General features: G+C 71.5%; 47 protein-coding genes and 1 pseudogene (2 of these 48 only partly in view). 26 read left to right on the top strand and 22 right to left on the bottom strand.

Annotated elements, in window-relative coordinates; all coding sequences use genetic code 11:
• Positions 1-61 (bottom strand): annotated as a pseudogene (locus ACIRJP_RS01500) (MFS transporter) (its annotated part extends 368 nt beyond the left edge of the window); the annotation flags it as partial.
• A 245-nt stretch (positions 62-306) separates the two neighbouring features.
• Here ACIRJP_RS01500 and ACIRJP_RS01495 point away from each other — a divergent pair.
• From ACIRJP_RS01495 to ACIRJP_RS01485, 3 genes are all read left to right on the top strand, one after another.
• Positions 307-918, top strand: a complete 612-nt coding sequence (locus tag ACIRJP_RS01495) for a TetR/AcrR family transcriptional regulator (RefSeq protein ID WP_404167010.1) — start codon at positions 307-309, stop codon at positions 916-918.
• A gap of 86 nt (positions 919-1,004) precedes the next feature.
• Positions 1,005-2,708: an acyl-CoA dehydrogenase family protein gene (locus ACIRJP_RS01490; RefSeq protein ID WP_404167008.1), complete on the top strand. Its 1,704-nt coding sequence runs from the start codon at positions 1,005-1,007 to the stop codon at positions 2,706-2,708.
• Positions 2,709-2,799: 91 nt separating this feature from the next.
• Positions 2,800-3,651, top strand: a complete 852-nt coding sequence (locus tag ACIRJP_RS01485) for a hypothetical protein (RefSeq protein ID WP_404167006.1) — start codon at positions 2,800-2,802, stop codon at positions 3,649-3,651.
• 42 nt (positions 3,652-3,693) lie between these two features.
• Here the strand turns inward: ACIRJP_RS01485 and ACIRJP_RS01480 are convergent, their stop codons facing one another.
• The 3 genes from ACIRJP_RS01480 to ACIRJP_RS01470 are packed head-to-tail and all read right to left on the bottom strand — an operon-like array spanning position 3,694 to position 5,804.
• Positions 3,694-4,317, bottom strand: coding sequence for a DUF6629 family protein (locus ACIRJP_RS01480; RefSeq protein WP_404167004.1), 624 nt, complete (start codon positions 4,315-4,317; stop codon positions 3,694-3,696).
• 51 nt (positions 4,318-4,368) lie between these two features.
• A complete protein-coding gene (locus ACIRJP_RS01475; protein WP_404167002.1) occupies positions 4,369-5,478 on the bottom strand; it encodes an XdhC family protein in 1,110 nt (369 codons plus the stop codon).
• A gap of 26 nt (positions 5,479-5,504) precedes the next feature.
• On the bottom strand, positions 5,505-5,804 hold the full coding sequence (locus ACIRJP_RS01470) for a DUF1876 domain-containing protein (RefSeq protein WP_266734871.1): 300 nt from the start codon (positions 5,802-5,804) through the stop codon (positions 5,505-5,507).
• A 289-nt stretch (positions 5,805-6,093) separates the two neighbouring features.
• Between ACIRJP_RS01470 and ACIRJP_RS01465 the strand changes: the two genes are divergently transcribed.
• The 3 genes from ACIRJP_RS01465 (at position 6,094) to ACIRJP_RS01455 (ending at position 9,927) form a co-directional block, all read left to right on the top strand.
• Positions 6,094-6,924: a PP2C family protein-serine/threonine phosphatase gene (locus tag ACIRJP_RS01465; RefSeq protein WP_404167000.1), complete on the top strand. Its 831-nt coding sequence runs from the start codon at positions 6,094-6,096 to the stop codon at positions 6,922-6,924.
• Between the two features lie 69 nt (positions 6,925-6,993).
• On the top strand, positions 6,994-7,989 hold the full coding sequence (locus ACIRJP_RS01460; protein WP_404166998.1) for an MASE1 domain-containing protein: 996 nt from the start codon (positions 6,994-6,996) through the stop codon (positions 7,987-7,989).
• A gap of 390 nt (positions 7,990-8,379) precedes the next feature.
• Positions 8,380-9,927 carry a sugar transferase gene (locus ACIRJP_RS01455; RefSeq protein WP_404167625.1) on the top strand — a complete coding sequence of 516 codons (1,548 nt, stop codon included), beginning with the start codon at positions 8,380-8,382 and terminating at the stop codon, positions 9,925-9,927.
• A 75-nt stretch (positions 9,928-10,002) separates the two neighbouring features.
• Here ACIRJP_RS01455 and ACIRJP_RS01450 read toward each other — a convergent pair whose 3' ends face one another.
• On the bottom strand, positions 10,003-10,986 hold the full coding sequence (locus ACIRJP_RS01450; protein WP_404166996.1) for a GDP-L-fucose synthase family protein: 984 nt from the start codon (positions 10,984-10,986) through the stop codon (positions 10,003-10,005).
• A gap of 128 nt (positions 10,987-11,114) precedes the next feature.
• On the opposite strand from ACIRJP_RS01450, the gene gmd reads away from it, so the two are divergent.
• From gmd to ACIRJP_RS01430, 4 genes are all read left to right on the top strand, one after another.
• On the top strand, positions 11,115-12,128 hold the full coding sequence (gmd, locus tag ACIRJP_RS01445; RefSeq protein ID WP_404166994.1) for a GDP-mannose 4,6-dehydratase: 1,014 nt from the start codon (positions 11,115-11,117) through the stop codon (positions 12,126-12,128).
• A gap of 100 nt (positions 12,129-12,228) precedes the next feature.
• Complete coding sequence (locus ACIRJP_RS01440) at positions 12,229-14,487, top strand: LamG-like jellyroll fold domain-containing protein (RefSeq protein ID WP_404166992.1); 2,259 nt, start codon at positions 12,229-12,231, stop codon at positions 14,485-14,487.
• Positions 14,484-15,182, top strand: coding sequence for a hypothetical protein (locus ACIRJP_RS01435; protein WP_404166990.1), 699 nt, complete (start codon positions 14,484-14,486; stop codon positions 15,180-15,182). Before ACIRJP_RS01440 ends, ACIRJP_RS01435 begins: the two co-directional genes overlap by 4 nt.
• Entirely contained in the window at positions 15,179-16,006 is an 828-nt protein-coding gene (locus ACIRJP_RS01430; protein ID WP_404166988.1) for a glycosyltransferase family 2 protein, read from the top strand. Before ACIRJP_RS01435 ends, ACIRJP_RS01430 begins: the two co-directional genes overlap by 4 nt.
• Here ACIRJP_RS01430 and ACIRJP_RS01425 read toward each other — a convergent pair.
• Entirely contained in the window at positions 15,978-17,168 is a 1,191-nt protein-coding gene (locus ACIRJP_RS01425) for a glycosyltransferase (protein WP_404166986.1), read from the bottom strand. The two genes, ACIRJP_RS01430 and ACIRJP_RS01425, sit on opposite strands and share 29 nt — an antisense overlap.
• Positions 17,169-17,274: 106 nt before the next feature.
• Between ACIRJP_RS01425 and ACIRJP_RS01420 the strand changes: the two genes are divergently transcribed.
• Complete coding sequence (locus ACIRJP_RS01420; protein ID WP_404166984.1) at positions 17,275-18,786, top strand: hypothetical protein; 1,512 nt, start codon at positions 17,275-17,277, stop codon at positions 18,784-18,786.
• On the opposite strand, the gene ACIRJP_RS01415 is transcribed toward ACIRJP_RS01420, so the two are convergent.
• From ACIRJP_RS01415 to ACIRJP_RS01405, 3 genes are read right to left on the bottom strand one after another with little or no spacing between them, the layout of a single operon-like run.
• Positions 18,749-19,999 carry a hypothetical protein gene (locus ACIRJP_RS01415; RefSeq protein ID WP_404166982.1) on the bottom strand — a complete coding sequence of 417 codons (1,251 nt, stop codon included), beginning with the start codon at positions 19,997-19,999 and terminating at the stop codon, positions 18,749-18,751. The genes ACIRJP_RS01420 and ACIRJP_RS01415 overlap by 38 nt on opposite strands.
• Entirely contained in the window at positions 19,996-21,666 is a 1,671-nt protein-coding gene (locus ACIRJP_RS01410) for a lipopolysaccharide biosynthesis protein (protein ID WP_404166980.1), read from the bottom strand. The genes ACIRJP_RS01415 and ACIRJP_RS01410 overlap by 4 nt, the downstream gene beginning before the upstream one ends.
• Positions 21,663-22,928, bottom strand: coding sequence for a glycosyltransferase (locus ACIRJP_RS01405; RefSeq protein WP_404166978.1), 1,266 nt, complete (start codon positions 22,926-22,928; stop codon positions 21,663-21,665). Before ACIRJP_RS01405 ends, ACIRJP_RS01410 begins: the two co-directional genes overlap by 4 nt.
• 234 nt (positions 22,929-23,162) lie before the next feature.
• On the opposite strand from ACIRJP_RS01405, the gene ACIRJP_RS01400 reads away from it, so the two are divergent.
• Entirely contained in the window at positions 23,163-23,603 is a 441-nt protein-coding gene (locus ACIRJP_RS01400; RefSeq protein WP_351256150.1) for an adenylyltransferase/cytidyltransferase family protein, read from the top strand.
• Here ACIRJP_RS01400 and ACIRJP_RS01395 read toward each other — a convergent pair.
• Together ACIRJP_RS01395 and ACIRJP_RS01390 are read right to left on the bottom strand one after the other, a co-directional pair.
• Positions 23,578-24,315 carry a CDP-alcohol phosphatidyltransferase family protein gene (locus tag ACIRJP_RS01395; RefSeq protein WP_404166976.1) on the bottom strand — a complete coding sequence of 246 codons (738 nt, stop codon included), beginning with the start codon at positions 24,313-24,315 and terminating at the stop codon, positions 23,578-23,580. The genes ACIRJP_RS01400 and ACIRJP_RS01395 overlap by 26 nt on opposite strands.
• Positions 24,316-24,502: 187 nt before the next feature.
• Positions 24,503-25,198, bottom strand: coding sequence for a ribonuclease H (locus tag ACIRJP_RS01390; protein WP_404166974.1), 696 nt, complete (start codon positions 25,196-25,198; stop codon positions 24,503-24,505).
• 130 nt (positions 25,199-25,328) lie between these two features.
• Here ACIRJP_RS01390 and ACIRJP_RS01385 point away from each other — a divergent pair, with 130 nt between their 5' ends.
• Positions 25,329-25,520: a DUF6381 family protein gene (locus ACIRJP_RS01385; protein ID WP_404166972.1), complete on the top strand. Its 192-nt coding sequence runs from the start codon at positions 25,329-25,331 to the stop codon at positions 25,518-25,520.
• 149 nt (positions 25,521-25,669) lie between these two features.
• Here ACIRJP_RS01385 and ACIRJP_RS01380 read toward each other — a convergent pair whose 3' ends face one another.
• Positions 25,670-26,236 (bottom strand): nucleoside deaminase, encoded by a 567-nt coding sequence (locus tag ACIRJP_RS01380; RefSeq protein ID WP_404166970.1) that lies wholly within the window; start codon positions 26,234-26,236, stop codon positions 25,670-25,672.
• Positions 26,237-26,343: 107 nt separating this feature from the next.
• Between ACIRJP_RS01380 and ACIRJP_RS01375 the strand changes: the two genes are divergently transcribed.
• The 11 genes from ACIRJP_RS01375 (at position 26,344) to ACIRJP_RS01325 (ending at position 41,539) form a co-directional block, all read left to right on the top strand.
• Positions 26,344-27,309 carry an antibiotic biosynthesis monooxygenase gene (locus tag ACIRJP_RS01375; RefSeq protein WP_404166968.1) on the top strand — a complete coding sequence of 322 codons (966 nt, stop codon included), beginning with the start codon at positions 26,344-26,346 and terminating at the stop codon, positions 27,307-27,309.
• Positions 27,310-27,436: 127 nt separating this feature from the next.
• Positions 27,437-28,417: a PmoA family protein gene (locus ACIRJP_RS01370; protein WP_404166966.1), complete on the top strand. Its 981-nt coding sequence runs from the start codon at positions 27,437-27,439 to the stop codon at positions 28,415-28,417.
• Positions 28,411-29,376, top strand: a complete 966-nt coding sequence (locus ACIRJP_RS01365) for a D-2-hydroxyacid dehydrogenase (protein WP_404166964.1) — start codon at positions 28,411-28,413, stop codon at positions 29,374-29,376. The genes ACIRJP_RS01370 and ACIRJP_RS01365 overlap by 7 nt, the downstream gene beginning before the upstream one ends.
• Positions 29,377-29,388: 12 nt before the next feature.
• Positions 29,389-30,630, top strand: coding sequence for a mandelate racemase/muconate lactonizing enzyme family protein (locus ACIRJP_RS01360; RefSeq protein WP_404166962.1), 1,242 nt, complete (start codon positions 29,389-29,391; stop codon positions 30,628-30,630).
• Positions 30,631-30,714: 84 nt separating this feature from the next.
• The gene (locus ACIRJP_RS01355; RefSeq protein ID WP_404166960.1) at positions 30,715-31,785 is read left to right on the top strand and encodes a LacI family DNA-binding transcriptional regulator; all 1,071 of its coding nucleotides are present in this window, start codon (positions 30,715-30,717) and stop codon (positions 31,783-31,785) included.
• Between the two features lie 179 nt (positions 31,786-31,964).
• Positions 31,965-33,137, top strand: coding sequence for a substrate-binding domain-containing protein (locus ACIRJP_RS01350; RefSeq protein WP_404166958.1), 1,173 nt, complete (start codon positions 31,965-31,967; stop codon positions 33,135-33,137).
• Between the two features lie 14 nt (positions 33,138-33,151).
• Positions 33,152-34,786: an FAD-dependent oxidoreductase gene (locus ACIRJP_RS01345; RefSeq protein WP_404166956.1), complete on the top strand. Its 1,635-nt coding sequence runs from the start codon at positions 33,152-33,154 to the stop codon at positions 34,784-34,786.
• Positions 34,787-34,884: 98 nt separating this feature from the next.
• The gene (locus ACIRJP_RS01340) at positions 34,885-35,994 is read left to right on the top strand and encodes a Gfo/Idh/MocA family protein (protein WP_404166954.1); all 1,110 of its coding nucleotides are present in this window, start codon (positions 34,885-34,887) and stop codon (positions 35,992-35,994) included.
• Positions 35,991-36,770 (top strand): polysaccharide deacetylase family protein, encoded by a 780-nt coding sequence (locus ACIRJP_RS01335; RefSeq protein ID WP_404166952.1) that lies wholly within the window; start codon positions 35,991-35,993, stop codon positions 36,768-36,770. Before ACIRJP_RS01340 ends, ACIRJP_RS01335 begins: the two co-directional genes overlap by 4 nt.
• On the top strand, positions 36,763-39,777 hold the full coding sequence (locus tag ACIRJP_RS01330; protein WP_404166950.1) for an alpha-mannosidase: 3,015 nt from the start codon (positions 36,763-36,765) through the stop codon (positions 39,775-39,777). Before ACIRJP_RS01335 ends, ACIRJP_RS01330 begins: the two co-directional genes overlap by 8 nt.
• Before the next feature lie 55 nt (positions 39,778-39,832).
• The gene (locus tag ACIRJP_RS01325) at positions 39,833-41,539 is read left to right on the top strand and encodes a protein kinase (protein WP_404166948.1); all 1,707 of its coding nucleotides are present in this window, start codon (positions 39,833-39,835) and stop codon (positions 41,537-41,539) included.
• A 12-nt stretch (positions 41,540-41,551) separates the two neighbouring features.
• Here the strand turns inward: ACIRJP_RS01325 and ACIRJP_RS01320 are convergent, their stop codons facing one another.
• From ACIRJP_RS01320 to ACIRJP_RS01290, 7 genes are all read right to left on the bottom strand, one after another.
• Complete coding sequence (locus ACIRJP_RS01320) at positions 41,552-42,190, bottom strand: hypothetical protein (RefSeq protein ID WP_404166946.1); 639 nt, start codon at positions 42,188-42,190, stop codon at positions 41,552-41,554.
• Positions 42,187-42,897: a hypothetical protein gene (locus ACIRJP_RS01315; protein WP_404166944.1), complete on the bottom strand. Its 711-nt coding sequence runs from the start codon at positions 42,895-42,897 to the stop codon at positions 42,187-42,189. Before ACIRJP_RS01315 ends, ACIRJP_RS01320 begins: the two co-directional genes overlap by 4 nt.
• Positions 42,898-43,011: 114 nt before the next feature.
• Positions 43,012-43,986 carry an acetylxylan esterase gene (locus ACIRJP_RS01310; RefSeq protein WP_404166942.1) on the bottom strand — a complete coding sequence of 325 codons (975 nt, stop codon included), beginning with the start codon at positions 43,984-43,986 and terminating at the stop codon, positions 43,012-43,014.
• A 118-nt stretch (positions 43,987-44,104) separates the two neighbouring features.
• Positions 44,105-46,897, bottom strand: a complete 2,793-nt coding sequence (locus ACIRJP_RS01305; RefSeq protein ID WP_404166941.1) for a hypothetical protein — start codon at positions 46,895-46,897, stop codon at positions 44,105-44,107.
• A 172-nt stretch (positions 46,898-47,069) separates the two neighbouring features.
• Positions 47,070-47,993: a carbohydrate ABC transporter permease gene (locus ACIRJP_RS01300; RefSeq protein ID WP_404166939.1), complete on the bottom strand. Its 924-nt coding sequence runs from the start codon at positions 47,991-47,993 to the stop codon at positions 47,070-47,072.
• Positions 47,993-49,024 carry a carbohydrate ABC transporter permease gene (locus ACIRJP_RS01295; protein ID WP_404166937.1) on the bottom strand — a complete coding sequence of 344 codons (1,032 nt, stop codon included), beginning with the start codon at positions 49,022-49,024 and terminating at the stop codon, positions 47,993-47,995. The genes ACIRJP_RS01300 and ACIRJP_RS01295 overlap by 1 nt, the downstream gene beginning before the upstream one ends.
• A gap of 109 nt (positions 49,025-49,133) precedes the next feature.
• Entirely contained in the window at positions 49,134-50,516 is a 1,383-nt protein-coding gene (locus ACIRJP_RS01290) for an extracellular solute-binding protein (protein WP_404166935.1), read from the bottom strand.
• A gap of 229 nt (positions 50,517-50,745) precedes the next feature.
• Between ACIRJP_RS01290 and ACIRJP_RS01285 the strand changes: the two genes are divergently transcribed.
• Positions 50,746-52,551: a hypothetical protein gene (locus ACIRJP_RS01285; protein ID WP_404166933.1), complete on the top strand. Its 1,806-nt coding sequence runs from the start codon at positions 50,746-50,748 to the stop codon at positions 52,549-52,551.
• Positions 52,552-52,687: 136 nt separating this feature from the next.
• A complete protein-coding gene (locus tag ACIRJP_RS01280; RefSeq protein WP_404166931.1) occupies positions 52,688-53,818 on the top strand; it encodes a PP2C family protein-serine/threonine phosphatase in 1,131 nt (376 codons plus the stop codon).
• Positions 53,819-53,837: 19 nt separating this feature from the next.
• Here the strand turns inward: ACIRJP_RS01280 and ACIRJP_RS01275 are convergent, their stop codons facing one another.
• The 3 genes from ACIRJP_RS01275 to ACIRJP_RS01265 form a co-directional block, all read right to left on the bottom strand.
• On the bottom strand, positions 53,838-55,043 hold the full coding sequence (locus ACIRJP_RS01275; RefSeq protein ID WP_404166929.1) for an aromatic acid exporter family protein: 1,206 nt from the start codon (positions 55,041-55,043) through the stop codon (positions 53,838-53,840).
• Positions 55,044-55,125: 82 nt separating this feature from the next.
• Complete coding sequence (locus ACIRJP_RS01270) at positions 55,126-56,271, bottom strand: glycosyltransferase (protein ID WP_404166928.1); 1,146 nt, start codon at positions 56,269-56,271, stop codon at positions 55,126-55,128.
• A 173-nt stretch (positions 56,272-56,444) separates the two neighbouring features.
• Positions 56,445-57,129 carry the 3' portion of an MFS transporter gene (locus ACIRJP_RS01265; RefSeq protein ID WP_404167623.1) on the bottom strand. The gene runs 686 nt beyond the window's last position, so only the last 685 of its 1,371 coding nucleotides appear in the window; the start codon falls outside the window, past its right edge; the stop codon is at positions 56,445-56,447.

Below are 57,129 nucleotides of genomic sequence, written 5' to 3'. Positions count from 1 at the left end.
ACGAGGCGGACCGCGCGGCGCTGAGCTTGCTCTGGGCATCGATGTAGGACGCGCACGGCACGCGTAGGTACGGGATCCGCACCTGCTCCGGCACTCTTGCCGCTACGAGCAGGACGTTGAAAGCGGCCTTGTCCTCAATCCGGGCGGAGGTTGCTGTCGGCGCACGAAGAACGGCGGCCAGGCGGTGTTGAACGTCCGGACCCGTGCGGGACGGCCCGGCACACAGCGGCTGCGCGCCGGGCCATTGCCCCCGGACAGCAACAGTGGTTGGCTGGACAACAGAAGATATGAATCGGGGTTCAGACCATGGCCTACCGACCCACCGCCCGCACGGAGGCGACCCGGCTCGCCCACCGTGAACGGCTGCTCGACGCCGCTCGGGAGCTGCTGGCGGAGGGCGGATACCCGGCAACCGGCGTCTCCGCGCTCGCCCGCCGGGCCGGCGTGGCCACCGGCAGTGTGTACAACCACTTCGCCTCCAAGCAGGAACTGCTCGCCGCGGTCTTCCGGCATGTCGCGGGCCATGAGCTCGGCGCGGTACGGGAGGCGGTGCAGGCACGGCACGGCGCCACCGATCAGCTGCGCGCGCTCGTCGAGGTCTTCTCCTACCGCGCGCTGCGCAGTCCGCGTACGGCCTGGGCGCTGCTGGCCGAACCGGTCGACCCGCTCGTCGAGGAGGAGCGGCTCACCTACCGGCGCGGCTACCACATGCTCGCCGAGGCGGTCATCGTCGCCGGTATCTCGGCAGACGAACTGCCCCAGCAGAACGCGCAGTTGTCGGCCGCCGCCGTGATCGGGGCGGTCGGCGAGGCACTGCTCGGCCCGCTCTCGCCGGTCGGATCGCGCACCGACCCGGAGCCCGTCGTGGAGAGCATCACCGCGCTGTGCCTCAGAGCGGTCGGGGCCGGCGGTTCCTGAACCCGGGCCACCCCCTGCCGTACCGGCTCGCCCCGAATCGATTCCCTCGCCGCCCCGACCCTCTACCCAGGACAGGATCACCCGCCATGACCGTCACCCAGCACCCAACCGACCTGCGGCCCGGGGGCCCCGCTCCGCACCCCACCCACGAGGTCACCAACCAGGCACCGCCCCGGGTGGACCTCGACGAGTACGGCACCAACCTGCCGCTCGCCGAAGCCGTCCGTACCTTCGGGGCGGCCTGGCACGAACCGGAGCTGCACGAGATCGGCGCTCTGGTCGGCTCCGAACACTTCCAGACCGCCACGGAGCTCGCCCACAACTCGCCGCCCGTCCTGCGCACCCACGACCGGTACGGCAACCGCGTCGACGAGGTCGAGTTCCACCCCGCGTACCACGAGATCATCGGCAAGGCCGTGCACCACGGCACGCACACCGCGGGCTGGGCCGACCCGAAGCCCGGGGCCGCGGTGGCCCGTGCGGCGTCCTTCATGCTGTTCGCCCAGATCGAGCCCGGCCACGCCTGCCCGATGTCCATGTCGCACGCCGTGGTCCCGGTCCTCCAGCGCGACCCGGACGTGGGCCGGGACTGGCTGCCGGGCCTGCTCAGCCGCGCGTACGACCCCCGCCTGATCGCCCCGGGCGAGAAGTCCGGGCTCACCTTCGGTATGGGGATGACGGAGAAGCAGGGCGGCTCCGACGTACGCGCCAACACCACTCGGGCCGTCCCAACGGCCTCCGACCCCGAGGGCCGGGCCCATCTGCTGACCGGGCACAAGTGGTTCTTCTCCGCCCCGCAGTCGGACGCCTTCCTGGTGCTGGCCCAGGCCGAGGCCGGGCTCACCTGCTTCCTCGTGCCGCGGGTCCTGGCCGACGGCACCCACAACACGGTCCGGATCCAGCGGCTGAAGAACAAGCTGGGCAACAAGTCGAACGCCTCCTCCGAGGTGGAGTTCGACGGCACCTGGGCGGTACGGGTCGGCGAGCCGGGCCGCGGCGTCCCGACCATCATCGAGATGGTCAACCACACCCGGCTCGACTGTGTGCTGGGCACCACCGCGGGCATGCGGCAGTCGGTGTCCGAGGCGATCTGGCACGCCCGGCACCGCAGCGCCTTCGGTGCCCGGCTGGCCGACCAGCCGGCCATGACGGCGGTCCTCGCCGACCTGGCGCTGGAAACGGAGGCCGCGACCTGGACCTCGCTGCGCCTGGCCCACGCGTACGAGAGCGGCAGCGGCGAGTCCGAGGAGTTGTTCCGCCGACTGGCCACCGCGGTCTCCAAGTACTGGATCTGCAAGCGCGGCCCGCACCACGCGTACGAGGCGCTGGAGTGCCTGGGCGGCAACGGCTACACCGAGGACTGGCCGCTGGCCCGGCGCTACCGCGAGCAGCCGGTGATGGCGGTGTGGGAGGGATCCGGCAACGTGATCGCCCTCGATGTGCTGCGGGGCATCGGACGCACACCGCAGTCGCTGGACGCCTTCTGGGCCGAGCTGGAGACCACGGCCGGTGCCAGTTCCGTACTGGACGGGCATGTCCGCCGGGTCCGCCAGGAGCTGGCCGAGGATCTGCGCGACCCGCTCGCGGCGCAGACCCGGGCGCGGGCGTCGGTCGAGGGCATGGCGCTGGCGCTGCAGGCCTCGCTGATGCTCCGTCATGCTCCCGCCCCGTCGGCCGAGGCGTTCGTGGCGGCCCGGCTCGGCGAGGGCCGCGGTCACCAGTACGGCATCCTGCCGCGCGGCACCGACGCCGCGGCGATCGTGGACCGGCACTTCGGCGCCGCGAGCTGAGCCGTAGGCGTGTGTGCCGGACCGGCGGGCCGGGGCTGCGGCTCCCGCCCGCCCGTCGCCGGGCGTGGCCGGCCGGTCTAAGGTTGGCCGCATGGAGTCGAGACCCCGCACCCTGTGGCTGCGTACCGAGCCCCTCCACGCCGTGCTCTACTTCGACCAGGAGTGCCGGGGCATCGGGAGATCCGTCGGCCTCAAGGGCTTCTGGATGGGGTACTTCGCCACCCGTACGGCCCCCATGGGGCGGATCCGCCCCGAGGCCGCCACCGCCGTCCTGGGTGTCTTCGCACCCGGCATGGTGGCCCGCGCGCTGCCCGACGCCTGGCGGGTGGTCACCCCCGAGAAGCTCACCGACCTGCGCGCCCGGCTCGCCGCGGGTGCGCTGCGCCGGCTCGTCCCGGACATCGACGCCCTCGCCGGCCCGCTCATCCCGCCGCTCGCCGCGATGGTGGCCGACGCCTCCTCGCAGGCCCGCCCGCTGTTCGCCGCCAACCGCCCGCTGTGCGACCGCACCGACCCGGTGGAGAGCCTGTGGCAACTCACCACCGCGCTGCGGGAGTTCCGGGGCGACGCACACAACGCCGCGCTCGCCGACCACGGTCTCGACGCACCCGAGGCCCTCGTGCTCGCCGCTGCCACGGGCCATGTCCCGCGCGAGGGCATCCGGCTCGACCGCGGTTGGAGCGAGGCGGAGTGGGCGGACGCCGAGGAACGGCTCCGCTCCCGCGGCCTGATCGACGCGGAGTCCGCTGCCACGCCACGCGGCCGCCAGGAACGGGAGCTCGTCGAGGACACCACCGACCGGCTGGCCGCCCGGCTGCTGCGCCCCCTCGCCGAGAGCGCGGTGGACGAACTGCTCGCCGCCCTGGAGCTGCCGGCCCGGCAGGTGCTGGCCGCGGACCTGTTGCCGTTCCCCAACCCGATCGGCCTGCCCGGGACGGTCTGACGACTGTCGTCGCACGCCCGCCAGGGACTGCGGGGCAGCCCTTCAGACACCTCCGGTCGCCGGGTCCGGGCGGGGCCGGACCAGCAGGATCACCGAGCACACCGCCGCGAAGGCGCACCACGTCGAGACGAACTCCAGCCGCCACAGTGCCGCACAGACGGCGGCCCCGACGGCGGCCAGCGCCCCGAGCCTTCTCAGCACCGGGTCCCAGGACAGGAGCAGGGCGCCGACCGTGGCCAGGACATAACCGGCGACCAGGAATCCGGAGCGGGGAAGATCGAGGGCGTAGCCGAGGGTGTGCCCGCGGATCTCGGCGGTCACCGGGCGGGTCGCCAGGCCGTACGCGAGCGCGACGGCGGTCGCCGTTCCGGCCGCGAGCGGGACCAGCAGGCGGCGCCGGGCATCCGGCGGGGCGGCGCACAGCACCCCCAGCGGGACCCACAACGGCAGCACCGGCAGGGCGATGACGGCCCACGCGAGGGTGGCGGGGCCGGCTCCGCCACCCGAGCGCCAGATCACCGACTCGATGATCTGGTGGGCGCCGAGCAGCAGCGGCAGCGCCGCGAGCGGCAGGTCGCGCACCCGGCGCACCCGCGCCACGCACCCCACCCCGATGGCCGCGATGCCCGTTCCACCTACGAGGTCGGCGCTCGCACTCCAGCACATGGTGTTCCCCAGGGACCCGGCGGTACGGAATCGTTCACTTCCGCGACAACGCTACGGGGCCGGGGGGCGGCGATGGATCGCCCCCGCCGTGTCCGTGAGCGGGCTGCCCGTGCCGCCCCAGCGCAGGGCGACGATCTCCGCGGCGATCGAGACGGCCACCTCCTCGGGGGTACGTGCCCCGAGGTCGAGGCCGACGGGGGAACGCAGCCGGGCCAGTTCCGCTTCGCCGAGACCCGTCTCGCGCAGCCGGGCCAGCCGGTCCTCATGGGTCCGGCGGCTGCCCATGGCGCCGATGTAGGCGGCCGGGGCGCGCAGCGCCACCTCCAGCAGCGGGACGTCGAACTTGGGGTCGTGGGTGAGTACGCACATCACGGTCCGCCCGTCGGTCTCCGTGTCGCGCAGGTACCGGTGCGGCCAGTCGACGACGACCTCCGCACCGGCGGGGAAGCGCCGGGCGTCGGCGAAGGCGGGGCGGGCGTCGCAGACGGTGACCCGGTAGCCGAGGAACGCGCCGATGCGGGCCACCGCTGCCGCGAAGTCGATCGCGCCGAAGACCAGCATCCGGGGCGGCGGGGCGAACGACTGGAGGAACACGGCGACGTCGTCCTCGCGCCGTTCACCGTTCGGGCCGTAGTGCCGCAACCCCGTTGCCCCCTGGGCGAGTTCCCCGCGTGCGTCGGCGGTCACGGCGGCGTCCAGGCCGCTCGCGCCGAGCGACCCCGACACGGTGTCCGGCCGGACCGCGAGGGCGGCACCGCGTGGAGCGGGTCCATCGGTCACGGTGGCGACCACCACCGGGCGGTGCCCCGCGACCGCTGCGGCGACTTCGCCGAAGGCGGGGTCGGACGCCGCCGTCACCGGGCGTACGAGGAGTGTGATCTCGCCGCCGCAGGTGAGTCCGACGGCGAAGGCGTCCTCATCGCTGTAGCCGAAGGTCTCCAGCCTGGCCCGGCCGCTCTGCACGACCTCCTTGGCGAGTTCGAGGACGGCTCCCTCGACGCAGCCCCCGGAGACACTGCCCACGACCTCGTCGTCCGGTCCCACCGCCATCGCCGCGCCGGGGCCGCGCGGCGCGCTGCGGCTGACCGCGACGACGGTGGCGAGCCCGAACGGCTCCCCCGCGGCGTACCAGCGGCCGAGCACCGGCAGGATCTCACGCATCGCGGGGCCGCCTTGCTCCCGGGGAATCAGGCCGTGCTGTCGGTCCACGCGTAGGGCGGGGCCACCGGGCCGCTCGCGGGTCCGGCGCCCACGTTCTCCAGGTCCGCGTCGGCGGCCTTCATCAGCTGGGCGGCCACGTCCTTCATGGCGCGACTGGCCGCGAGTTCGTCGCCGATGGCCGGTACGTCCACGTCCTGCGGGTTGCAGCGGGCGACCCCGTGTCCGGTGAGCTTCGTGGAGCCGGTGTCCAGCACCGCCTCCGCCTTGGTCGTCCCGTCGTCCTCGGTCAGGCCGAGGCGGAGCCTCCACTCCAGCGTGCGGGTCATCGCGCACCTCCTGCGGCCGCGTCCGGTCGCGATGCGCCGCCTCGACGCGGTCCTGCCACCAGCATCCACCCGGCCGGGCGGGTTCGCGCGTTCCGGCTCGTCCTCGGGGATCGCACCGCCGGAACTCGCCCTGCGGGGATCGCGCCGCCGAAATAGGATGCGGGATGTCGAATTTCACCGGCGGCGGGCGATGCCACCGCCCGGAATCCGGTCCGTCGGCACACCGGCCGGCCCCGTCGCGGCAGGCCGTGTGCTGTGCCGTGCGGACAACCGCAGTGCGGAGCGGCACATGAACCGGCGTCGTCCTCCCCGTTCGGCGAGTGCCGAGGAGTTGCTCACCACGCTGCAACAGCTCACCTCCCGGGCGCGCCGCGAGGTGGAGCTGCACCAGGCCCGGGTGGAATTGGCCGAGGTGCTCCAGCGCGAGATGCTCCCGGCGGCGCTGCCCGCGCGCCCGGGGCTCCAGACCGCTGCCCGTTACACGCCCGCCCGCAGCGGGCTGGACATCGGCGGCGACTGGTACGACGGCTTCGTGCTGCCGGACGGTGCGCTGGCCTTCGCCATCGGGGACGTGCAGGGACACGACGTCGAGGCCGCCGCGTTCATGGGGCAGGTCCGCATCGCCATGCGGGCGATAGCCGCCACCGCCGCGGACCCCGGCGAGGTCGTGGGCCGGACCAACGACCTGCTGGTCTCGGTGGGCTCCGGCCTCTTCGCGACGTGTACGTTCGTCCGCCTCGACCCGGTGTCCCGGGAGCTGCAGAGCGCCCGCGCCGGGCATGTCGCCGCGGTGTGGGCCACGGCCGACGGGCGGTCCGGGGTGACCAGTGACGAGGGTGGGCTGCCGCTCGGGATCCAGGCCGGCGAGCGCTATCCGGTCACCCGGCGGAGACTGACCGCCCCGGGCGCGTTCGTCCTGGTCACGGACGGGGTGGTGGAGGGGCCTTCGTTCCCGATCGACCGGGGTCTGGACGCGGTGACCCGGCTGGTGCACGCACGGGTCGGCGCCGACGCCGACGAGCTGGCCGACGTGGTCCTGCGGGCGGCGGAGCAGACCGGTCACCAGGACGACGCCGCCGTGCTCGTGGTACGGCACGGGACCGTCCCCGGCCGGTACTGAGACCGCGACCTTCCGGGTGAAGCGTGTCAAAAAGCCGCCACCCGTCCGGGGCAGTGTCTGATGAGATGCGTGATCCGCAGCGAGAGAACCAGACGTGCGGCCGCGGCCGCACTACGTGTCCTTGCCGTCACCGCTGCCTACTACGCGGCCGGGGGGCTCGGCCTCATCCGGGAGGTGTCCGTCCACGGCGCGGTCGTCACACCGCTCTGGCCGCCGACGGGCATCGCACTGGGCGCGCTGAGCTACCTGGGTCTCAGTGCCTGGCCCGGGATCGCGCTGGGCTCCCTCCTCGTCGTCGCCACGCTCAGCGGCTCGGTCACGCCGTCCACCTTCGCCGTCGTGGCGGGCAACACCGCCGCCCCGCTCTGCTCGTACCTGATACTCCGCAGAGCCGGCTTCCGCAAGGAGCTGGACAGGCTGCGCGACGGGGTCCTGCTGGTCTTCCTCGGCGCGCTGGCCGGGATGGTCATCAGCGCGACCGTGGGCACGGGCATGCTGGCGCTGAACGGGAAGCTGCCGCTGAGCGGGTTCTGGCCGGTCTGGGCGGCGTGGTGGTCGGGGGACGCGATGGGGGTGCTCGTGGTCACCCCGGTGCTGCTCGTACTGCACAGGCTGCGGATGCCCCGGACCACCGACCGGTGGATCGAGGTGAGCGCCCTGCTGCTCGTCGCCGTCACTGTCTCCCTGGTGGCGACCCGGAGCTCACTGTCGATGATCTATCTGGTCTTTCCGGTGCTCATCTGGGCGGCCCTGCGTTTCCAGCTGGCGGGAAGCGCACCCTGCGCCCTGCTGGTGTCGGTCCTGGCGGCGATCGCGGGAACGGAAGGGGTGGGTCCGTTCGAGGGGCGGACGATCCTTCATGTGATGATCGACCTCACCGTGCTCAACGGCTGTGTGGCGCTGACCGCACTGCTGCTCGCGGCGGTCGTGACCGAGCAGAGCAATATCCGGCAGAGGATCGAACGCGCCTGCGAGGAACTGGCCGAAGTGGTCGACCATCTGGCACCGGGAAGGGGGGCGGCCGCGTGGCCGCCCCGACCCGAGGACGAGCCCGACAGCCGATGAGCAGCACGCACCCCCGGCACCACTGACCGAAACAATCCGGCCAGTGGCCGTCACCACATGCGCCCTCGCTCGTTTGTTGGCCGGGGATGGTCTCCCGACAGCGCGCTGTCGCGGATGAACCTGGTGGACACGCCCAGCAGTTGACCGGCGTACATGTCCGCACACAACCCGATTCAGGTGCATTCCAAATGCCAATACTTACTCACAGACCAAGAGATCCGGCGCGGAACGGGACGAGACCCGAGTCAGTGTGCATGTCTGAACTTCACGAGAACTCCAGCGAAATGGCACGTCTGTGGATATCGTGCACCGAGCGAGGGCGCATCCGTCAGTCCATGAGATCGGCGGATGCGCCCCGTTTGTGACGATGCGACTGTGACTGGGGGGTTCATGGGGCATGTCGAGCTACCCGATTCGGACAGATCAGGACCCGTCGGACTGGCGGGGGCGCCACGTCCACGTACCGTCTCGAATCGGCCTCGCAGCAACGGACTCGATGAATTGTGGAGGACGCCGGCCACACCGCGCGAGCGGTCCGGACCGGCACCCGCGAAGAGCAGGGCGAGTCGGCGCGTACCGGTCGTGGTCGGCACCGAACTCCTCGGCCTGGGGGTTCCGGCCCTGCTCGTACTGCGTACCGGCGGGCAGTCCCGGGCCGCGCTGGCCGCGGCCGTGGCCGCACTGGCGTGGTCCGGCCTGCGGGCCGTACGCGGCAGGTACGCGGAACGGTCCCCGGGCGGACCACCGGGGGTACTGAGCACGGCCGGCGACTGGTTGCTGCTCATAGGCGTGCTCGCCGTGCTGCACACGGCGAGCGGCGACGCGCTCGACCCCGCGACGGCCTTGGTGGCGTTGCTGCCCGGCCTGCCGGCCGGCATCGCGGCGCAGGCCCTGCGGCGACTGCCGTGGCCGGGGCGCCCGCCACGGGCGGTCCGGCGGGTGCTGGTGGTGGGCGAGGCGCCGGGCGTCGACCGCGCCGTCCGGCTGCTCGCGTCCCGCGCCGACCATCCGTACGCGGTCGTGGCCGCCGTCCCGGTGGGGACCGCACCGTTGGAGTGCGGGGTCCCGGTGCCGGGCCGGCTCGCACCGGCGCCGGCCGACGACGATGTCTCGACCGTACTGGGCGGGGCGTTCGCGCAGGACGCGGACCTGGCGCTGGTGGTCCCCGGGCCCCAGCTCTCCGAGGAACGGCTGTGCCGGCTCTCCTGGGGACTGCACGACGGCGGGCTCGCACTGTCCGTGCTCCCGGGGCTCTCGGGCATCGCGGCCGGCCGGGTACGGGCCACCGCCGCCGCCGGGCTCACCCTGCTGCACATCGCGCCCCCGCTGCGCCGTGGGCCGCAGCCGGCCCTGAAGGCCGTGGTGGACCGGGTCGGCGCCGCCCTCGGCCTGCTGGTGCTGACACCCCTGCTGGTCCTGATCGGGGCGGCGGTGCGGTTCGGCTCCGACGGGCCGGTGTTCCACCGCCAGATCCGTCAGGGGCAACACAACCGGCCATTCACGATGTGGAAGTTCCGCACCATGGTGACCGACGCCGAGAGCCACAAGCAGCGGCTTCTCGCCACGAACGAGACCGACGGTCCGATGTTCAAGATGCGCCGCGATCCCCGGGTGACCGGAATCGGCCGTCTGCTGCGCCGGACGTCCCTCGACGAGCTCCCACAGCTGCTCAATGTGCTCCGCGGTGACATGTCGCTGGTCGGCCCGCGCCCTCCGCTGCCGGAGGAGGTGTCCCGGTACGACGAGCGCGAGTTCCGGCGGCTCTCGGTGAAACCGGGGCTGACCGGTCTGTGGCAGGTCAGCGGCCGCTCGGACCTGTCCTGGCAGGAGACGGTCTCGCTCGATCTGTGGTACGTCGACAACTGGTCGGTGGCCACGGACATGGGACTCATGGCCCGTACGCTGCGCGCCGTCACCGACGGCCGCGGGGCGTACTGAGAGCGGCGGCCGTCGATGCGAGGAGTGCCAAGTACCTTTCCGGACAAGTCCGTTCGGCCGTCACCGCGATCCGGATCAGGTCTGCGCGGGCTGCTGTTCCAGCCACCACGCGTATGTCTGGGCGATCCCGTCACGCAGCGCGATCCTCGGCGCGAAGCCGAGCGAGGCGAGCCGGGAGACATCGAGCAGTTTGCGCGGGGTGCCGTCGGGTTTCGTCGTGTCCCATTCGACGCACCCCTGGTATCCCGTCACGTCCTTGACCACAGCGGCCAGTTCACGGATCATCAGATCGCTGCCGCAGCCGATGTTGACCGGCTCGTCGCCGTCGTATCGCTCCAGCAGCAGGAGGCACGCGGCGGCCAGGTCGTCCACATGCAGGAACTCCCGGCGCGGGCTGCCGGAGCCCCAGAGCCTCACCGCGGGCGCACCGTCCCGGCGCGCCTCGTGGAAGCGGCGGATCAGCGCGGGCAGCACGTGCGAGGACTCCAGGTCGAAGTTGTCGCCCGGACCGTAGAGGTTCGTGGGCATGGCGCTGATGTACGAGGCGCCGTACTGCCGTCGATAGGAGCGGGTCTGCACGATTCCGGCGATCTTGGCCAGTGCGTACGCCTCGTTGGTCGGCTCCAACGGACCGGTGAGCAGGGCGCTTTCGGGGATCGGCTGCGGAGCGAGCCTGGGGTAGATGCAGGACGAGCCGAGGAAGAGCAAGCGCTCGACCCCGGCCGCGTGCGCCCCGGCGACGACGCTCAGCTGGATGCGCAGATTGTCCTCCAGGAACTGCACGGGGTACGTGCTGTTGGCCATGATCCCGCCGACCCTGGCGGCGGCCAGCACCACGGCCTGCGGACGGACCTCGCGGAGGAACACCTCGGTCCGTTCGGCGTCGCGCAGATCGAGCCGGTCGCGATCGCGGGTGATCACCTCGTACCCCTCGTCGGTGAGGCGGCGCACCACGGCCGAGCCGACCAGGCCGCGGTGGCCCGCGACGAACACGCGGGCACCGGATCGTAGGAGGGAACGGACGGATTCCTGGGGAGTGCCGGGGAGATCAGTCGTCATGGCCCGGATTCTGCCAGCACCAGCAGTCCGCGGTGACGTTTTGCCGCAGAACGCTCAATCCCGATATTTCGTCGCGAAATATTCGGTGCGGAACAACAGCCACTAAAGCGACCAGAGAAGAGGGAGTCGTGGCGAAGACCGCGCTCATCACCGGTGTGACCGGACAGGACGGCTCGTACCTGTCCGAGCTGCTGCTCGACAAGGGGTACACGGTCCACGGCCTGATACGCCGCTCGTCGAGCTTCAACACCGAGCGCATCGACCACATCTACCAAGGACCGGAGGAGGAGAACCGCTCGTTCGTCCTGCATCACGCCGACCTCGCCGACGGGGTCGCGCTGGTGAACCTGCTGCGCGACATCCGGCCGGACGAGGTCTACAACCTGGGTGCGCAGTCGCACGTCCGCGTGTCGTTCGACGCACCGCTGTACACGGGTGACGTCACCGGTCTCGGCACCATCCGGCTGCTGGAGGCGGTCCGTGCGAGCGGGATCGACACCCGGGTCTACCAGGCTTCCTCGTCCGAGATGTTCGGCGCCTCGCCGCCGCCGCAGAACGAGGCGACGCCGTTCCATCCGCGCAGCCCGTACAGCGTGGCCAAGGTGTACTCGTACTGGTCCACGGTCAACTACCGTGAGGCGTACGGCATGTTCGCGGTCAACGGGATCCTCTTCAACCACGAGTCCCCTCGCCGCGGCGAGACCTTCGTGACCCGGAAGATCACTCGCGGGGTGGCCCGGATCAAGGCGGGTCTGCAGACCCATCTCCATCTGGGCAATCTCGATGCCGTACGCGACTGGGGGTACGCGCCCGAGTACGTCGAGGCGATGTGGCGGATGCTCCAGTGCGACGTCCCGGACGACTATGTGGTGGCCACGGGCGAGGGCGTCAGTGTGCGGGAGTTCCTGGAGTACGCCTTCGCGCACGCGGGCCTGGACTGGCGCGAGCACGTCCGCCACGACGCCAAGTACGAACGCCCCAGCGAGGTCGACGCCCTGATCGGGGACGCCACCAAGGCCGAGGAGCTCCTCGGCTGGAAACCGGTCGTGCGGTTGCGGGAGCTCGCCAGGATCATGGTAGAGGCCGACATCCGCCAGCTCTCCGACCAACTGGCCGGGGCGGCCGTGCGGGTGGACCGATGACACCGTCCTGCACCAACACGACAGCCGGCACCACCGCACTCCTGGTGGAGCCGTGCGCCGCGGCGGTCCGGCCGCGGCCCGTTCTCACCTTCGGAGCTGAATGATGAACGCAACCACGGGCCGCAGACCCGTACGCAGCAGCCGGGTAGGTGCCGCCGCCGCGCTCTGCCTGCTCGCCGGAGCACTGTCCGCCGCCGCGTCCGGGGGCTCCCCGGCCGCGGCCCTCACCCCGCCGGTCTCGCTGACCGCGGACGACCTCACCACCTGGCAGACCAACGGAATCGTCTGGTCGATGGCCGCGTCGGACGCCGGTGTCGTCTACACCGGCGGCACCTTCTCCACCGTACGGCCGCCGGACGCGGCGGCCGGTACCTCGGAGCAGCCCGCGGTGAACTTCGCCGCCTTCGACGCCGCGACCGGTGCGCCGACCGGTTGCAGCCTGTCGTTCACCCTCTCGTCCGGCACGGCCACCGTACGGGCGCTGGCACTCTCACCGGACCAGAAGACTCTGTACGTCGGAGGGCAGTTCGGGTCGGTGAGCGGTGTCGGGGTCAGCAACATCGCCGCGATCGACACCGCGAGCTGCACCCCGCGCCAGGACTTCAAGGTCTCGGTCTCTGCGACGGTGCGGGCCCTCGCCGTCACCGCCGACACCGTGTACCTGGGCGGTGACTTCAACACGGTGGCCGGACAGGCCAGGAACAAGTTCGCCGCGGTCACCACGGGCGCCGCGCTGAAGCCGTGGAAGGCCGACGCGGACGAGATCGGCCGGGCAGTCGAGCTGACACCCGACCGCAAGCACGTGCTGCTCGGCGGCAACTTCTTCAAGGTCAACGGCGCCACGTCGCACGCGCTGGCGGTCGTGGACGCCACGACCGGGGCGGTGACCAAGAGCTACCCGGCCGGGTTCATTCCCAACACCTCCACGGTGCAGGACCTCGCCACGGACGCCACCGGCTTCTACACCGCCAACGAGGGCACCGGGGGCGGTGTCTTCGACGGCCGGATCGCTCTGGACCTGAGCGACTTCGAGCAGCGCTGGCGGGACACCTGCCTCGGCGCCACCCAGGCCGTCCTGGTGCACGACGGCGTGCTGTACAGCGGGAGTCACGCCCATGACTGCGCCACCATGGGCGAGTTCCCCAATCAGCCGCGCAAGCATCTGCTGGCCCAGTCCGTCGACGACCCGAAGCTGCTGCCCTGGTTCCCGGACACCAACGACGGTATCGGGGAGCCGGTCGGGCCCCGGGTGATGGCCCAGACCGACAAGGGCGGTCATCACTACCTTTGGGTCGGCGGCGAGTTCACCACCGTCAACGGCGTCGCGCAGCAGGGTCTGACCCGGTTCGCCGACGGCCCTGACACCGGGGCCCCTTGGGTACCCAACGTGACCCTGTCCACTATCGCGCCGGGGAAGGTGGTGGTCGACTGGCAGACCAGCTTCGACCCCGACGACGGGGAACTCACCTACCGGATCTACAAGGACGGCGCGAGCACCCCGGTGCACACCACGACGGGCTACTCGCTGTTCTGGGACCGGCCGCAACTGAGGTGGACGGACACGGACGTGGCGGCGGGCGAGACGCACTCGTACCGGATCAGCGCGAGTGACGGCACCAACACCAGCGCCAAGTCGGCCGCCGTGTCCGCCACCGTGACCTCCACGGCCGAGAAGTATCCCGCCAAGGTGCTCGCGGACGGAGCTTCGCTCTACTGGCGGTACGACGAGACCGCCTCGACCCTCGCGGGCGACAGCAGCGGCGGGCGGAACAACGGGTTCGTACGCAACTCCCCCACCCGGCGGGTGACCCCGGCCGCCGTCGCGGGCCCCTCGACCGCGATCGGCCTCAACGGTTCCACGCAGTACGTCTACAGCAACAAGCGCCATCCGCAGCCGGTCAGGTTCTCGGTGGAGACGTGGTTCAGGACCACGACCGCCAAGGGCGGGAAGATCATCGGCTTCGGCAGTCTGACCATGCAGAACAGCACCCAGTACGACAAGCACGTGTACATGCGCGACGACGGCCGGCTGGTCTTCGGGGTGCACAGCGGAAGTACCAGGACCGTCACCACACCCGGCGCTTACAACAACGGAGCCTGGCACCACGTGGTCGCCACGCAGGGCCCCGGCGGCATGGCGCTGTACGTCGACGGGAAGCTCCGTGCCTCGAACGCGCTGTACACCGGCAACGAGAAGTACGACGGCTACTGGCGGGTCGGCGGGGACAATCTGAAGGGCTGGCCGTCCAAGCCGACGAGCAACTTCTTCGCCGGACAGATCGACGAGACCGCCGTCTACCCCACCGCGCTGAGCAGCGCGCAGATCAGTGCCCACTACGCGCTGAGGACAGCCGGATGAGGCATCCGTTCCGGGCCGGTGCCGCCGTCGTCGTACTGACGGCGGCGCTGGCCGCCTGCGGCTCGTCCTCCGAGGGGCGGGACGGTGCGAGCGGCGCCGGAACCACGGCCACGCACGCCCCGCTCGCCGCCCCGACGGCCGGGCCCGCCGCCACCGCCACCACTGCTGCCCCCTCGGCCCCGCGCACGAGTGAGCCGCCGAAGCTGCCCAGCGATCGGCTCACCCCGGCCACCGGTTCGTTCACCCGGAAGGAGAAGGAGTATCTGGTCGACCGGGTGCCCAGGGGCATGGACCCCGCGGCGGTGCTCCAGACCGGTCAGGAGACCTGCGACCGGCTGCGGTTCCTGGTCAAGGCCGACCGGGACGTCGCGGTCGGTGCGATCGTGACGGGCGAGATCGCCGATGCGCGACCCGCCGTCGAGCACCTCTGCACCCAGCACCGGGACCTGCTGCGGGAGGCCGACCGGGGATACGCGGACGGCACATACCGCAACGAGCAGATCCGGCCGGGTCGCTACCGCGACGTCTCCCCCACCGGAGACTGCACCTGGCGGATCGCCGGCGCGGACGACAGGACCCTGGCCTCCGGCTCCGGCTCCGCCGGAAAGCGGACCACGATCACCGTGCCCCGGCAGGCCCGTGTCTTCACCTCCACAGGCTGCTACGCCTGGCTGCCCGAAGGAGAGCTCGGATGAGCAAGCTGCCGATAGCCGTGGCGATCCCCACGAAGAACGAGGGGCTCAACATCGCCGAGGCGGTGACGTCGGTACTTGGCCATTTCGAGGCGGTGGTCGTCGTCGACTCGCACAGCACGGACGAGACGGTGAAGATCGCCGAGGAGTGCGGTGCCGAGGTGATCACGTACACCTGGGACGGCGGTCATCCGCGCAAGAAGCAGTGGTGTCTGGACCATGTCCGCACGGACCTGGACTGGATCCTGCTGCTCGACGGCGACGAGCGGATCGGTCCCGGGCTGCTGGCCGAACTGCGGCAGGTCTTCGCCGGCCCGGCCGCGCCCAAGCCGGCGGCGTACGACATTCCGCTCGGCTACTGGTTCTCCGGGAAGCGGCTGCGACACGGCTACACCATCCGGAAGCGCTCACTGACCGACCGCACCCGCTGCCGGTATCCGGAGGTGGGTGATCTGGACGCGCCGGGCATCGGTGAGGTCGAGGGCCATTACCAGCCGGTCGCGGATTCGGTCGGCTCGCTCCGCAATCCGATCGAGCACCAGGATCTCGACCCGGTCACCGCCTGGTTCGAGCGGCACAACCGCTACTCGGACTGGGAGGCGTGGCTGGAACACCACCCCGAAGTCAAGGAACAGGTACGCAGGGTGAAGTCGCGCCAGGGGCAGCTGTTCCACAAGGCACCGTTCAAGCCCCTCGTGTCGTTCGCCTACATGTATCTGTACCGGCGGGGGTTCCTCGACGGGCGGGCGGGGTTCGACTTCGCGCTGGCGATGAGCTTCTACCGCTGGCAGATCTCCCTCAAGTCCCGTGAGGGGAAGACCGTTTGACCCGTACACCCCTCCGGCGGACCACGTCCTCGTAGGTCCGCCGGAGGGTGGCGGTCACGGCCTCGATGGTGAAGTCCTCGTTCACCAGGTTCCAGGCGGCCCTGCCTGTACGGGTGTTGGACTCCGGTTCGAGGAGTTCCAGGACGGCGGCGGCGACCTTGAGGGCGTTCTTCCCGTCCTCGCCGACCCGGCTGTCGATCACCCGGCCCGCGCCCGCACGTGCCACATCGGGGCCGAGTCCGCAGGTGCGGGTGATGACGACGGGGGTGCCGACCGACATCGCTTCGAGGACGGACACACCCAGGGGCTCCTCGATCGACGGCAGTACGTACACATCGGCCCGCCGCCCCGCCGCCAGGACCTCCTCGTGACCGAGCGGCCCCACATGGTCGAGCGATCCCAGCACTCCCAGTCTGCGGGCGAGTTCAAGGGTCGCGGGCAGCGCGCCGGTGTCGGGACCGGCCAGCACGAAGCGGGCGTCCGGGTGCCGGGCCAGGACCGCCGGCATCGCGGCGACGAAGTCCTCCGGGCGCTTGCGCTCCTGGATCCGGGCGAGGAAGAGGACCGTCGGCGGCCGCCCGGACTCCCGGCCGGGTTTGATCTCCTGCGGGCGCACTCCGTTGACCAGCCGTACGGTCCGGGTCAGCGGGACCGGTGCGGCGACGGCGTTGACATCGAGGCGTTCCGTCTCGGTGAGGTGCAGTACGGCGTCGGCGCCGCGCAGCACCCTGCGCACGCCCAGCAGATCGGTGAGCCGGGCGACCCGGTTCTCGGTGGGGTCCACCATTCCGTGCGTCTGGACGACCAAGGGGGTGCGGGAGGCCAGGGCGAGCAGCGCGGCGGGCAGTGTCACCAGGTCGCGCATCAGGTGGACATGGACGAGGTCGGCGCCGCGCATCATGCGGTACGCGGTGCGCAGGAGCGCACCGGATGTGATGCCGCTGACCTCGAACGCGGGGAGCAGATGGCGTGCCTGGAAGAGATGGGCCGGCACTCCCTCGATCGCGCGCGGGAGGGGGCCCTCGAAACCGTCTCCGAGTGCCATGATCCTGGCGTCGTCGCCGTCGGCCCGCTGGACCTTCGACAGGTTGAGCGCCACCCTGGTCGGGCCGCCGAACGCGTGGTCCGGAGTGTGGAGTGTGACGACGTGCAGGATCTTCACCAAGGTTCCCCTCAACCGCGGCCGACGATTCACAGACTAGTCATCCAAACCCCCCAAGTGGGTTGATTCGTTAGAGTGTTCACCGGTCCACGGAAACGGGGAGCACATGACGTCCGTGCACGAGGCGGCTCCGTCCGCGCCCGTACCGGAGCACGGCCCGCGAGAGCCGGGCCACGCGCAGGCCCGGCCAGGTTCGTGGGCGATGCTCTCGCGCGCCCTGGCCGTGCCCCTCATCCTCGCCCTGGTCTGTTTCCTGCCGGCGGTGATCGCCGCGCAGCCCGGCACAGGGGTCCGCGACACCGCGTACTGGCTGCAGCTGGTGCTGACCTGTTATGCGGGGATCCGGCTCGCGACCATGGTCCTTTCCACCCGGCGGCGCCTGTTGCAGGGCGTCTTCTGGATGTTCGTCTACATCGCGATGGGCGTGGCGCCGTTCGCCCAGGCCGTCATCGGGCAGACGCCCACACCGATGGTCGGGCCGCGGTCGGATCTGGTGACGGCCGTCGCGCTGATCCTGGTGGGCTGCGCCGCATTCGATCTGGGGGCCCTGCTGGCGTCGCGACGGCCGCTGCGGCGGCGGGCCGCCGCGCGCTCCGGGGGCCGCCCGGCGGTGGCGCACCCGGGGCGGCTCGGGCTGCTGGTGCTGCTGGCCTTCGCGGCGAGCGGCTACTACATCCTGAAGGTCGGCGGGCCGGCGGTCTTCTTCACCAGCCGTCAGGAGATCAGCGCCTCGGTCGCGGGGAGCGGGGTGGGGTCGGACGGGTCCAATGTGGGGTCGGCCTTCCTCAAGGGCTTCGGCACGGTGCCCGCGCTCCTGGCGCTGCTCTTCTTCACCCGTCGTCTGGTGACCTCGCGCGCGGCCCGGCGCTCCCCGTCGACGGTGCTGGTCTGGGCCGGGCTGTTCGTCCTCAATGTGATCGTCAACAACCCGGTCTCCAATGCCCGTTACTGGTTCCTGACGGTACTGGTCTCGCTGCTGTTCACCGCCTTCCCGAGCAGCGCGGCGATGTACCGCTCGGTGCTGGCCACGGGGGTGGTCGGGGCGTTGGTGCTGTTCCCCTACGCGGACCGGTTCAGGTACGACAGCGCCGGGTACCGGCCGGTGGACTCGTCGTCGGTCTTCGAGCCGCTGGCCACCAAGGACTACGACCAGACGGTGATGTTCGCCAACACGATCACCTGGGTCGACACCCGCGGCCACACCTACGGGCGTCAGCTGGCGGGCTCCGCCCTCTTCTTCGTGCCCCGGTCGGGGTGGAGCGGCAAGCCGGAGGACACGGGGGTGCGCGTCGGTCAGTGGATGGGGATGAACATGACCAACCTGTCGGCGCCGCTGTGGACCGAGCTGTGGGTCGACTTCGGTGCGCCGGGCATGATCGGTGCCCTCGCGCTGATCGGGTACGCCGCCGCCCGTACCGACCGGCGGTACGCGCGGGCCGTCTCGCGGGACGGTCCGGGGCCCGGCAGCGTCCTGGCGGTCACCGCCCCGCTGGTCGCCGGGTACGCCTTCATCCTGTTGCGCGGTCCGCTGCTGCAGTCCGTCGGCAAGCCGGCCGTCGCGGCGCTCTGTCTGCTGCTGGTCACGAGCTTTCGCCAGGACGGGCGGCGCCCGCGCTGAGCGGTGCCCGTACCGCGGCGCTGCGGTTCGCGAGCCTGGCCACTCTGGTCCAGGTGGCCACCGCCTTGCACCCGGAGCCCAGGCACAGGCCCCAGGCCGCGCCCTGGACCCCGCCCAGCGCATAGCCGCCGATGAGGAAGGCGACGGAGGCGAGGGAGAAGGCCACCTGGATGGCGAGCGTGGTGCGCGGGTCGAGCATCCGCAGGGCCAGCAGCCCGCAGGTACCGACCGCCATCGCCGCGTACTGGCTGCCGGTCGCCGGGAGCAGGGCGGCGGCCGTGGGCCAGGTGTCGCCCAGCAGCCGGCGTCCGACCGGGGCGGGCAGCAGGGCCAGTACGGTGGCCCAGGCGGCGGCGCCCGCCGCGAGGACGGCCGCGAGGAGGGCGGCGGCCCGCACCCTGCGCCGTTCGCCGGCGAGTCTGCCCAGCAGGGGCGGGCCGAAGCCGGTGGCCGAGGTGAACAGCACGTTCAGCGGCCCGAACAGGGTGGTCGCGCCACGCAGCGCGCCGACCACCAGCGGGTTGCCGACCGCGCCGAGTCCGAGCACGGAGAGCTGGCCGGTGGCGTTGCCCACCGCGAACTCCACCACGAAGCGCCGCCCGAGGTGGCCCCGCCGCAGCAGGAGCCCCGGCCGCACCGTTGCCCCGGCCACCCTCCGGTGCAGCAGGGCGGCCGACAGGATCAGGGCCGGCAGCGCGGCGAGCCCCCACACCGCGACGAGCCGGGCGGCCGGAGCGCCATGCGGTTGCAGGGCCAACGCGCCCAGTACGCAGACGAGTCGCAGGACGTCGCCCGCCAGCGCCAGGTGCGGCAGGTGCAGGGTGGAGAAGGCATAACGCATGGTGTCCTGGCCCAGCACCACCGGCAGGACGAATCCCAGCGCCATCAGAGCGTCCGCGGTGGCGCCCCGCACCAGCAGGCAGACGCCGGCCAGGGCCGCGCCCAGCACCGCCGCCGCGAGCAGGGTGAACGCCACCGCCGACCGGCAGGCGCCGCGCACCTCCTCGGTCCCGCCGCGCCGCAGCACGAGCGGCTGCCCGGTATAGGCGCCGGACACGCCCAGCAGCACCGTGAAGACGAGGTAGACCGCCGAGAAACGGGCGAACTCCGCCAAGGTGGAGAGCCGGGCGGCCGTCACCAGCACCAGGATGTTGGTGAGCGCGGCCACGCCCTGGTCCGCGACCGAGCAGACGATCGCGGTACGTGCCCTCATCTGTGTCCGGCGGTGGAGTCGAAGGGGCGCAGCCCCAGCGTCTCGGCGGGATCACCGGTGTGTTCCGGCCCGTGGCCCGCTTCGTCCCGGGCCGGCCGGCTGCCCGGCCGGCGCTTGGCGGCCTTCCGGCGGGCCCGGCGCTCGTGGCGGCTCAGGCCGGGGTGCAGCAGGGCGCCGAGCACGGAACCGCCCGCGGCCCCGATGATCTCCCGGATCCGCTCCAGGTCGCTGCGGTGGACCTCGCGCGGGTCGCAGACCACCACGACGCTCTCCACCCGGTCGATCAGCGCGACGGCGTCGGCGTACGACAGTACGGGCGGGGCCAGCACGATGACGACGGCGTCGGGCCGGTCGCCCTCGGCGACGATCCGGCCGACGGGTGCCGATGTCAGGGCACGCGGCACGTTGTCCGTACGCCGGCCCGCTATCAGGGTGAAGGCGCCCGCCCCGGGTACGTCCACATTCATCTGGCTGTCCGACGGCCAGGCGCGCCGGCCCCGGGTCGCCCAGCGCGGCCGGGAGCCCTGCGCCGCCGGGCCCAGGTCCCCGGCCAGTGCGGGGGCGCGCAGATCGGCCTCGACCAGGATCACGTCGCGTCCCATCTCGGCGAAGGCCGCGGCCAGGTTGGCCGCGGCGGCGGCCGCCGCCGCGCCGTCCCCGCGCGGGGCGGTGACCAGTAGCCTGCGGCGCTCGGCGAACGACGGATCGTAGGCGAGCCGGAAGGCGACCGCGCGGTACTCCTCGGCGAGCCTGCTCCCGCTCCGCCCGATGGCCAGCGGCGAGCCGCCGTACGCACGCTCCCTGGGCAGGGTGCCGAGCAGGGGCGCCCCGAGCGAACCGACCAGTTCCCGGGTCGAGCGCACGGCCGGGTCGAAGACCAGGCGGACCCAGGACAGCAGCAGTCCAAGGGCGAGTCCGACGACACCGCCGAGCCCCAGCAGCAGCGGCAGTCCGGCGCCGGTGGGCTCGCTCGGGGCGGCGGGCTTCTTCGTCAGGTAGCCGGGGGTGGTGTCCAGCGCGCGCAGCTCGGAGATCTTCCGGCTGAGTTCGGAGATCGCGACCACGAGGTTGGCCCGTGCGCTGGTCACGTCGTTGCTGCTGCCGGTCTGCGCCGCCAGCTGGTCGCGCTGTTCGGTGAGCGGGGTCAGCTGGGCGCGGTAGCCGTCGACCATGTGGGCGATGCTGTTCTCGGTGCGCTGGCGGCGTATCTCCAGGTAGGCGTCGGCGAGCGCCTGGGACCGTGCCTTCGCCAGTGCGGGGGTGCGGCCGGTGTAGGCGAAGCGGAGCACGAGGGTGTTGGGCGGGTTGGTGACCTGGAGACCGGAGAGCAGCGGCTCGACCGCCACCCGGTCGCCCTGTCCGGCCAGGGTGGTGACGGCCAGGGTGCCCACGGTGTCGCTGACGGCGGTCTGCCGCTCGGAGCCGATGTTGATGCCCTTGTCGGCGGAGGCACCGGCGGCGAACGGGTCCGAGGCGGCGGAACGGACGACGACCTCGCCGGTCGATGTGTAGCTCTCCTCGCCGCTCAGCGCGAGCCAGCCGCCTCCGAGCAGCCCGACGACCACGCCGGAGGCGAGCAGGGCCCGGTAACGCAGGAGCTGTCGGAACTGGTCCCTCAGCAGCGCGGGTTCGTCCTGGTCCTCCAGGGCGCGGATCGGCTGGTTCATCTGCGTGGTCTCCCTTCGGCGTCCGCGAGGACCTCGGTGAGCAGGGCGTCGAAGCGGGCCAGGCCCGCCTCGCGGCCCAGGTGACGTGCGACGTACTGGGGTCCGTTGGCCCCGAGCGCGTCCGCCCCGGCCGGCGCCTCGACGAGCTTGCGCACGGCCGACAGCAGCGCCGCGGGGTCCTGCGGGGCGACGAGGAGCCCGGCGCCGGACCGCTGGACCTCCGCCGCGGTGCCTCCCCCTTCGGCGACCGACGCCACCACGGGCCGGCCCGAGACGAAGTAGGAGGTGAGCTTCGAGGGGACGCTCATGTCGAGCACGGAGGCCCGCTGGGTCACCGCGAGCACGTCGGCGGCGGCGAGGATGTCCGTGAACTCGCCCGCGTCGGCCGGGGGCAGGAAGTCGAGGTTGCGCAGGCCCGCCGCGCGCGCCAGCAGCGCCTCGCGCTGATTCCCGTCGCCCATGAGCACCACGCGGATCTCCGGCGCGAGCCGGGCCGCGTCGACGAGGACCTCCAGGCCCTGTTTGAGCCCCATGTTCCCGGAGTGCAGGACCACCGGGGTGCCCTCGCTCCAGCCGAGGCGCGCCCTGGTCCCGGCCCGGTCGGCGGAAGGGGCCGGCACATGCGACCAGTTGGGCACCGTACGGATGCGTCCCGGGTCCACGCCGTACGCGGTGACGCGGGGCACGAAGCTCTCGTGGATGACGCCGACGAGGGCCGCGGAGCGCAGCGCGTACCGTTCGGCGGCCGAGGCGACGGCTGCCGCACGGCCGCCGCCCCGGATGCCGCTCTGCGCGGCGGCGGCACCCATCAGATCCTGTACGACGGGTATGTACGGGGCTCGGTGACGGCCGGCCAGCCGGGCACCGATGACGCCCCCGGCGAGACTGGGCACCTGCGAGAACACCGCGTCGGGCGGACTGGAGGCGGGCGGCGACAGCAGCCCGTGCCCCAGCACCGTCGCTTCGAACGCGGCTCTGCGCAAAGCCGTTTGACGGGACGGCACATAGTGTCTTCGCCGGTGCACGGTGACCCCGGCCCGCTTCTCGGCGACCCGCCACACCCCCCGGTACTCCGCTTCGGTCCGCCAGGACGGGTAGTGCGGCATCCCGGTCAGTACGTGGGTGTCCGCCCCGGCCGCCGCCCAGTGCTCGGCGAGCTGCGCGGCGTACGGGCCGATGCCCGTCAGCTCCGGCGCGTAGTTCGTCGAGACGACCAGCAGGGTACGGCCCTCGAACGGCTTGTGACGATCGGCATCGGACATGGAAGCTCGCCTTCCCCCCGGAACATTCGGTGTTCCCCCAAGGAACAGCCCCAGACTCCCCTCGGGGAACAGCCCCAAAAGCGAGCTTATCCGTTCACGAGATGCGCAAGTGGTCTTCACAGTAAGGTCGTTGCTCCATCAACACCGATACCGATATCCCACCGCACCGGATGGCATGTCCGGACAACTGCTGCGGGACACGGACATCGTGTTCACCGTGGAGGGAGAGAACTGATGGTGCACAGGGTCGGCTACGCGCCGGGGGTATACGACCTCTTCCATGTGGGACACCTCAACATCCTGCGGCACGCCCGCAGTCAGTGCGACTACCTCGTCGCCGGGGTCGTCTCGGACGAGATGGCCGCGCTCGCCAAGGGCCATCGGCCGGTGATTCCGCTGCCGGAGCGCCTGGAGATCGTACGCAGCGTGCGCTACGTGGACGCGGCGTTCGTCGAGACGGTGCCCGACAAGGTCGAGACCTGGCAGCAGGTGAGGTTCGACGTGATCTTCAAGGGGGACGACTGGCGGGACACGGAGAAGGGCGAACGGCTGGAACGCGACTTCGCCGAGGTCGGCGTGGAGGTCGTCTACTTCCCGTACACCGTGCACACGTCCAGCACCCAGCTGCGCCGGGCGCTGGACACACTCGTCAGTCCGCAGTCCGGAGCGCTCTGAGCTCCGTGAACCACTTGGCGAGGAATACCACCAGGAACAGCGCGTGCACGGCGGCGAGCACCGCGTAGCCGGTGCGGAACGCGGAGGGGTCCCCGAGGAGCAGGAACACCAGGCAGAACACCCCGTAGTCGGCGGGCAGCAGCGCCACGGCACGCAGCCGCGAGACCGGGGCGGCGCCTCCGGCTGCCGCGACGGGCCGGGCGGCCGCCTTCCCCAGCTGTTCGCGCAGCAGCCCCGCGCAGAACGTCAGCACCGCCGTGAACAGGAAGCCCAACGGCAGGAGCAGCCAGCCCTCGCCGGGCAGTCCGGCGAACCGCTGGAACGAGATCAGCACGGCGGCGTGCACGAGGATCATCTTGGCGCAGTCCACGACATGGTCCAGCCACTCACCGTCCGGGCCTCCCCCGCCGGTGAGTCTGGCCAGCTGCCCGTCGGCCGAATCGAGGGCGAAGCCGATGGCGAGCCCCGCGTAGACCGCGACCGCGAGCCCGACGGAGGGGCGGACGAGCGCCACCGAGGCGATCGCGGCGAACGTGAACGCCGCGCTGACCAGGGTGACTTGATTTGGTGTCAGCCCTATCCGGTACGCACCGGCCGCGAGGGCACGGCCCGCCGGCCGGTTCACGTACCGCGAGTAGAGCGACACCCCCTTGGCCGTCTTCTGCGCGCCGCGCAGCTCACGCAGGACCGTGCCCGTGCCCTTGCTTCCCATCCGCCCCCCAGCGTCCCACTGTTGCGAGCGGCGTCGGCATCGCTCCCCAGGAATGCGCGGACACCGCCACCGGATCCGCATCATGGCACGCGGACCCGGTCCCGCGGGGGCATCGGGGCGCACCCGACCTCGATGCGCCGGACGGGCACTGCCCCACCCGGCGGCCCGCCCCGGGCGGCAACGCTCCTCAGGCGGAGGCGGTGCGGCACTCCGGGTGGCCCCAGCCGTCGGGGTTCTTGGCGATCATGTCCTGTGCCGCGTAGGGCTTTCCGCAGTGGCAGCGGCCCGCGAACCTGGCCTTGATGGTGCCGCCGGAACGGGCGGGACGTGCCGCGCCCGCCGCTTTCTTCTTCGCCGCGCCGGCACGTGGGCCCTCGGCCGCACGGGCGGGCGCCGGGGTCGGCAGCTGCGTGGAGCCGTGCGCGGTTCCGGCCGGCCGCTGGGCCACCGCGGCCTCGCTGGCCGCCTGGTCGGCGATTGCGTTGAGCGGGTCGCCGTCCACCTGGTGGGCCGGGACGTAGGTGAAGCGCACGGCCCGGCCGGCCAGCCGGTCGTCGATGGCGACCACCAGGTCACGGTTGGCCACCGGCTTGCCGGCCGAGGTCTTCCAGCCGTTGCGCTTCCACCCCGGCAGCCACTTGGTCACCGCATTCATCGCGTACTGCGAGTCCATCCGTACCTCGATCGCCACGGCGGGGTCCGTTGAGTCCAACAGCTGCCGCAGTGCGGTGAGTTCGGCGACGTTGTTGGTCGCGGTGCCCAGCGGTCCCGCTTCCCAGCGCTCGGGCCGGCCCTGCGCGTCGGCCACGACCCATGCCCAGGCCGCGGGCCCCGGATTGCCCTTGGACGCCCCGTCACACGCGGCAATGATGCTCTCGTTCATGCCTTCGATCATGCCAGCGTCGCGGCACCCCCCGAAGCCCGTCACCCTGAGTGACGATTCGAGGTGCGGCGACCCGGCAGCGCTGGTTCCCTGATGGAGCCCGCTCTTCCCAACCGCACAAGGAGCGATGATGAGCGTTGCACGTGAATCCGGTGACCGTGCGCAGCAGCTGCGTGAAAAGGCCCGGCACATGACCGAGGCCGCCGAGCGCACCACCGACCCTGAGCAGCGCCAGCGGCTCCAGGAGAAGGCCCGGAAGCTGCAGGAGCAGTGCGACCAGCAGGGCAACATGGGCGGCGGAAGCACCCGTCCGCCCAAGTAGGACCCGCCCCGCACCAACGGCCGACGTCTTGCCGCTCTTCCATGAGTGTGCGGCAAGCCGTCGGCCGCCGTGCCGGGCCGGCTCCGCAGGCCGCCCGGCATCCCCGGTCCCCCGGTCCTCTGACCCCCTGGTCCTCGGTCGCTGCTTCTTCAGTAAGGGTGCTTGTTCGCCCTGTCCGCCCAGGCCCGGTAGGACGTGTTCCCCAGTTCGGGATGGATCTGTTCGAGCGTGATGCTGCGTCGGTCCGGCGGCTTGGCGAAGTCCTCGTACTGGAAAGCGTCGTCGAAACCGATCTCCTGGGTCGCCTTCCAGTCACAGCTGTAGTAGACGGCACCGATGCGGGCCCAGTAGATGGCGCTCATGCACATCGGGCACGGAGCCCCGCTCGTGTAGATCGTGCACCCCTGCAGCATCCGGGCACGCTCCGGCACGACATCGGGCGAGTCCTCGGGGCGCGGCACCAGTTTGAGCGTGTACCTGTCCAGGTACGCCTCGGAGATGCTGGGGGCTTCGGGATTGAAAACCTGAATGGCCTTGCGGATGGCTTCCACCTCGCCGTGAGCAGTCGGATCGGCGGTGAGCAGTACCCGGTTCTGCCCACGCGCGATGATCTCGCCGTCCTTGGTGATCACGGCACCGAACGGCCCGCCCCAGCCCTCCTCGACGGACTCGGTGGCCAGCCGCACGGCTTCGGCCATGAATTCCTTGTGCCCCATCACGGAACCCCTCTTCATCCGGCGCTCGCCCTCCTGGCACGACCACCTTTCGAGGCTAAAATTGCCCTATTTGTCTGATAACTCCCTTTAGAACTAGACTACTACGCATGAGTACCCGTGCAAGCCCCGACCCCGGCGGCAGTGCCACGGTCGTCATTTCCCAGAGGGTCCGGGCCGGCCGGAATGACGACTACAGACGCTGGCAGGAGAAGACCAACGAAGTCGTGCGGGGTTTCGACGGGTTCCAGGGGACGGAGATGTACCCACCGGCTTCCGGTGACGAGAACGAGTGGGTCGTCGTATTCCGTTTCTCACGCCTCGAACAGCTCACGCGCTGGCTGGAGTCGAGAGAGCGTCAGCAACTTCTCGACGAGGGCCTTCCGTTGTTCGACGGACCGGCCACGCAGGAGGTGCTCTCCGGCGGGACGCCGACCGACGACGTCGTCACGGCCGTGATCTCGCACGAGGTGCGGCCGGGGCACGAGCAGGACTTCCTGCACTGGCAGTCCAAGATCCTCAAGGAGCAGGAGAAGCAACCGGGTTTCATGGGGTCCGAGTTGTTCAGACCGGTGAAGGGCATCCAGGACCGCTGGGTGGTGGCCTTCCGGTTCGACACCCGGGAACACCTGGAGGCATGGCTCGCATCCGATGCCCGTCGGCGGCTCGTCGAGGAAGGGCGCGGCCATTTCGACTCCTACGACGTACGAAAGATCGGCTCGGCGTTCGGCGGCTGGTTCCGCTTCGGGTCGGGATCGCAGGAGGGCGTGCCGCCCAACTGGAAGCAGGCCATGTCCGTGGTGCTGGCGCTGTATCCGACGGTGATGATTCTGGAGCTGACGGCAGGTGACTGGTTCAAGCACCTGGGGGTGCCGGGGTACGTCGCGCTGTTCCTCAGCAATGTACTGAGCGTGAGCGTGCTGACCTGGCTGCTGATGCCTCTGGTCAACCGGGCACTCGCGTTCTGGCTGCTGCCCGGCCGCGCACGGTCGGTCCGGGTCCATGTGGCCGGGGCCGCCGTCGTGACGGTGTGCTACCTGGTGATCATCACCGTCTTCGGCCTGACCACCGGCTGACCGCTGCGCATGCGCACGCCCCTTCCGTAGCACAGCCACACTCGGCCCGCGTTCTTGTTGACGCCCCTCCGGCGGAGGCCCTAGGTTGCGGTAAGCGCTTTCCAGCTGCATCCAGGAGACTCGGGACATGAACAGCCCACTGCGCATCACGCACGCCCACGGCGACCGGATCACGGTCACGGAGGAGCGCGGCGGCATCGATCTGATCAGTTACGTCTACCGTCCGGAAGCGGCCTGGGAGGCCCCGAAGCCGTACATCCATCCCATGCGCACACTGGCCGACAACGTTGTCACCGACTATCGGCCCAACGATCACCGCTGGCACAAGGGCCTCCAGATGACGGCCTCCCACCTCTCCGGGCAGAACCTGTGGGGAGGCAACACCTATGTGCGCGGCCAGGACTACGTGCCGCTGCCCGAGCGGCTCGGGTCGATGGCGCACATCGGATTCGACGAGATCGCGGCGGACGCCGGACGCGCGGTCGTCGCGGAGCGGCTGAGCTGGCGCCACAACAATGGCACGCACTGGGCGGACGAGCTGCGCCGGATCGAACTGCACGACGTCGAGCACACCGGTGCCGGATCCGGCACCCGCACAAGCTCCGGCGCCACGGGGAAAAACACCGGTGGCAGCTGGACGCTGACCTGGTCCAGCGCGATCACCAACCGGCGCACCGAACCGCTGCTCTTCGGCAGCCCGACGACCCACGGCCGGGAGGCGGCCGGCTACACCGGCCTCTTCTGGCGCGGGCCGCGCGCCTTCCGAGGCGGCCGGGTCCTCGGCCCGGACGGGGAGGGCCCGGCGCTGATGGGGGCGCAGGCGCCCTGGCTGGCCTACAGCGGCGAACACGACGGCGTCGACGGGCACGCCACACTGATCTTCCAGCACGCCCCGGAGAACGATCACACGGGAGCGGGCGGCACCCACCCGGCGCACTGGTTCGTCCGCGACGAGCCATTCGCCGCGGTCGCCCCCTCCTTCGCGTTCCACGAGGAGCTGGAGCTCGCCCCGGGCGACACCCTGGCCCGCCGCTACCGGGTCACCGTCGCGGACGGGCGGTGGGACCGGGAACGGATCACCGAGTATCTCGCGGAGCACCCGTGGTGAACCCGGACAAGGGCCGTGGCGGCCTGTACGTGGAGCTGTCACTCACCGGTGCCGAGCGCGCCCGCCTGCGTGAACTCGCCCCCGGACCCGTGTGGTTCGCCGAGCCGGGAACCATGTCCAGGTCGGATGCCCGCGCCCTCGCCGAAGCCGACACGGCGCTCGGCAATCCCCGGGCGGACCGGGTGGCGAACGCGCCCCGGCTGAAGTGGCTGCAGCTCGCCTCGGTCGGGATCGACGACTATCTGGGGCTGGACTGGCCGGTACTCGGCCGACGGCTGACCGTGACCAACCTGGGGGATGTCTTCGCCGACCCGGTGGCACAGTCCTGCCTGGCGGGAATCCTGGCGCTCCATCGCGGCATCGACCTGCTCTCCGGGCTGCGCGCCGAGGGCAGCTGGGCGAAGTCTGCCGTGCGGCCCCGGCTGCGTCTGCTGACCGGGGCCCGGGTGCTCGTCCTCGGCCGGGGGTCCATCGCCCGGCGGTTCGCCGAGCTGCTCAGCCCGTTCGGCTGCCCCGTCACGCACTTCGCGCGCGGCTCCGGCGACATCCGCACCCTGGCCGAGCTCGATGAGCGGCTGCCCGGATTCGACGTGGTGGTGGGGCTGCTGCCCGGGACGCCGGAGACGAGCGGACTGCTCGACGCGCGACGGCTGGCCCTGCTGCGGCCGGGAGCCGTACTGGTGAACGCCGGGCGGGGATCGCTGGTGGACGAGGAGGCCCTGGTGTCCGGGCTGACTTCCGGGCGGCTCGGCGGAGCCGTGCTGGACGTCACCGGGGAGGAACCACTGCCCATCGGTAACCCGCTGTGGACCTGTCCCGGTGTCGTCCTCACCCAGCACACCGCAGGTGGTTCCACGGACGAGAGCGCCCGGGTCGTCGACCTCTTCGCCGACAACTGGCGCCGATTCCATACCGGTTCACCATTGTGCAACCCCGTGCAGTGGTCCAGAGGATTCTGAGGACGCGACGTCATGCCCGAACCCCCCGCCCCGCACCACGGCGCACCGATCGGCGACGGAGTGCGCATCGCGGCGATCCGGCCGGTGCTGCTCAGCGCCCCGTACGCGGATCCGGAGAATCTGGAGGTGCGTCTGGCGCTGCCGACCGGGTGGCGCACGACGGGTCTGGTCGAGGTCACTCTGGACGACGGCACGACCGGGCTCGGAGAGGGCTACCTCGCCGTCTTCGCGCCGCAGGTCTTCGTGTCCACGGTCGATCTGATCGCCCCCTACCTGATCGGCCGTCCGGCCGGGGAACTGGAGGAGCGGTACCGGGACATGGTGCTCGTGACGGGCTATTGGAGTCTCCAGGGGGCGGCCCGCCACGTCGTCTCCGCCGTGGAGGCGGCCCTGATCGACGCCCTCGGGAAGCGGGCGGGCGTGCCCGCGTACGAGTTGCTGGGCGGCCGTCGCACGGACGCGATCCGGCTCTACGCCAGCGGGGGCGACTCGACCTCCCCGTCGGCGATGGCCGCCGAGATCGCCGCCGTGGTGGCCCTCGGCATCGATACCTTCAAGATCAGGTCGCGGGGCCACGAGGCGGACAAGGCGGTGTGGACGCTGGAACACGCGGCGGCGCACGGCATCGGCGTCGCCGTCGACATGGCACAGAATCTTGCGGACCCGGGCCAGTCGGTGGCGCAGACGCTGGCGTTCCTGAACGCGGTCGGGGCCGGCACCCGGTGGCCGGTGCGTTTCCTGGAGGAGCCGCTGGGGGCCGCCCGGACCGCCGGGTATCCCGCTCTGCGGCGGGCGGCGGGCTGTCCGGTGGCGGGCGGGGAGACCGTCACCACCGCGCAGGAACTGCTGGAGCGTATGGCCCTTGGGTACTACGACCTGGTGCAGCCGGACGCCACGGTCGTCGGCGGTCCGCGCCAGACACTGGCAGTCTTCGCGGGCGCGGCTGAGCACGGGGTCGACGTGGTGGTCCATTGCTGGGGCAGCGCCGTGTGCCAGGCGGCCAACTATCACTCCGCCTTCGCGGGCGGCGGACAGCTGGCCGAGTGGCCGATGCCCCGTTATCCGCTGCGGTCGGAGCTGCTGGTCGAGCCGTTCCGTCTGGAGGACGGCTGCCTGCTCGCCCCGCGGGCCCCGGGGCTCGGTGTCGTGCTCACTCCGGAGGCCGAGCGGCGGTACGCCTTCCGGGACGATGCCGTCTACCGCTGTGCGACTCCGTTGCCACCCGCCGTCCCGGGCCGGTGGCGCACGGACTGACCTCACGGGCGGGAGGGTGCCGGTGGCCGGTTTCCTACGGCCTGCGCAATGGGAAAACGCTTTCAGTGCGGCTATCGTAGCCCCATGCAGAGCCAGGTCAATCGACGTTCAGCCCGTCCCCGCCCGTCGTCCGCCGTGACGCTCCAGCAGGTCGCGCAGGACGCCGGGGTCTCTCTCGCCACGGCTTCACGCGTCCTCAGCGACAGCGACCGCAACGTCACCCAGGAGCTCCAGGAGCGTGTCCTGGAGGCGGCCGCCCGGCTCCGCTACGTGTCCAACGCACCGGCCCGCGCGCTCGTGCAGTCCACGACGTCCATCGTCGGTCTGGTCGTGCACGATGTGAACGACGCGTACTACTCCGCCATCGCGGCCGGTGTCATGGAGGTCGCCCGCGACCACAAGCTCCTGGTGATGCTGGCGGGCACCTTCCACGAGCCCGGACTCCAGGCGGAGTACGTCGCCCGGCTGCGGGCGCAGCGGGCCCGCGCCGTGGTCCTCGCCGGATCCGGCTTCACCGGCCAGAGCCCCGCGCTCACCCAGGAGCTGGAGGCTTTCGCGGCACAGGGCGGCCGGGTGACCGCCGTCGCGCACCAGGACCTTCCGGTGGACACCATCGTGCCGGGCAACCGCGAGGGCGGCCGGGCGGTCGCCGAGCACCTCGCAGGGCTCGGGCACACCGAGATCGGCGTCATCTGCGGACCACTGGCCCTGGTCTCCGTACAGGAACGGCTGCTCGGCTTCCTGGAGCGGGCCGCCGAGCTGGGCGTCGTCGTGCAGGAGCACCACCGCGTGGAGGCCGACTTCACCCGGGAGGGCGGGCGGACCGCGGCGGTGCGGCTGTTCCGCAGGTCACCGGGGATCACCGCGCTGTTCGCGCTCAACGACGCCATGGCACTGGGTGCCCTCGCCGCGCTCCGTGACGACCTCGGCCGGAGCGTTCCCTCCGACGTCTCCGTCGTCGGCTTCGACGATCTGCCCGTGGCCTGCGACGTCACGCCCGCGCTGACCACCGTACGGCTGCCGCTGGAGGAGATCGGCCGTCGGGCGCTGCTGCTGGCCCTCGGTGACGCGACGGCTTCGCCGCGCACGCTCGCCGTGCCTTCGCGCCTGGTGGTGCGGGCCAGCACGGCACCGCCGCCCCGCGTGATCGGCTGATTCCACAGATCAAGGTGCCTTTCAGAGCATCGAGTTGACGCATTAAAGCCACAGGCCCCCGACTCTACGCACCAAGTTGGCGATCTTTTCCCTGCAACGCTCTTGAAATAACGCATTAACCCCCACCACACTGAAGTCAACGCCGATTGACGCGTCAAATCCGAAAAGGTGGTGGCTGGATGGAAACGTCCGGGCCCAAGTACCAGCGCATCAAGGACGAGTTGCGGGCCGAGGTGGCACGTGACGAGTACGAGGCCGGTGCTCCGTTCATCACTCAGAACCAGCTGCGCGAGCGCTTCCAGGTCAGCTCCACCACCGCCGTCCGAGCGCTCAACGACCTTGTCGCGGAAGGGCTGTTGGTGCGCCGGCGGGGCCAGGGGACCTTTGTCGCCGACCCCGAGGACCGGGCCCCGGAGCCCACCGCGGCGCACCGGTCCGGGGTGATCGCCTGCATCATCAGCGGCCAGGGGCCGTACCAGTCGGAGGTGCTGCGCGGGATCGAGTCCGGTTGTTCGGAGCGCGGGATGCGGCTGTTCTTCTCCGACTCCGCCGTCCATATGACCGAGACGGGGCATGCCTCGCACGAAGCCTCGCTGGCCCGCCAGGACCAGGTGCTGCGCCAGGCCGTCCAGGACCGGGTCGAGGGCATCATCCTCTACCCCGTCCAGGGTGTGCCCGATCCCGGCGTGCTCGCCGAGATCAGGCGCCTGCGCATCCCCATGGTCCTGGTCGACCGGTATTTCCCGGGCCTCGCCATCGACGCGGTCACCGCCGACAACTACGACGTCGGCTACCGGCTCACCGAACACCTGCTGGCCGACGGCCACGAGCGGATAGCGACGCTCTGGGGCGAGACCCAGTGCACGAGCGTCCACGACCGGATGACCGGGCACAAGCAGGCGCTGCGCGCTCATGACCAGCCCCTGCTTCCCCAGTTGACCGCGCTGCGTTCGTACACGGCACTGTCCGAGGACGACCGCAAGGAGCTGCTGACCGAGCTGCTCGGCTCGCCCGAGCCGCCGACCGCGCTGCTGTGCGCCCACGGTTTCGCCGTCGCCACCGCGGCCGCCGACCTGGCCGCGCTCGGCGTCGCCGTGCCCGACGAGATCGTGCTGGCCGGTATGGACGACGCCGGCCCCTACGACCTGCTGCCGCTCACCAGCTTCGCCGCCCGGCTCCCGGCCAGGGAGATCGGCCTGCGGGCGGTCGAGCAGTTGGTCACCCGGATCGCGGAGCGCGCGGCGGGCGAGGACCCGTACCGAAGCGCCGAACAGATCGTGCTTCCCGTCCGGATCAGGACGCGCGAGTCCGTGCCGGTCCGGCTCCGTACCGTCGCCGCCCGCCGGCCCTGAGGGAGGAGACTCCTGTGTTCGCCGCCCCTGCCCCCCGTACCCGCGAACTCGGGACCGATGTCCTGGTGGTCGGTGCCGGTCTCGGCGGTCTCGCCGCCGCGCTGACCGCCGCCCGGTTCGGACACCGCGTCGTGCTCACCGAGGCGACCGACTGGCCCGGTGGCCTGTTCACCGCGCAGGCCGTGCCGCTCGCCGACGGACACCGCATCGAACTGGACCCCGTCTCCCCCGGCTACCGCGATCTGCGCGAGCGGATACGCGACTTCTACCGCCGCAACTACCCGCTGTGCCCCGAGCGGTTCGCCGACCCCCTGCTCGACCCCGGTCTCAGCACCACCGGCCATCTCAGCCACGAGCCGCGTGCCGCACTCGCGGTCGTCCAGGAGCTCCTGACCCCGCACCTCGCCTCCGGCAGGCTCACCCTGCTGCTCGGCCACCGTCCGGTCGCGGCCCAGGCGGACGGCGACCGGGTGGCCTCGCTGACCCTGGAGGGGGCGGACGGCCGGCCGCTGACTGTCGGCGCCCGCTACGTCGTCGACGCGACGGACCTGGGCGAGCTGCTCGCCCTCGCGGGCGTCGAGCACGTCACCGGCGCCGAGTCCGGCGAGGAGACCGGCGAGCCGCACGCGCCCGCCCTCCCCGATCCGCTGGACCAGCAGCCGGTCTCATGGGTCTTCGCCCTGGACCACCGCCCCGGCGAGGACCACACGGTGGACCGGCCGGCCGGCTACGACCGGTGGTCCGGCGCCTTCTCCTGGGACACCGCGGAGCCGGGCGGCGGACCGGCCCGCTCCGTGCCGCTGTTCCTGCATGAGCCGGACGACGTCCCGCCCTGGGCGGCACCGCCCAATGACCGCTGGCACCAGCTGCGGGCGTTCGCCCGGAGCCGGTATCTGCCCGGTACGTTCGACAGCGACATCACCCTGGTCGACTGGGAACAGACCGCCTACAGCGGGCTCCCGCTCGCCGGTTGTGGGGACGAGGTACGGGCGCGGGCCGAGCAGGAGGCACGCGAGCAGGCCATGTCGTTCCTGTACTGGATGCAGACCCGCGCGCCCCGGCACGACGGCGGTCACGGCTACCCCGAGCTGCGGCTGCGGCCCGACGTCACGGGCACCGGCGACGGGTTCGCCAAGGCCGCCCACGTACGCGAATCCCGGCGCATCCGGGCCGAGTTCACCCTCCTCGAACACCACCTGACCGCCGAGGCGCGGGCCGGGGCACCGGGCGCCGAGACGTTCACGGACAGCGTGGGCACCCTGCGTTCCCGGATCACCCTGCACCCGGGAACGGGGGGCGGCGCGGGGCTGGACCTGGAGTGCCTGCCGTTCCAGCTGCCGCTGGGGTCGCTGCTGCCGGTACGGGTGGAGAATCTGCTCCCCGCCGGGCGGAACATCGGCGCCACCCATCTCAGCGCGCCCGCGCTCGGCGGGCACGCGGGCCAGTGGAGCATCGGTGAGGCGGTCGGCGCACTGGTCTCCTACTGTCTGGAGCACCGGCTGCCGCCGCGTGCGGTCCGCGCGAGCGAACACCGGCTCGTCTCCTTCCAGGACCGGCTCAGCACTTCGCTCGGTCTCGCCCTCGACTGGCCGGACCGGCTCCGCACCGGGCCCGTTTCCAGTGCCGGGGCGCTCTACGCCACCCTCTGACCCGACCCACTGCCCTTCCTTCGGGGAGGGCACTTTCCCGACCTGCTGGAAAACGCTTACCAATCAGCGGCTCACGCCCTCAGCCTGGACGGCCCTCTGTGACTGCGACTCCTTATCGTGTACTGCTCGTCGGCGCGGGCAACATCGCCCGCGCCGTCCATATGCCGGCGTTCCTCGGACTTCCCTCGGACTTCACGGTGGCGGGGGCCGTGGACGCCGATCCCGCGGCTGCCCGCTCCTTCGCCGCCGACTTCGCGCTGTCCCACCACTCCACCGATCTCGCCGCGTCGCTGGGCGAGCTCCGCCCCGATCTCGTCGTCATCGCCTCGCCTCCTGTCGCCCACCGGGAGCAGGTCGTCGCCGCGCTGACCGCCGGGGCCTGGGTGTGGTGCGAGAAGCCGCCGGCGCTGAGCCTGGCGGAGTACGACGCCATGACCGCAGCCGAGGGCGAGCACGGCCCGTACGCCCCGATCGTCTTCCAGCACCGGTTCGGCTCGGGGGCCGAGCACGCCAAGGCGCTCATCGCCTCCGGGGAGCTGGGGGCGCCGCTGGTCGCCCACTGCCAGACCACCTGGTACCGCGACGACGCCTACTACGCGGTCCCGTGGCGCGGGAAGTGGGCGACCGAGGGCGCAGGCCCCGCCATGGGGCTCGGCATCCACCAGATCGACCTGCTGCTCGAACTGCTCGGCGACTGGGCTGAGATCCGGGCCATGGCGGGCCGGCTGGCCCGTGACGTCGAGACCGACGACGTCACCACCGCCACCGTGCGCTTCGCCTCGGGCGCGCTGGCCACCGTGGTCAACAGCGCGCTCTCGCCACGGCAGTCGAGCCATCTGCGGATCGATCTGCGGGACGCCACGATCGAGCTGAACCATCTCTACGGCTACGGGAACGGGGACTGGACCTACACCCCGGCGCCCGGCGTCGGCCCCGGCCGGGCGGACCGCTGGAACTCCCCGGCCGAGTCCGTCCCGAGCTCGCACTCCGCCCAGCTCCGTTCCCTCCTGGCCGACATGCGGGCGGGGCGGCGTCCCAGGGCGAGCGCCGGGGACGGCCGCCGGTCCCTGGAACTGATCACCGCGATGTACAAGGCGGCGCTCACCGGTCTCCCGGTCCGGGCCGGCGAGATCGTCCCGGGCGACCCCTTCTACACGGCACTGCACGGCTCCGTTCCCGGCTGGGCGCCGCAGGAGCCGGGGCGATGACCGCCCGCCCGGACGGCGGCTTCGACCGTGCGCTGCTGCTCACCTTCGACGACCGGCACGTGCGCGAGTGGGCCGCGGTCGCGCCGCTGTTCACCTCGTACGGCGCGCGGGTCACCTTCTTCGTCTGCGAGCCCGACCGGCTGGAGAGGGACGAGGTGCGGCTGCTGCGCCGGCTCGCGGACGACGGCCACACCGTCGGCTGCCACGGCCTGCGGCACGAGCGCGCACCGGAGTTCGTCGCCGCGTACGGCGCCGGAGCCTACCTCGACCGCGAGGTGGTGCCCGCCCTCGACGCGCTGCGCCGCCTCGGCTTCCCGGCCCGCAGCTTCGCCTACCCGTGCAGCGCCCGCGACGAGGACACCGACCGGCTGCTCCTCACGCTCTTCGAGCGGCTGCGCGGCGGGGTGCCGGTCGCCCGTCGCGCCGATCCGTCGTTCGCGGCCGAACTCCACGTCCCGGCCGGTGACGTCGCCGCCCGGCGGGTCCTGCCGGGCTGCTCGGTGGACTCCGGGCGCGGGAGTCTCGCGTACGGGGACGATCTGAGCGGTGTCGAGGCGGCGCTGCGCCGGACCGCCGAGCACGGCGGTATGACCACGCTCTACGCCCACTGCGTCGCCGACGCCCATGAGGCCAACCATGTGACCCCGGCCCGACTGGAGAAGCTCCTGGTCGCGGCCGACGGGATGTCACTGCCCTGCGTGGGCTTCGACGAACTCCCTCGAACCACCGAAGCGTTGCATACATTTCCTCCAGAGGGGCCCTTCACTCATGCATGACGACCGCACACTGACCGAGGAGCGGCTCGGCCGCGCCCTGCGCGAACGCATCCGCCCCGCCGTCCACCCCCGCACCGTGGAGCTGGAGTTCGAGGTCTGGCACGCCCCCGGCGAACCGGTGCCCTTCACCGAGGCGGTGGCCGCCCCGTACAAGCCGGGCACCATCGGCGACGACTGGGGGCCGGCCTGGGGCACCAGCTGGTTCCGGGTGACCGGCCGGGTCCCGCGGGACTGGGCCGGTGAGAGGGTCGAGGCGGTGATCGACCTCGGTTTCGCCAAGGACCGCCCCGGTTTCTCCGCGGAGGCGCTGGTCCACCGGCCGGACGGCAGCGTGGTCAAGGCCCTCAACCCGCGCAACACCTGGCTGCGGATCGGCGAACCGGCCGCAGGCGGCGAGGAGTTCACGTACTTCCTGGAAGCAGCCGCCAATCCGGAGATCCTGGACGGGGTCAGTCCGCTGGGTGACCGGGAGACGGCGGGCAGCGAGCCGCTGTACCGCGTCGAGCGGATGGACCTCGCGGTCTTCGACCAGCAGGTGTGGGAGCTGGTCCAGGACCTGGAGGTGCTCGACCAGCTGATGCGGCAGCTGCCGCTCGGGGCGGCGCGCCGCTGGGAGATCCTGCGCGCGGTGGAACGCTGCCTGGACGCCCTGGACCTGGAGGCCGTGGGGGCGAGCGCGCCCGCCGCCCGCGAGCGGCTGCGGGCGGTGCTCTCCTCCCCCGCGCACGCCTCGGCGCACCGGCTGTCGGCGGTGGGGCACGCGCACATCGACTCGGCGTGGCTGTGGCCGCTGCGGGAGACGGTACGCAAGGTCGCCCGCACCACCTCCAACGTGGTGGCGCTGATGGACGACCGCCCGGAGTTCGTCTTCGCGATGTCGCAGGCGCAGCAGCTCGACTGGCTGCGGGAGCACCAGCCGGCGCTGTACGCCCGGGTGAAGGAGAAGGTGGCCGCCGGTCAGTTCGTGCCGGTGGGCGGGATGTGGGTGGAGTCGGACACCAACATGCCCGGGTCGGAGGCGCTGGCCCGGCAGTTCGTGTTCGGCAAGCGGTTCTTCCTGGAGGAGTTCGGGGTCGAGACTCAGGAGGTGTGGCTGCCGGACTCGTTCGGCTACTCGGCGGCGCTGCCGCAGCTGGTGAAGCTCTCCGGTTCGCGCTGGTTCCTCACCCAGAAGATCTCGTGGAACACGACGAACCCGTTCCCGCACCACTCCTTCCTGTGGGAGGGGCTTGACGGCACCCGGGTGTTCACGCACTTCCCGCCGGTGGACACCTATGTGGCCGAGCTGTCCGGCGAGGAGCTCGCGCACGCCGAGGAGAACTTCCGGGACAAGGGTCACGCCACCCGCTCGCTGGTGCCGTTCGGCTGGGGTGACGGCGGTGGCGGCCCCACCCGCGAGATGCTGGCGCGTGCCCAGCGGCTCGCGGACCTGGAGGGCTCCCCCCGGGTGACGATCGAGACACCTTCGGACTTCTTCGCGGCCGCCGAGGCGGAGTACGACCGGCCGCCGGTGTGGCTGGGCGAGCTGTACCTGGAGCTGCACCGCGGTACGTACACCTCGCAGGCGCGTACCAAGCAGGGCAACCGGCGCAGCGAGCATCTGCTGCGGGAGGCGGAGCTGTGGGCGGCGACCGCCGCGGTGCGGGCCGGATTCCCTTATCCGCACGAGGAGTTGGACCGGATCTGGAAGAGCGTGCTGCTGCACCAGTTCCACGACATCCTGCCGGGTTCGTCGATCGCCTGGGTACACCGTGAGGCCGAGGCGACGTACGCCCGGATCGCCGATGAGCTGGAGGCGGTGATCGGGGCGGCGCAGCAGGCGCTGGCCGGTGCCCCAAAGGACGGCGGCACGGTGGTGTTCAACTCCGCGCCGCACGGCCGGGCCGGCATCGCGGCGGGGGGCGCGGCGCTCGCCGGGCAGGACCACGCGCGGCCGGCCGTGGAGGTCGCGGAGCACGGCTCCGGCTTCCGGCTGGACAACGGGGTGCTCCGGGTGACGGTGGACGGTCGGGGGCTGGTGGTCTCCGTCGTCGACCTGGTGACCGGGCGCGAGACGGTCGCGCCGGGCTGCGCGGCGAATCTGCTCCAGGTTCACCCGGATCTGCCCAACCGGTGGGACGCGTGGGACGTCGATGCCTTCTACCGCAACACGGTGACCGATCTGACCGAGGCGGACGTGGTGCGGCGCAGCGGCGACGGCGTCGAGGTGGTGCGCAGCTTCGGCTCGTCCCGGGTCACCCAGCTGCTGACGCTGCGGCCCGGTGCCCGGCGCCTCGACATCGACACCGAGGTCGACTGGCACGAGCAGGAGAAGTTCCTCAAGGCGGCGTTCCCGATCGATGTGCGTGCCGATCAATCCACGGCTGAGACCCAGTTCGGCCACGTGCAACGGCCGACACACACCAACACCAGCTGGGAGGCGGCCAAGTTCGAGATCTGCGCCCACCGCTTCCTGCATGTCGGCGAGCCGGGCTGGGGTGCGGCACTGATCAACGACTCGACGTACGGGCACGATGTGACCCGTACGGTCCGCGAGGACGGTTCGACCACGACGACGGTGCGGCTCTCGCTGCTGCGGGCGCCCCGCTATCCCGACCCGGCGACCGACCAGGGGGTGCACCGGCTGCGCTACGCGCTGCTGCCGGGGGCGACGATCGGTGACGCGGTCCGTGAGGGCTGGTCGTTCAGCCTGCCCGAGCGCCGGGTGCCGGGGAGCGCCGAGGTGGCCCCGCTGGTCTCGGTCGACGACGACGCGGTGGTCGTGACGGCGGTGAAGCTCGCCGACGACGGCAGTGGGGACGTGGTGGTCCGGCTGCACGAGGCACACGGCGGGCGGGTCTCGGCCCGTCTGACGGCGGGCTTCGCGCTGGCCGGGGCGAGTGTCACGGATCTGCTGGAGCGTCCGCTCGCCGGCGAGCGGGCCGAGGTGGACGGCGATGCGGTCCTGCTGGGGCTGCGGCCCTTCCAGATCGTGACGCTCAGGCTCACACCCGACGACGAGGCGTGAGAGGCGTACGGGGTGGGTGCCTGCCATGTCGGACCTGCCCCGTACTCTTTTTTCCATGACCGCTGGGGGGCCTGTGCGCCGTGTGATCGACGACCGTTTCGAGCTGGTGAGCCGGCTCGGCAGTGGCGGTATGGGCATGGTGTGGCGAGCCCATGACCTGGCCCTGCACCGCGATGTGGCGCTCAAGGAGGTCCGGCCCCCGGACCCGGCGCTCGCCGAGAACGATCCGGGCTCGGCAAGGCTGCTGCGTGAGCGGGTGCTGCGCGAGGCCCGTGCGCTGGCCCGGCTCGACCACCCGGGCGTCGTCACGGTCCACCACATCGTGGACGGCGGCGCGGGGACGTACCCGTGGATCGTGATGGAGCTGGTGCCCGGCGCCTCGCTCGCGGAGCGGCTGGCCGAGGGGACGCTCTCCCCGGTCGAGGCCGCCGGGCTGGGCCGCGGGGTGCTGTCCGCGCTGCGGGCCGCCCATGCCGCCGGGATCCTGCACCGCGACGTCAAGCCCGCCAACGTACTGCTGCGGACCGACGGGAGCCCGGTCCTCACCGACTTCGGCATCGCGGCGATCCGTGAGTCCACGAGTCTGACGGCGACCGGTTCCATCATCGGCTCCCCCGACTACATGGCGCCCGAGCGCATTCGCGGCGAGGAGGGCGATCCTTCGTCGGACCTGTGGTCGCTCGCCATGATGCTGTACGTCGCCGTGGAGGGCCGGCACCCGCTGCGCAAGGCCACTACCCTGGCGACGCTGGCGGCCGTGCTGGACGAGGAGATTCCGCCACCCGCGCAGGCCGGTCCGCTGGCTCCGGTACTGAACGCGCTGCTGACCCGGGACACGGACGCCAGGCCCGGTCCCGAGGAGCTGGACCGGATGCTCGCGGAGGTGAGCGAGCCGGCACCCGGACCGGGCCGTACCGCTCCACAGGACGCCGTACCGCCCCGTCCGGCGCCCACTCGGCAGGACGAGGTGCCGCCCGGCTTCGGTCCTCCCGTCGGCCCGACCACCGTCCTGCCCACCGCCCCCGTGCGGCGTCCGCCCGTCACCGCTCCCCCGCGCCCGCAGCCCGCGCCCCTGGGCACCAAGGAGATCCGCCGCCGGGTCCGGCGCGGCCGTGCCGTCGCGATATCCACCGCCATCGCGGGCACCGCCCTGACCGGGGTGCTGGTGTGGTCGCTGCTGCCCGCCGAGGACACCAAGGCTTCCGGCACCACCCCGTCCGCCTCCGGCCGGGCCCCGGAACCGGCCCCGGACTCCTCGGGCGGGCCCTCCCCCGCCGAGGAGAAGGAGACCCCGCAGAAGGCCACCGCGCCCGAGAACCTGCTGACGCCCTCCGGCGCACGGTCCGTCATCGCCGCGCTCAAGCCGGTGATGGGCACCACCGAGATCACGTCGTTCACGCTGTACGACGTGCACGCGAGCGCCGAGGCCCCGATCGCGAAGGACAAGGCCCTGTACGACGTCTTCGCCTACCGGGACGGCAAGGCCACCCGGGAACGGGCGGGCGGCACCCTCATATCGGGCGCCAAGTCCGTGGACCTGGAGAAGTTCGACTGGGACGCCCTGCCCGGGCTGATCCGCCGGGCGGACAAGGAGCTCGGCGTCGCCGAGCCCACCACCCACTACGTGGACATCGACCCGGCCTCGCCGTTCGACAACTACCAGCCGACGCTGAGCGTCTACGTCTCGGACGAGTACGGCGGCGCCTATCTGCGGGCCGACATCAACGGCAAGGTGCTCAAGAAGTACCCGCGCAACGGCTGAGCCCGCGGCGGCTCAGCCCAGCACCCGTACCAGCACCAGCAGCACGGCCGCGATCACCACGCCCGACACGAGCGCACGGAACCCCGCCGGCACGCCGCCGGCCCGGCGCTTCACCTCGCCGACCGGCGGCACGAGGCTCGCCGCGCGGGCCAGCCACTCGCGCGGCGGGTTGTCGGGGACGACGACCCGCCAGGGCTGCTCGGGGTCGTACTGGACGACCGCCCTGGACCTGTGCAGCAGCCCCTGCAGGTCGAGGGGGTGACGGACCTCGATCCGGTACGGGGGCAGGTCGTCGGCCATCACGGTCAGGTCGAAGGCGAACACGGAGTCCACGGCCTGCCCGTCGGTGGCGGTCCGGCCGTTCTTCTTGTTCACCGCCCTCACCCCGTTGACCACGGCGGGCGCGAAGGCGCGCGGTCCGCCGGAGCGCAGCGCGGGGGCGACGCCCGACTGCATGTCCTCGGCCGCCCTGCCGTACGCCGTCAGGGCCAGGGCCGTCACCGGCAGCCCGACGCTCAACAGCCAGCGGGGGCCGTCCAGGGCGCCCCGGACCACCGCCGCCAGCGCGAGGCCGGTGCCGATCGCGGACACCACGGTGAGCAGCCGGACGGCGTTTCGCAGGGAGGACGCGGGAGAGGTCGACGTGGTCATGAGATGCGCAGCAACTTCCGGCGAGCGATGGCGACCCTGGTGAGGGCCGGGTCGCCGGGGCGGTCGGCGTCGTACACGGCGAGGGTGTCACGGCTGAGGGCGACGCGTTCCACGACGGCCGGGACCTCGTGACGCACCCCGTCCTCGTCGTCGAACACCACGGTGACCTCGCCGTACTTGCGGCCCACCGACCGCCAGCCCTCCAGCACCGCGTCGGCCGTGCGGAAGCGGCGGGACAGCCTGCGCAGCCCCGCGGTGCGCCGCAGGCTCACCGCCGCGCCCCACCAGGCGGCGAGAGAGCCCACGCCCGCAGCGGACCACAGGAAGGCGAGCCACTGGGAGACGGTGAAGTCGCCGAGCGGAAGGAAGATGTGGAAGCTGGTGACGGTGTCCCGCTCGACCTGGCCCTCCGCCAGCGCGTCGTACCAGCCGACCGCGGCCGCGACGGCGCAGAGCACGATCATCGCGCCCGGTGCCGCCCGGTGCAGGTACCGGGCGCAGAGCAGGCCGAGGACGACGGCGAAGCCGATGCCGAGCATCGGGGACATGGATGCGAGCTGGTCACTGGCGCAGCCACCGGCCAGGTCGCAGGACCATTTCACCCCCGCCGCCTCATGGCTGGCGATGTACCACATCATCCAGACCTGCCACGCCATCAGCGCGCACGCGATGACGCGCATCGCCTGCGCATAGGCTTTCTGCCGCACTGTTCGCCCTTGTCCTCGCATGTCACGGGGCATTGACGTGCCCCGGTGGACCATATACACGGTGTCCATGGCCTGTCCGTGATCCGCACCACGCCGGCTGCGGTGCGGTGGGGTTCAGACCACGCTGTTCAACGCCTTCGGCACCCAGCGGAGCTGGGCGGCCTCCTGGAACATGGCACCGCCCTCGTGTCCGTTGAACGGGTAGACCTCGATCTCCTTCTCGCCGCAATAGGCGTTGTGGGCGGCGAAGACCGTGGACGGCGGGCAGACCTGGTCCATCAGCGCGACGGAGAAGAGCGCGGGGGCGGTGCCCCTCGCGGCGAAGGACACCCCGTCGAAGTACGACAGGGTGCGCAGGGCGTTCTCCTCCTTGCCGCGGTGCATCTTGAGGTAGCGGGCTATCTCCGCGTACGGGTTGGCATCGGTGAGGGTGACGGCCCGGCCGAAGTGGCAGAGGAACGGGACGTCGACGGCTATGGCGGCCAGGTCGGGAACGAGCGCGCCGACGGCGAGGGTGATGCCGCCGCCCTGGCTGCCGCCGAGCGCGACGGTGCGGGTGGGGTCGGCGAGCGGATGCGACCGGGCCGCTTCCACGGCGCGTACGGCGTCGGCGTGGACGCGGCGGTAGTAGTAGCTCTCCGGGTCCTCGATGCCCCGGGTCATGAAGCCCGCGTGGGAGGGGCCGGAGCCGACCGGGTCGGGGGTGTCGCCCACGTTGCCGCCGCTGCCCTGGCCGCGTACGTCCATGACGAAGTGGGCGAATCCGGCCATGGGCCACAGGCCCCAGCAGTGCGGAAGGCTGCGGCCGCCGTTGTAGCCGTGGAACTGGACGACGAGCGGGAGCGGGCCCTCGGCGTGCGCGGGGGCGGTGAACCAGCCCTTGACCGGGTGGCCGCCGAAGCCGGCGAACGTGACATCCCAGGTGCGTGTGCCGGTCAGCCCGGTCTCGACGGGTTCGAAGGAGACCGCGGGGTCGTGGGGGCGGGTCTCGGCGAGAGTCTTCGACCAGAAGGTGTCGAAGTCGTCCGGCTCGTCGATCTGCGGCCGGTAGGAGCGGAGTTCGGGCAGCGGCAGGTCGAACAGGGCCATGAGCTGGTCTCCTCACGTCGGGGCTCGGGACAGTGTGCCGCTCGGCTGCAGGGCACCGGGCGGCGGGGCCGGGCGCTGTCAGGTGCGCCCGGCCCCGCCCGTTCTGGGGGGGGGTGGATCAGTCGGTCAGCTGGACGGCCCGCAGGCCGGCTGCGCTCTTGGAGTTGTTGGCGATGGATCCGCCCCACTCCGACCAGCCGCGTGCCCGGCCGTCGTCGTCGCTGTCGTTGACGACGAAGCCGAGTCCGATGGACTCGGTGGGCTTGCCGGCGAGGCCGAGCGAGGCCCACGGCACCGTCACCGTGTAGCGGGTGGTGGTGCCGTCACGGGTGATCTGCGCGGTGGCGCCGGGGGTCGGCCCCGCGGACTGGCCGGAGGGCGCCCGCCAGGTGTGGACCTGCGGCTTGCCGCCCACGATCGAGGCGCCGAACTCGACGTACTGATTGCTGCGGCCCGGCACCTGGGGGGTGACGGCGAACTGGATGCTGTCGCCCTGCCACATGTTCTCGGCGGTGGTGGCGGGCTGTGCCAGGACGTTGTCCGTGATCGCGCCCTTGAGCACGAGCCCGGCGTCGGTGTACTGGGGCCGGACGGTGCCCGACAGGTCGGCCGCGCCGTTGTATCCGCCCTTGTAGCTCACCGAGCCGTCGGCGATGACGTCGACGGGGGTGGTGGTGTCGGTGCCGGCCGGCTGGACGGCACCCCAGCCGTTCCAGGCGCCCACCGCGGTCCTGGCGCCGTCGGGGGTGTTGATGTAGGCGGCCGTCCAGTAGCGCTTCCACTGCTTGATGTTGCGCGCGTCCACGGTGTACGAGGCGCTGGACCCGGCGCCGACCTCGATCGGCCCGTCGACGGTGCCCCGGTCCAGGTAGCTGGTGCCCTCGTTCACCTGCCAGTCCAGCTTGGTGAGTTCGAGCGGGCCCCGGACGCGGTTGTTGGTGACGGTCACCTTGAGGCCGGCCGCGAACGGGGCCGCCTTCTTCACCACCGGGTCGAAGGTGACCTGGGTGGGCGGCACCACCTCGGTGGCGGAGGTGAGGCGGGCGAGGTTCACCGGCCCGAGTCCGACCGTGCCGCTGACCGTGCGCGGGCCGGTGAGGGCCGAGGTGGGCAGCTCGATGGTCCGGCGGACGACCTTGCCGGGCTCGGCGGTGAGCCCGTACTTCTCACCGGCGATCCGGAAGTCGTAGCGCAGCGGAAGCGTCCGTCCCTTGGTGCCGTCCACCTGGAGCACCGCGTCGACGGTCTCCTCGGTGTTGGAGTGCTGCGGCAGCCGGAGCGAGAACACGGGGCCGCTCACGCTCTTGACCGCGCTCACCGCGCCCTTGACGTACAGCACCTTGCCGTCGATGCCCAGCTGCACCTTGCCGCCGACCGGGAGGTAGGTCTTGTCGTGGCCCATCTGGTCCGTGACGGTGACCGGGCCGGTGGCCGACAGTTCCGCCGTTCCCGGCGTCGCAGCCGTGGTGTACAGGGCCCGGACCGTGTTCGTTCCGGTGCCGAAGCGGTATGAGCGGACGTCGGCGGAACCGGCGTCGTCACGGCCCGCGTAGGCGCGGCCCGCGAGCTGCCGGATCAGCACGCCCTCGGTGACCACGGACGGCTTGGGCTGCCAGGCCTTGACATCCGCGGTGGGGCGCTTGAAGGCGCCGAAGTTGTGTTCCTTGTTGGTGGCATCGGTGCCGTCGTTGGTGAGGTCGTACCAGTAGTAGCGGTCGGCACCGGAGGCGAACGAGAAGATCTGGGCGCGCGGCACGTACGCGGCCTGCTTGGCCGGGGTGACACCGTCGCTGTGGGTCGGATAGCCGTTCTCGGTGATCCACAGCGGGAAGTCCTTGCCGCCCGCCGCGTCCAGGTCGGCGCGTACCTGCGGCAGCTTCTCCAGCGCGGTCTCGGGCGGGTTCGGGTAGCCGTAGTGGTGAACGCTGAGCGCGTTCATGTACTTGAGGCCGCCGATCGCGTACAGCCGCTTCAGCCAGTCGGTCTGGAGACCGGCCAGTCCGCCGCCGACCACGGTGGCGTCCGGGACCTTCGCGTGCACCTTGCCGTAGCTGGCCTGGAGCAGCTTGAGGTAGCAGTCGGCGGTGATCCCGCAGGTGCCGTTGTTGAAGCCGGTCGAGTTGTACTCGTTGTAGATCTCGATTTCCTTCGAGTACTGCTGGTACTTCTCCACGGCGGCGGCCGTGAACTTCCCGTACGCCTCCAGCGCCTCGTCGGACGCGGGCGTCCGGTTGCCGTCGTAATTGGCGTTGCGGTAACCGGAGATGGGCAGGGCGGTCAGCCCCTGCGACTTGGCGTACGGGATGTGCTGGTCGGTGGGGTAGGTGCTCCAGGAGTACGTGCCGGGGGTCTTCTCGATGGCTCCCCAGTTGATGTCGGAGCGGATGCCGTGCATGCCCATCAGCTTGACCGAGCGCAGCAGTTTCTGGTCGTCGCCCTCGTTCCATCCGTAGTGGATGCCCGTGCCGAAGCGGGCGTCCTGCTGTTCCTTGCCGGTCAGCGCGGTCAGTACGCCGAATCCGGCGGTGCGGGTGGTGGTGCCGGCGGTCGCCGTGAGTGTGTAGTAGCCGCTGCCGAGCGTGGTGACGTCGACGGTGGCCGTGCCGCCCGAGACCGGGGCGGTGCCCGACGCGACGGTCAGGCCCTGGTCGTCGATGGCCTTCCAGGCCACGGAGGCCTGGTCGGAGGTCAGGGTGATCCTCGCCTGTCCCTTGACGAAGATCAGGTCGGGCGAGGTGACGGTGAGGGTGCCGGCCGCGTGGGCGGCCGGGGCCGTGCCGGGCAGCGGAGCCGCCACCAGCAGACAGCCGAGCAGGGCGGCGGCGCCGCCCCATGCGGCGGGTCGCCGGGAGCGACCCCTTATTCTGGCCGGAGCCAGGGGACCTGGCCGGATCGTGCCGTTCTGTTCCATCGAGGCAACCTCTCGATCGGATCGGCGCGGTGCGTTTTCGGTGGTTCCCGGGTGGGGGTGTGCTCCGTCGGCTGTACCCCGGCGGAGCACACCGGCCCGTATGCCGTCGGCGCGCACCGCTGCCGCCGTCGGCCGGCGCGGACGGGTGTCCGGCGCCGGTGCCCGGGTGGTCTCATCCCTTGAGGCCGGTGAAGCCTCCGCCGCCGCGGACGATCTGCCGCTGGAAGATCAGGAACAGCACGACCGGGGGCAGGACGGCGAGCAGCATCCCGGCGATGAGCAGCGACTGTTCCGCCGTTTCCGCGAGGCGCGGCAGTGCGGCGGAGATGGGCTGCTTCTCGGTGTCCGGGATGACGATCAGCGGCCAGAGGAAGTCCTTCCAGGAGTTCATGACCGTCAGCAGGGTCACCACCGCGAGGATCGGCTTCGACATGGGCAGCACGATCCGGCGGAAGATGGTGAACGGCCCCGCCCCGTCGACCTTGGCGGCCTCGAAGAGTTCGCGGGGGATGCCGTCGAAGAACTTCATCACGATCAGCACGGTGAAGGCGCTGGCCGCGTGCGGCAGCCAGACGCCCCAGGGGGTGTTGGCGAGGGAGATGCCGAGGCCCGGCAGGTCGAGCACGGTGAGGTAGAGCGCCACCAGGGAGATGGAGCCGGGGATGAACAGGGTGGCGAGCACCATCCAGCGCACGGGCGCCGCCCACTTGGGGCGCAGCACGGACAGGACGTAGCCGCCGGTGGTGGCGACCACGAAGTGGGCGACGACCGAGCCGGTGACCAGGACCACGGTGTTCCAGAGGTACTGGCCGACCTGGAGTTCGCTCCAGGCCCGGGAGAGGTTCTCCCACTGCGTGTGGGCGGGCCAGAGCGCCAGCGGGTCGCGCAGCAGCTCCTGGGTCGGTGAGACGGCGCCCTTGAACGTCCAGTAGAGGGGCGCGGCTCCGAAGGCGAGCAGCAGGAGCGAGAGGGTCTGCACGGAGCGGAGCGAGAACCGTACGGAGGTGCGCCGCCGGTCGGCGCTGGAGATGAGTCCGCGTGCGTTCTCCTCGGAACGGCTGCCCCGGCGGGCGCGGAGGGGGGTCTGTACGGCCATCAGTTGCTCCAGCTCCTCGTCGCCCGCAGATAGATCGCCGAGAGCACACCGAGCACGAGGGCCAGCATCACACTGAGTGCGGTCGCGGCTCCGAAGTCGCCGTTCTGGAAGGCGTAGTTGTAGATCAGCATCAGGATGGTGAGAGTGGAGTCCTCCGGGCCGCCGTCTGTCATCACGAAGGGTTCGGTGAAGATCTGGAGGGTGCCGATGATCTGGAGCAGCAGCATGATCAGGACGACCCCGCGCAGTGACGGCAGGGTGATGTGCCAGACCCGGCGCCAGATGCCCGCGGCGTCGATCTCGGCGGCCTCGTAGAGTTCGGTCGGCACGGAGCCGAGCGCTGCCAGATAGATGATGACCGTGGAGCCGAAGCCGGCCCAAGTGGCTTCCAGCACGATCGACAGCATCGCGGTGTCGGTGGACTGGAGCCACGGGTACGGGCCGAGGCCCACATGGGCCAGCAGTTGGTTGAACAGCCCGGCGTCCGGGTCGTAGAACACCTTCCACAGCAGCACCGACACGACCGGCGGGATCGCCACCGGAAGGTAGGCGAGGATCCGGAACACGGTTCCGCCGCGCCGGAGTTCGGAGATCAGCACGGCGAGGAAGAGTGGTACCGGGAAGCCGATCAACAGGGCGAGGACGGCGAACAGCGCGGTGTTCTTCACGGCCTTCCACAGCAGCGGGTCGTCCAGCACATGCCGGAAGTTGTCCAGACCCACCCAGGTGGCGGGGTCGACCAGATTGGTCTGCTGGAAACTGAGCTGCACGCTCTGGACGATCGGCCACCACGAGAAGTAGGCGAAGCACAGCACCATCGGCAGGCCGAACAGGATGGTGGTGACACCCCCTTGCCTGACCCAGCGGACGAAACGTTCCGCCGGGCCGCTGCGGTACGGGGAGGCGGTGGGCGGCGGCCCGTCGGGGGTCCGCGGCCGGGCTGCGGAGGGGTCGGCGGAACGTTGTTTCCTCGTCCGGTCCTTCCGGGTGCGCTTCCCGGCGGGCGCCGCAGGCGCTTGCGACCTGCTCATTGACGTCTCCTCGCCTCTCCTCGTGCTGTGCTCACTGCCTGATGGACCGGACGCTGGGCCGCGGGGCGGGCTGCCAGGGCCTGTCCGACCCTGATCCGCCGGACAGGCCCTAGTTCTGCGCCCGCTCCACCTGGGACTTGACCTGCGCCGCGGCCTTCTTCAGCTGCTCCGCCGGGTCGGCGTCCTCGCGGGTCAGTACGGCCTGTACGGCGCTGTCAAGGGCCTTGTAGACGTTCTGCGCCTCGACGGGCGGCTCGATGGCCAGTTCGTAGTCGCCGAGCGTGCTGCTGTACGGGGCGAAGTTCCCGACCGGCACGTTGGCCTGCTTGTCGACCGCGGCCTGGACCGGATCGGCGATGGCCGGCTTGTAGAACGGCACGGTCGGCACACCGATGGCGGCACCGTCCTTCTTCTTGGCCACCGCGTCCTTCTCGGCGAGCCCGGCGTCGTACTTGGTGGACAGGTAGTAGAAGTCGATGAACTTCGCCGCGGCCTCGCGCTGCTGCCCGGTGGCCCTGGGGCTGATCACCGCGATGGTGCCGCCGGCCAGGGTCCGCTTGCTGGTGCCGTCGACCGGCATGGCGCCGAGGCCGATGGTCTTCGGGTCGCCCTTGTACTGCTGGATGTAGTGGCCGACCATGCTCGGTCCGGCGATCGTCATGCCGATCTTCCCGGCGGAGAAGTCCTTCTCCATGTCGGTGATGTTGCGCAGTTGGTTCTTGCCCATCGAGTCGTCCGTCCAGCGCATCTCCTTCAGTGCCTTCAGTGACTTCTCGGCGCCGCTGCCGGGGCGGTCGAAGCTGTTGGCCCACTTGCCGCCGGACTCCTCCTGCATGCTGTCGCCGAAGGAGTACGCCATCGCGGTGAGCATCCAGCCGCCGGTGTTCTCCTTGGTCATCTGCGCGTATCCGGTGGCGTCGGTCTTCTCGGAGATCGCCTTGGCCGCCGTACGGACCTCCGACCAGCTGGTCGGCGGCTTGTCCGGGTCGAGTCCGGCCTTCTCGAACAGGACCCGGTTGTAGACCAGGCCGAGGGCGTACTCCTCGGTGGGGATGCCGTACAGCTTGCCGTCCACGCCCTTCGCGGGCCCGAGGGCGACGTCGTTGAAGTCCTCGCTGTGCTTCAGCGTCTTGAACTCCGAGGAGAGATCGGCGATCTGCCTGCGCTTGATCAGGCCAGACATCTCGGTCAGCGGCACCCGTACGACCGTCTCCAGACTGCCGCCGCCCACCTTGGTCTGGAAGCTCTGCTGGTCGTACTGGTACTCGTTCGTCCTGATCTTGATCTTCGGGTTCGCCTTCTGGAACTCCGCGACCCGCGCGTCGAACGTCTTGAGCGCGGCCGCGTTGGTGGCGGGCGGGCGCCCGGAGACGGTGATCGTCACCGTGCCGTCGGCGGCCGTGTCGCTGCCGGAACCAGAACACGAGGCAAGCACGCAGACGAGCGCACCCGCCGTGACGCCCGTCAGGGCGATGCGCAGGGAGGGTCTCATCGGGGACTCCATTCAGGGGCAGACCGGAAACCGGCTGGAAAGCGTTTTCCAGCCGGGGTCACCTTGCACCGCCCGATATCGTCGCGTCAATGGGTTCGGGGAGGGCATCCGCCCCGGAGCCCAACGAATGCCCCTTGCCGCGAGGTAGACGTCGGCCTAGCCTCTGGAAAACGTTTCCCGAGCGTTTCCCAAGATCGTCGGTCCGACGATCGCGAGCTGGAGGACATCCGTGCACCCTGCCTGGTCGGCCGCCGAGTACGACCGCGCCCTGCTTCGAGCAGCCCTGGCCGAGGGCGACCGCTGCTGGGACTCCGAGGCGAACCTGCTGGAGGTCGAAGCCCCGTACAACCCGATCCACACCCACATCAAGGGCGGTCTCGCACACCCCACGCGCAACTCCCTGCACTACGCCCTCCTTCTGCTGGAACGGGGCGGCGAGGGCGACGCCGAGCGCGCCCACGCCGTGATCCGGCGGATCGCCGGGCTCCAGGACCGGTCGCCGGAGAAGGCCACCTACGGGATCTGGGGCTACTACGCCGAGGAAACGGCGGCCGAGATGGACCCGGCCGACTGGAACTGGGCGGACTTCCTCGGCATCGCCCTGCTGCTGGTGGATGCCCGCCACGGCGACGGTCTGCCGGCCGACGTGCGGCAGGAACTGCGGGAGTCGCTGCGGCACGCGGCCGCGTCGATCGTCCGCAGGAACGTGCATCTGACGTACACCAACGTCGCCGTCATGGGCACCTTCGTGACACTCGCCGCCGGGAAGCTCCTCGGCGACGAGAAGCTGTTCACGTACGGCAAGGACCGCATGGTGCGGCTCTCGCGGGCCATCGACGGCACCGGCAGCTTCACCGAGTTCAACAGCCCGTCCTACTGGGGCGTAGTGCTCCAGACCCTGACCCTGATCAGGGAGCACGTCGACGACGCGGAGGTGCTGAAGCTCAACGACCGGCTGCACGACCGGCTCTGGCTGCACTTCCTGGCCCGCTGGCACCCGCCGACCCGCCAGCTCTCCGGCCCGATGGCCCGCTGTTACAGCAACGACCTGGGGGTGCCGCCGTTCCTGGCGAAGGCGGTGCGCGGGGAGCTCGGCGCGCCGGTGCCCAGCCCGGTCCGGGGCGAGATGGCGACCGGGGTGGATTCCTGCGTGGACTACCGGATGCCCGACTGGGTCCTGCCCCGGTTGCGGGAGCTGGCGGGCGAGCACGAGCACCGGGAGCTGTTCACCGGGACCCCGTACCCGGAGACGGGCACCACCTGGCTGGACGCGGTCACCACGCTGGGCAGCGTGAACCACCAGGACACCTGGCTGCAGCGGCGTCCGCTGTTCGGCCACTGGGTCCGCCCGGACGGAACCTCCGGGCATCTGCACGTCCATCTGATGAAGGACGACGGAGCCGAGGACTTCGATTTCGCCTCGGGCGTGCTCTCCACCGTGCAGAGCGGTCCGCACGTCGCCTGGCTGGCGGGGTTCGCCTGCCCGGCGGGCGACCGGCACCACCACCTCGACATGATCGAACCGGGCGACCGGTTCCGGGCGCGTTCGCTACGGCTGGTGGTGGACGCGATCGGCGCGCCGCCTGTGGCGGAACCGGCCACGGTCGACGGCGGGCTCGAACTCGACCTGGGCACGGCCCGGCTGGACTTCAGGCTGGCCGGCGGTGCGTTCGGCGGCCGTACGCCGACAGCCCGGCTGGTGCCGCGCGCCGACGGGGTTCGGATCGAAGTGGTGCTCTACGAGAGCGCGACCCCGGCCGAGCTGGACTGGGCGGCGCTCGGCGACACCTTCGCGGCGGGGACCCTGTCCCTGGTGCCGTCCGGCGCGCGGCGGGGTGCGCAGCCCGGCCCCGAGGTGGCGGTGGCCGGTGACCACGCCGAGGTGCGGTGGACGACCCCGCAGGGGCGCCGGCTCACGGTGCGCGGCGGCCGGTCGGTCGTCTCCCGCGAGGAGCACGCCGCGCTGCACTCCGCGACGCTGGACGGCGCGGCACCGCCGTCGCCCCGCCTCTCGGATGCGCTGCTCGTTCCGTAGGACACCGGACACGGCCGGCCGCGCGGGCAGCCCGCGGCCGGCCGGGCGGCGCCGCGGCGCGCGCGTTCAGCCGGCCGGGCCGGTGGTCACCGGCGCACGAGGGGCGGGAACGGACCGGGTGAGGTATCCCGGAAGCATGGCTTTCCCGCGCTTCCTGGAGTCGGTCATCAAGCCCCGAAGGCGCAGGAACGCGCTCCTGGCGATGCCGTTCGCACTGATCGCCGTCGTCACGGTGGTCGACCTGCTCGCACCGCCGGATGTCCATCTCGGTCCGTTCCTGGTGGCCGCGCCCGCGCTGGCCGCCTCGTTCACCGGGCCGCGCATGACCGCCTTCGTCGGCGTGGTCGCCGTGCTGGCGCAGTTCCTGGTGGCCGCGCGCACCGGTCTCATCGACCTCAACCACACCTACCAGATCGTCGCGCTCGTACTGATCTCCGTCTGCGTCACCTTCTACGCCCACCTGAGAGTCCGCAGCGAGCGGGCCGTGACCCAGCTGCGTTCGGTGGCCGAGGCCGCACAGCACGTGGTGCTGCGCCCGCTGCCCGGACGGAGCGGCCCCCTTCGTATCTCGTCGGTCTATCTGGCGGCGGAGGAGGAGGCGCAGATCGGCGGCGACCTGTACGCCGCCGCCCGCACCATGGGAGGCACCCGGGTGATCGTCGGCGATGTACGCGGCAAGGGGCTCGCCGCGATCGGCGAGGCGGCGAGCGTCCTGGGCGCCTTCCACGCTCTCTCCCGCCAGCGGTGGACACTGACCGAACTGGTGGCCCAGCTGGAGACGAGCATCGCGCCGTGCCCCGACGGCACGGCCGAGGCGGGCGCGGGCGGGCAGGACGACCCGGACCTCGCGGAGTCGTTCGTCACCGCGGCCGTGCTCGACATCCCCGACAACGCCGCCGAGATCCGCCTGGTCAGCTGCGGTCATCCACCGCCGCTCCTGCTGCGGGCGGGTGAGGCGATCCCGCTCGATGTCCGGACGCCGGCCCCGCCGCTCGGTCTGACCCACCTGGTGATCACCGAACCCACGGCGGAGACGTTCCGCTTCGAGGCCGGTGACACCCTGCTCCTGTACACCGACGGCGTCATCGAGTCCCGGGACCGGTCGGGGCGCTTCTATCCGCTGCGGGAACGGGCCGCTCCGCGGTCCGGCATGGGCCCCGAAGCCCTGCTGGAGGCCCTGTGCGCCGACCTGTTGCGGCACGCGGGCGGCAGCCTGGGGGACGACGCCGCGCTGGTCGCCATCGAACGCCTGCCGGCCTCCGGATGATGTCCCCGGCTTCGCCGCCTCAGCTCCGCCCGGTGCCGAGGCGGCGTGAAACGGAGCGCAGCCAGGGGTGGCGTTCGTGGAGCTGGGCGGAGCGCCGGTCGAGCTCCTTGCCCAGGCGTTCCGTGCGCTTGTCGATGTCCAGTTCGTCCAGGATCCGGTCCACCTCGGCGAGCAGCGCGCCGTGCAACTGCCACTGTCTGGGACGTTCCTGGATGTCTTCGAGAAGCAGATCGGCCACCCGGTCCCGGGTCGCGCGGCTGACGGCGAGCGCGTGTGCCAGCGCTGCCTCCGCCTCCTCGGCGTTCTCCGCGAGCGGGGTGGTGATCAGCTCCGAGAAGCTCTCGACGGCACCGGCCAGCTGCCCGAACAGCTCCGTCAGCAACTCCGCGACATCGGTGGGGAACAGTGTTTCGTCGGTGCGCGCCTTGGCCAGGTCGGTCAGCGTGCGCGACAGGACCCGCAGCACCACGGCGCAGATCTCCAGGGTGTCCAGACCGGTGCGGAGCACGACCCGATACAGCAGTCCCTGCCGGACGCGCGGATTGAGCGTGAGGCTGTCCTCCGCCTGCCGCAGCGAGGCATCGACCTCCACGATGTCGTGGTCGAGGCGGCGGGCCGCGTGGAGCCGGTCGGCCGCCTGCTCGACGGAGATGTGTCCGCCCACGTCGGCTGCCGTCGCGCGGAGCATCTCCCCCATCTGACGCGCCAGACCATCGATGGAGGCGCCCGCGGGCTGCACCCAGACGGGAGGCGCCAGAAGCAGGTTGAAGAGCAGCCCCACGCCCGCACCGATCAGGGTCTCCAGCACTCGGTCCCAGGCGGTCGACGCGACCTGCGAGACACCCAGCACAAGCATGGCGCTGATCGCCACCTCGGGCACGAACTCGCCCACGCGCACCAGCCGCCCGATGATCAGCGACACGAAGATCGTCAGCCCGAGACTCCACCAGTTGAGACCCACCAGCGCGGTGAACGCGATGGCGATGAGCACCCCGACCACGACGGAGTTCACCCGGCGGATCCCCGTCGTGAGGGTCGCGTAGAGGGTGACCTGCACGACGAGGAGCGCGGTGAGCGGGGCCGTGAGCGGTGCGGGATGCGGCAGGGCCCACACCGCCACGACATACGCGATGACGGCGGCCGCCGTGGAGCGCAGGGTCTGCGCTCCGACGGGCTCGGTCGTCCGACGGACGAGCTCGATCACGGGTGCGGATACTCGTGCCATCTCCTTCCCATGCCCGCCCCTGCGCGACTCGGGCATCCCCGTGCGGCGACACCCTCCGTACGGAGGACGCCCGCTGCCGGAGTCACGGTGCGAGGGTGGCGAGCAGTTCCGCGACCGCGGCGGTGGACCGCATCTCGTCGGCCAGGCGCTCGGCACCGGCACGGTAGGAGGGTTCCTCGAGGACCAGTTCGGTGGCCGCTCGGACGGCCCGTACGTCGTCGGCGCCCAGCACCGCCGCCTCGTCCGCCGGGCCGCCGGCCGGGGTGACGGCCGTCCCCGCCCCCGCGTCGGCCACCAGCCGGGCGTTCACCGGCTGGTCCGCGAAGAGCGGGACGCAGACCAGCGGGACACCGGCCGCCAGGGCGCCGAACACCGTCCCGGAGCCGCCGTGGCAGACCACCAGGGACGCACTGCGCAGCACGTCCGCCTGCGGCACCCACTGCTCCACATGGACCTGGGACGGCAGCGGTCCGAGGTCCGCCGCCTCGACGAGGTGGCCCGTGGTGAGCAGTACCCGCACCGGCAGTTCGCTCACCGCCTCGACGAGCGCCCGGTACAGGCCGACCGCGGTCGGCATCGCGCCCGCCTCGGTGCCCAGGGTGAGATGGACCAGCGGTTCCGCCGCTCCGCCCCACCGGTCCGGCAGCGCACCCGGCCGGGGGGTTTCGTGGTAGCGGTGGGTCGCGGCGTACGACGAGGGGTCCAGGGAAGCCGGCAGGCGGGTCAGATACGGGGTGGCGAGGAGACGTTCCGTGATGCCCGTTCCGTACGGGGCGAAGACGGGCGCGAGCAGGGTGTCGGTGGACCGGGTGAACCGCGCGGCCGAGACCGCGACCCGGAGCCGCGGGATGCCCTGGCGCTCGGTGGCCACCACCGACGCGAACTCGTACGCCTCGTGCACGACGAGGTCGGGCCGCCAGTCGCGGCACGCCTTCTCCAGCGCGGGAAGCATCGCGGCGATCCCGAGCCGGCCGAACACCTCCGTGACCATCATCGCGACACCGTCGTCCGCAGGCAGTGCCAGCACGGGCCCCATGGCCCGCGCGATCTCCTCCTGGGGCGGTTCCGCGCCGATGCGGTAGGGCTGTTTCCGGGTCGCCAGTAACGATTCGAGTGCCGGTGGAGCGACGACGAGGACGTCGTCGCCCCGCGCCGTGCAGGCGTCGATGAGGGGGATGAGCGGGTGGAAGTGGCCCGGTCCGCGGGTCGAGGCGAAAAGTACACGCATGGGACTGAGCCTAGGGATGTCCGACTGCCGCCCGCAGGAACGGTTTCCGCCTGATTGTGCGCGTTACCGGCGCGTTTTTGACGGTCGTGCGCCGCGGCCTTCCGGCACCCCGCATCCGGTTCCTGCCGTTCGGTTCGCGCCGGATCCGTCCGCCCCGGCCCGGCACGCCCGGCTCACGCGCCGCGGGCCCGGCCCGCGAGCACGACGGCCAGGATTCCGGGCACGAGCAGCAGCCCGAAGGCGGCGGCGTAGCCGATGTGGTCGTTGGATCCGCCGCCCAGGAAGGCGTTGAAGACGGCGGAGGCGACGCCCAGAACCAGGATCTGGCCCAGGTTCTGGGTGGTCTGCATCGCGCTGCTGGCGTAGCCCTGGCGGCCGGCCGGGGCGTGGGCGAGAGACAGCACCGTGAGGGACGGGGCGAGCAGGCCCATGCCGACGGCCGCGACGACCATCGAGGACGCGGCGGTGATCGCCGGAATCCCGGGCAACGACCCGACGGAGGCGATCACGATCGCCACCACCTGCACCAACGCCCCGACCACGACCAGGCGGTGACGGGGCGTCCGCTCGGGCAGCCGGCCCTGCACCCAGGAGGAGGCGGCCCACGCCAAGGCGGCGCCGGTGAAGGCCAGACCTGTCACCACGGGGGCCACGTCCCGGCCGGTGACCAGCATCAGCGGCACGAACGCCTCCAGCGTGAAGAACACCCCCGAGCTCAGCCCGCGCAGCAGTACCGTGGCCGGCAGACCGCGCGCGGCACGCCAGGTGCCCGCCGGCAGCAGTCGGAAGGCGAACAGCACCATCAGCGCGAGTCCCGCCACCGCGAACAGCAGATGGCGCGTGTCCCAGCCCGAAACC

The sequence above is a fragment of the Streptomyces sp. NPDC102437 genome (assembly GCF_044765565.1).
Classification (GTDB): Bacteria; Actinomycetota; Actinomycetes; order Streptomycetales; family Streptomycetaceae; genus Streptomyces.
The sequence above is the reverse complement of the archived record's forward strand: the minus strand, read 5'-3'. Positions and strand labels throughout refer to the sequence as shown.

Excerpts from the sequence above, each read along its gene's own strand:
- ACIRJP_RS01495 (WP_404167010.1), top strand. The coding sequence starts at position 307 with ATGGCCTACCGACCCACCGCCCGCACGGAGGCGACCCGGCTCGCCCAC.
- ACIRJP_RS01490 (WP_404167008.1), top strand. The coding sequence starts at position 1,005 with ATGACCGTCACCCAGCACCCAACCGACCTGCGGCCCGGGGGCCCCGCT.
- ACIRJP_RS01485 (WP_404167006.1), top strand. The coding sequence starts at position 2,800 with ATGGAGTCGAGACCCCGCACCCTGTGGCTGCGTACCGAGCCCCTCCAC.
- ACIRJP_RS01480 (WP_404167004.1), bottom strand. The coding sequence starts at position 4,317 with ATGTGCTGGAGTGCGAGCGCCGACCTCGTAGGTGGAACGGGCATCGCG.
- ACIRJP_RS01475 (WP_404167002.1), bottom strand. The coding sequence starts at position 5,478 with ATGCGTGAGATCCTGCCGGTGCTCGGCCGCTGGTACGCCGCGGGGGAG.
- ACIRJP_RS01470 (WP_266734871.1), bottom strand. The coding sequence starts at position 5,804 with ATGACCCGCACGCTGGAGTGGAGGCTCCGCCTCGGCCTGACCGAGGAC.
- ACIRJP_RS01465 (WP_404167000.1), top strand. The coding sequence starts at position 6,094 with ATGAACCGGCGTCGTCCTCCCCGTTCGGCGAGTGCCGAGGAGTTGCTC.
- ACIRJP_RS01455 (WP_404167625.1), top strand. The coding sequence starts at position 8,380 with ATGGGGCATGTCGAGCTACCCGATTCGGACAGATCAGGACCCGTCGGA.
- ACIRJP_RS01450 (WP_404166996.1), bottom strand. The coding sequence starts at position 10,986 with ATGACGACTGATCTCCCCGGCACTCCCCAGGAATCCGTCCGTTCCCTC.
- ACIRJP_RS01440 (WP_404166992.1), top strand. The coding sequence starts at position 12,229 with ATGATGAACGCAACCACGGGCCGCAGACCCGTACGCAGCAGCCGGGTA.
- ACIRJP_RS01435 (WP_404166990.1), top strand. The coding sequence starts at position 14,484 with ATGAGGCATCCGTTCCGGGCCGGTGCCGCCGTCGTCGTACTGACGGCG.
- ACIRJP_RS01430 (WP_404166988.1), top strand. The coding sequence starts at position 15,179 with ATGAGCAAGCTGCCGATAGCCGTGGCGATCCCCACGAAGAACGAGGGG.
- ACIRJP_RS01420 (WP_404166984.1), top strand. The coding sequence starts at position 17,275 with ATGACGTCCGTGCACGAGGCGGCTCCGTCCGCGCCCGTACCGGAGCAC.
- ACIRJP_RS01415 (WP_404166982.1), bottom strand. The coding sequence starts at position 19,999 with ATGAGGGCACGTACCGCGATCGTCTGCTCGGTCGCGGACCAGGGCGTG.
- ACIRJP_RS01410 (WP_404166980.1), bottom strand. The coding sequence starts at position 21,666 with ATGAACCAGCCGATCCGCGCCCTGGAGGACCAGGACGAACCCGCGCTG.
- ACIRJP_RS01405 (WP_404166978.1), bottom strand. The coding sequence starts at position 22,928 with ATGTCCGATGCCGATCGTCACAAGCCGTTCGAGGGCCGTACCCTGCTG.
- ACIRJP_RS01400 (WP_351256150.1), top strand. The coding sequence starts at position 23,163 with ATGGTGCACAGGGTCGGCTACGCGCCGGGGGTATACGACCTCTTCCAT.
- ACIRJP_RS01395 (WP_404166976.1), bottom strand. The coding sequence starts at position 24,315 with ATGGGAAGCAAGGGCACGGGCACGGTCCTGCGTGAGCTGCGCGGCGCG.
- ACIRJP_RS01390 (WP_404166974.1), bottom strand. The coding sequence starts at position 25,198 with ATGAACGAGAGCATCATTGCCGCGTGTGACGGGGCGTCCAAGGGCAAT.
- ACIRJP_RS01385 (WP_404166972.1), top strand. The coding sequence starts at position 25,329 with ATGAGCGTTGCACGTGAATCCGGTGACCGTGCGCAGCAGCTGCGTGAA.
- ACIRJP_RS01380 (WP_404166970.1), bottom strand. The coding sequence starts at position 26,236 with ATGGGGCACAAGGAATTCATGGCCGAAGCCGTGCGGCTGGCCACCGAG.
- ACIRJP_RS01375 (WP_404166968.1), top strand. The coding sequence starts at position 26,344 with ATGAGTACCCGTGCAAGCCCCGACCCCGGCGGCAGTGCCACGGTCGTC.
- ACIRJP_RS01370 (WP_404166966.1), top strand. The coding sequence starts at position 27,437 with ATGAACAGCCCACTGCGCATCACGCACGCCCACGGCGACCGGATCACG.
- ACIRJP_RS01360 (WP_404166962.1), top strand. The coding sequence starts at position 29,389 with ATGCCCGAACCCCCCGCCCCGCACCACGGCGCACCGATCGGCGACGGA.
- ACIRJP_RS01355 (WP_404166960.1), top strand. The coding sequence starts at position 30,715 with ATGCAGAGCCAGGTCAATCGACGTTCAGCCCGTCCCCGCCCGTCGTCC.
- ACIRJP_RS01350 (WP_404166958.1), top strand. The coding sequence starts at position 31,965 with ATGGAAACGTCCGGGCCCAAGTACCAGCGCATCAAGGACGAGTTGCGG.
- ACIRJP_RS01335 (WP_404166952.1), top strand. The coding sequence starts at position 35,991 with ATGACCGCCCGCCCGGACGGCGGCTTCGACCGTGCGCTGCTGCTCACC.
- ACIRJP_RS01330 (WP_404166950.1), top strand. The coding sequence starts at position 36,763 with ATGCATGACGACCGCACACTGACCGAGGAGCGGCTCGGCCGCGCCCTG.
- ACIRJP_RS01325 (WP_404166948.1), top strand. The coding sequence starts at position 39,833 with ATGACCGCTGGGGGGCCTGTGCGCCGTGTGATCGACGACCGTTTCGAG.
- ACIRJP_RS01320 (WP_404166946.1), bottom strand. The coding sequence starts at position 42,190 with ATGACCACGTCGACCTCTCCCGCGTCCTCCCTGCGAAACGCCGTCCGG.
- ACIRJP_RS01310 (WP_404166942.1), bottom strand. The coding sequence starts at position 43,986 with ATGGCCCTGTTCGACCTGCCGCTGCCCGAACTCCGCTCCTACCGGCCG.
- ACIRJP_RS01305 (WP_404166941.1), bottom strand. The coding sequence starts at position 46,897 with ATGGAACAGAACGGCACGATCCGGCCAGGTCCCCTGGCTCCGGCCAGA.
- ACIRJP_RS01300 (WP_404166939.1), bottom strand. The coding sequence starts at position 47,993 with ATGGCCGTACAGACCCCCCTCCGCGCCCGCCGGGGCAGCCGTTCCGAG.
- ACIRJP_RS01295 (WP_404166937.1), bottom strand. The coding sequence starts at position 49,024 with ATGAGCAGGTCGCAAGCGCCTGCGGCGCCCGCCGGGAAGCGCACCCGG.
- ACIRJP_RS01290 (WP_404166935.1), bottom strand. The coding sequence starts at position 50,516 with ATGAGACCCTCCCTGCGCATCGCCCTGACGGGCGTCACGGCGGGTGCG.
- ACIRJP_RS01280 (WP_404166931.1), top strand. The coding sequence starts at position 52,688 with ATGGCTTTCCCGCGCTTCCTGGAGTCGGTCATCAAGCCCCGAAGGCGC.
- ACIRJP_RS01275 (WP_404166929.1), bottom strand. The coding sequence starts at position 55,043 with ATGGCACGAGTATCCGCACCCGTGATCGAGCTCGTCCGTCGGACGACC.
- ACIRJP_RS01270 (WP_404166928.1), bottom strand. The coding sequence starts at position 56,271 with ATGCGTGTACTTTTCGCCTCGACCCGCGGACCGGGCCACTTCCACCCG.